Annotated in this window: 61 protein-coding genes (2 of these 61 only partly in view); 33 read left to right on the forward strand and 28 right to left on the reverse strand. The window is 64.5% G+C overall.

Annotated elements, in window-relative coordinates; all coding sequences use genetic code 11:
• The 8 genes from ACSF9G_RS01395 to ACSF9G_RS01430 all read right to left on the reverse strand — a co-directional run.
• Positions 1–100, reverse strand: partial view of an AMP-binding protein gene (locus tag ACSF9G_RS01395; RefSeq protein WP_436637483.1) — the 5' end (the start) only. It extends 1418 nt beyond the left edge of the window; 100 of the gene's 1518 nt are visible here — the first part of the coding sequence; the start codon lies at positions 98–100; the stop codon falls past the left edge of the window.
• A gap of 42 nt (positions 101–142) precedes the next feature.
• Entirely contained in the window at positions 143–919 is a 777-nt protein-coding gene (locus ACSF9G_RS01400; protein WP_436637485.1) for an enoyl-CoA hydratase/isomerase family protein, read from the reverse strand.
• Between the two features lie 4 nt (positions 920–923).
• Positions 924–1514, reverse strand: a complete 591-nt coding sequence (locus tag ACSF9G_RS01405; protein WP_436637487.1) for a TetR/AcrR family transcriptional regulator — start codon at positions 1512–1514, stop codon at positions 924–926.
• 102 nt (positions 1515–1616) lie between these two features.
• Complete coding sequence (gene paaZ, locus ACSF9G_RS01410; RefSeq protein WP_436639626.1) at positions 1617–3638, reverse strand: phenylacetic acid degradation bifunctional protein PaaZ; 2022 nt, start codon at positions 3636–3638, stop codon at positions 1617–1619.
• Between the two features lie 50 nt (positions 3639–3688).
• A complete protein-coding gene (locus ACSF9G_RS01415; RefSeq protein WP_436637488.1) occupies positions 3689–4909 on the reverse strand; it encodes a cytochrome P450 in 1221 nt (406 codons plus the stop codon).
• A 9-nt stretch (positions 4910–4918) separates the two neighbouring features.
• A complete protein-coding gene (locus ACSF9G_RS01420) occupies positions 4919–6232 on the reverse strand; it encodes a TRAP transporter large permease (protein ID WP_436637490.1) in 1314 nt (437 codons plus the stop codon).
• A gap of 3 nt (positions 6233–6235) precedes the next feature.
• Positions 6236–6760 carry a TRAP transporter small permease gene (locus ACSF9G_RS01425; protein WP_436637491.1) on the reverse strand — a complete coding sequence of 175 codons (525 nt, stop codon included), beginning with the start codon at positions 6758–6760 and terminating at the stop codon, positions 6236–6238.
• 67 nt (positions 6761–6827) lie between these two features.
• Positions 6828–7859 carry a TRAP transporter substrate-binding protein gene (locus ACSF9G_RS01430; RefSeq protein WP_436637493.1) on the reverse strand — a complete coding sequence of 344 codons (1032 nt, stop codon included), beginning with the start codon at positions 7857–7859 and terminating at the stop codon, positions 6828–6830.
• Positions 7860–8140: 281 nt separating this feature from the next.
• Between ACSF9G_RS01430 and paaG the strand changes: the two genes are divergently transcribed.
• The 5 genes from paaG (at position 8141) to ACSF9G_RS01455 (ending at position 12295) form a co-directional block, all read left to right on the forward strand.
• Positions 8141–8935: a 2-(1,2-epoxy-1,2-dihydrophenyl)acetyl-CoA isomerase PaaG gene (paaG, locus tag ACSF9G_RS01435; protein WP_436637495.1), complete on the forward strand. Its 795-nt coding sequence runs from the start codon at positions 8141–8143 to the stop codon at positions 8933–8935.
• Positions 8932–9378, forward strand: a complete 447-nt coding sequence (paaI, locus tag ACSF9G_RS01440) for a hydroxyphenylacetyl-CoA thioesterase PaaI (RefSeq protein WP_436637497.1) — start codon at positions 8932–8934, stop codon at positions 9376–9378. Before paaG ends, paaI begins: the two co-directional genes overlap by 4 nt.
• Positions 9379–9443: 65 nt before the next feature.
• A complete protein-coding gene (gene paaK / locus ACSF9G_RS01445) occupies positions 9444–10754 on the forward strand; it encodes a phenylacetate--CoA ligase PaaK (RefSeq protein ID WP_436637499.1) in 1311 nt (436 codons plus the stop codon).
• 7 nt (positions 10755–10761) lie between these two features.
• Positions 10762–11358 (forward strand): TetR/AcrR family transcriptional regulator, encoded by a 597-nt coding sequence (locus tag ACSF9G_RS01450; RefSeq protein WP_436637501.1) that lies wholly within the window; start codon positions 10762–10764, stop codon positions 11356–11358.
• A 40-nt stretch (positions 11359–11398) separates the two neighbouring features.
• Positions 11399–12295 (forward strand): PaaX family transcriptional regulator C-terminal domain-containing protein, encoded by an 897-nt coding sequence (locus ACSF9G_RS01455; protein WP_436637503.1) that lies wholly within the window; start codon positions 11399–11401, stop codon positions 12293–12295.
• A 51-nt stretch (positions 12296–12346) separates the two neighbouring features.
• Here ACSF9G_RS01455 and ACSF9G_RS01460 read toward each other — a convergent pair whose 3' ends face one another.
• Positions 12347–12787, reverse strand: a complete 441-nt coding sequence (locus ACSF9G_RS01460) for a PaaI family thioesterase (protein ID WP_436637505.1) — start codon at positions 12785–12787, stop codon at positions 12347–12349.
• A gap of 94 nt (positions 12788–12881) precedes the next feature.
• On the opposite strand from ACSF9G_RS01460, the gene paaA reads away from it, so the two are divergent.
• The 13 genes from paaA (at position 12882) to ACSF9G_RS01525 (ending at position 23079) form a co-directional block, all read left to right on the forward strand.
• Positions 12882–13877 carry a 1,2-phenylacetyl-CoA epoxidase subunit PaaA gene (gene paaA / locus ACSF9G_RS01465; protein ID WP_436637507.1) on the forward strand — a complete coding sequence of 332 codons (996 nt, stop codon included), beginning with the start codon at positions 12882–12884 and terminating at the stop codon, positions 13875–13877.
• A 245-nt stretch (positions 13878–14122) separates the two neighbouring features.
• Positions 14123–14407, forward strand: a complete 285-nt coding sequence (gene paaB / locus ACSF9G_RS01470; RefSeq protein WP_261616303.1) for a 1,2-phenylacetyl-CoA epoxidase subunit PaaB — start codon at positions 14123–14125, stop codon at positions 14405–14407.
• The gene (paaC, locus tag ACSF9G_RS01475) at positions 14407–15180 is read left to right on the forward strand and encodes a 1,2-phenylacetyl-CoA epoxidase subunit PaaC (RefSeq protein ID WP_436637509.1); all 774 of its coding nucleotides are present in this window, start codon (positions 14407–14409) and stop codon (positions 15178–15180) included. Before paaB ends, paaC begins: the two co-directional genes overlap by 1 nt.
• 5 nt (positions 15181–15185) lie before the next feature.
• Positions 15186–15689: a 1,2-phenylacetyl-CoA epoxidase subunit PaaD gene (paaD, locus tag ACSF9G_RS01480; RefSeq protein WP_436637511.1), complete on the forward strand. Its 504-nt coding sequence runs from the start codon at positions 15186–15188 to the stop codon at positions 15687–15689.
• A 7-nt stretch (positions 15690–15696) separates the two neighbouring features.
• Entirely contained in the window at positions 15697–16776 is a 1080-nt protein-coding gene (locus tag ACSF9G_RS01485) for a 2Fe-2S iron-sulfur cluster-binding protein (RefSeq protein WP_436637513.1), read from the forward strand.
• A 145-nt stretch (positions 16777–16921) separates the two neighbouring features.
• Complete coding sequence (locus ACSF9G_RS01490) at positions 16922–17362, forward strand: acyl carrier protein (protein WP_436637515.1); 441 nt, start codon at positions 16922–16924, stop codon at positions 17360–17362.
• Positions 17359–17973: a hypothetical protein gene (locus ACSF9G_RS01495; RefSeq protein ID WP_436637517.1), complete on the forward strand. Its 615-nt coding sequence runs from the start codon at positions 17359–17361 to the stop codon at positions 17971–17973. The genes ACSF9G_RS01490 and ACSF9G_RS01495 overlap by 4 nt, the downstream gene beginning before the upstream one ends.
• A 100-nt stretch (positions 17974–18073) precedes the next feature.
• A complete protein-coding gene (locus ACSF9G_RS01500) occupies positions 18074–19183 on the forward strand; it encodes an MBOAT family O-acyltransferase (RefSeq protein WP_436637519.1) in 1110 nt (369 codons plus the stop codon).
• Complete coding sequence (locus tag ACSF9G_RS01505; RefSeq protein WP_436637521.1) at positions 19180–19320, forward strand: hypothetical protein; 141 nt, start codon at positions 19180–19182, stop codon at positions 19318–19320. Before ACSF9G_RS01500 ends, ACSF9G_RS01505 begins: the two co-directional genes overlap by 4 nt.
• A gap of 3 nt (positions 19321–19323) precedes the next feature.
• Positions 19324–20073, forward strand: a complete 750-nt coding sequence (locus ACSF9G_RS01510) for a hypothetical protein (RefSeq protein WP_436637523.1) — start codon at positions 19324–19326, stop codon at positions 20071–20073.
• Between the two features lie 18 nt (positions 20074–20091).
• Positions 20092–21060 carry a ketoacyl-ACP synthase III gene (locus ACSF9G_RS01515; protein ID WP_436637525.1) on the forward strand — a complete coding sequence of 323 codons (969 nt, stop codon included), beginning with the start codon at positions 20092–20094 and terminating at the stop codon, positions 21058–21060.
• A gap of 4 nt (positions 21061–21064) precedes the next feature.
• On the forward strand, positions 21065–22102 hold the full coding sequence (locus tag ACSF9G_RS01520) for a hypothetical protein (RefSeq protein WP_436637527.1): 1038 nt from the start codon (positions 21065–21067) through the stop codon (positions 22100–22102).
• Between the two features lie 185 nt (positions 22103–22287).
• On the forward strand, positions 22288–23079 hold the full coding sequence (locus tag ACSF9G_RS01525; protein WP_436637528.1) for a carbon-nitrogen hydrolase family protein: 792 nt from the start codon (positions 22288–22290) through the stop codon (positions 23077–23079).
• On the opposite strand, the gene ACSF9G_RS01530 is transcribed toward ACSF9G_RS01525, so the two are convergent.
• Entirely contained in the window at positions 23076–23903 is an 828-nt protein-coding gene (locus ACSF9G_RS01530) for a flavodoxin family protein (protein WP_436637530.1), read from the reverse strand. The two genes, ACSF9G_RS01525 and ACSF9G_RS01530, sit on opposite strands and share 4 nt — an antisense overlap.
• A gap of 92 nt (positions 23904–23995) precedes the next feature.
• Between ACSF9G_RS01530 and ACSF9G_RS01535 the strand changes: the two genes are divergently transcribed.
• The 8 genes from ACSF9G_RS01535 to ACSF9G_RS01570 all read left to right on the forward strand — a co-directional run bounded on the left by ACSF9G_RS01535 (position 23996) and on the right by ACSF9G_RS01570 (position 32089).
• The gene (locus ACSF9G_RS01535; protein ID WP_436637532.1) at positions 23996–25075 is read left to right on the forward strand and encodes a helix-turn-helix transcriptional regulator; all 1080 of its coding nucleotides are present in this window, start codon (positions 23996–23998) and stop codon (positions 25073–25075) included.
• Between the two features lie 176 nt (positions 25076–25251).
• Entirely contained in the window at positions 25252–26478 is a 1227-nt protein-coding gene (locus ACSF9G_RS01540; protein ID WP_436637535.1) for an ABC transporter substrate-binding protein, read from the forward strand.
• 103 nt (positions 26479–26581) lie between these two features.
• Positions 26582–27352 carry an ABC transporter ATP-binding protein gene (locus tag ACSF9G_RS01545; protein WP_436637537.1) on the forward strand — a complete coding sequence of 257 codons (771 nt, stop codon included), beginning with the start codon at positions 26582–26584 and terminating at the stop codon, positions 27350–27352.
• The gene (locus ACSF9G_RS01550; RefSeq protein ID WP_436637539.1) at positions 27345–28016 is read left to right on the forward strand and encodes an ABC transporter ATP-binding protein; all 672 of its coding nucleotides are present in this window, start codon (positions 27345–27347) and stop codon (positions 28014–28016) included. The genes ACSF9G_RS01545 and ACSF9G_RS01550 overlap by 8 nt, the downstream gene beginning before the upstream one ends.
• A 3-nt stretch (positions 28017–28019) precedes the next feature.
• Complete coding sequence (locus ACSF9G_RS01555) at positions 28020–28892, forward strand: branched-chain amino acid ABC transporter permease (protein ID WP_436637541.1); 873 nt, start codon at positions 28020–28022, stop codon at positions 28890–28892.
• 25 nt (positions 28893–28917) lie between these two features.
• Positions 28918–29925, forward strand: a complete 1008-nt coding sequence (locus tag ACSF9G_RS01560; RefSeq protein ID WP_436637557.1) for a branched-chain amino acid ABC transporter permease — start codon at positions 28918–28920, stop codon at positions 29923–29925.
• A gap of 98 nt (positions 29926–30023) precedes the next feature.
• Positions 30024–30989: an agmatinase gene (gene speB, locus ACSF9G_RS01565; protein ID WP_436637584.1), complete on the forward strand. Its 966-nt coding sequence runs from the start codon at positions 30024–30026 to the stop codon at positions 30987–30989.
• A 29-nt stretch (positions 30990–31018) separates the two neighbouring features.
• Complete coding sequence (locus ACSF9G_RS01570) at positions 31019–32089, forward strand: arginase family protein (RefSeq protein ID WP_436637586.1); 1071 nt, start codon at positions 31019–31021, stop codon at positions 32087–32089.
• Positions 32090–32134: 45 nt separating this feature from the next.
• Here ACSF9G_RS01570 and ACSF9G_RS01575 read toward each other — a convergent pair whose 3' ends face one another.
• The 3 genes from ACSF9G_RS01575 to ACSF9G_RS01585 are packed head-to-tail and all read right to left on the reverse strand — an operon-like array spanning position 32135 to position 34662.
• Entirely contained in the window at positions 32135–33103 is a 969-nt protein-coding gene (locus ACSF9G_RS01575; protein ID WP_436637588.1) for an agmatinase, read from the reverse strand.
• Positions 33104–33124: 21 nt separating this feature from the next.
• Entirely contained in the window at positions 33125–33886 is a 762-nt protein-coding gene (locus tag ACSF9G_RS01580) for an SDR family NAD(P)-dependent oxidoreductase (protein WP_436637590.1), read from the reverse strand.
• Positions 33883–34662: an SDR family NAD(P)-dependent oxidoreductase gene (locus ACSF9G_RS01585; RefSeq protein WP_436637592.1), complete on the reverse strand. Its 780-nt coding sequence runs from the start codon at positions 34660–34662 to the stop codon at positions 33883–33885. Before ACSF9G_RS01585 ends, ACSF9G_RS01580 begins: the two co-directional genes overlap by 4 nt.
• Before the next feature lie 377 nt (positions 34663–35039).
• On the opposite strand from ACSF9G_RS01585, the gene ACSF9G_RS01590 reads away from it, so the two are divergent.
• Positions 35040–37094 (forward strand): transglycosylase domain-containing protein, encoded by a 2055-nt coding sequence (locus ACSF9G_RS01590; protein ID WP_436637594.1) that lies wholly within the window; start codon positions 35040–35042, stop codon positions 37092–37094.
• A gap of 91 nt (positions 37095–37185) precedes the next feature.
• Here ACSF9G_RS01590 and ACSF9G_RS01595 read toward each other — a convergent pair whose 3' ends face one another.
• Positions 37186–37593 carry a hypothetical protein gene (locus ACSF9G_RS01595; protein ID WP_436637596.1) on the reverse strand — a complete coding sequence of 136 codons (408 nt, stop codon included), beginning with the start codon at positions 37591–37593 and terminating at the stop codon, positions 37186–37188.
• Between the two features lie 224 nt (positions 37594–37817).
• Here ACSF9G_RS01595 and ACSF9G_RS01600 point away from each other — a divergent pair, with 224 nt between their 5' ends.
• Entirely contained in the window at positions 37818–38519 is a 702-nt protein-coding gene (locus tag ACSF9G_RS01600) for an outer membrane protein (protein ID WP_436637598.1), read from the forward strand.
• Between the two features lie 22 nt (positions 38520–38541).
• On the opposite strand, the gene ACSF9G_RS01605 is transcribed toward ACSF9G_RS01600, so the two are convergent.
• From ACSF9G_RS01605 to ACSF9G_RS01645, 9 genes are all read right to left on the reverse strand, one after another.
• Entirely contained in the window at positions 38542–39111 is a 570-nt protein-coding gene (locus ACSF9G_RS01605) for a L,D-transpeptidase (protein ID WP_261616282.1), read from the reverse strand.
• The gene (locus tag ACSF9G_RS01610; protein ID WP_436637600.1) at positions 39093–40274 is read right to left on the reverse strand and encodes a CpaE/TadZ family protein; all 1182 of its coding nucleotides are present in this window, start codon (positions 40272–40274) and stop codon (positions 39093–39095) included. Before ACSF9G_RS01610 ends, ACSF9G_RS01605 begins: the two co-directional genes overlap by 19 nt.
• A gap of 14 nt (positions 40275–40288) precedes the next feature.
• Positions 40289–40924, reverse strand: coding sequence for a TadE/TadG family type IV pilus assembly protein (locus tag ACSF9G_RS01615; protein ID WP_436637601.1), 636 nt, complete (start codon positions 40922–40924; stop codon positions 40289–40291).
• Entirely contained in the window at positions 40918–41421 is a 504-nt protein-coding gene (locus ACSF9G_RS01620) for a TadE/TadG family type IV pilus assembly protein (protein ID WP_436637603.1), read from the reverse strand. Before ACSF9G_RS01620 ends, ACSF9G_RS01615 begins: the two co-directional genes overlap by 7 nt.
• A gap of 6 nt (positions 41422–41427) precedes the next feature.
• Positions 41428–42924 (reverse strand): pilus assembly protein TadG-related protein, encoded by a 1497-nt coding sequence (locus tag ACSF9G_RS01625; RefSeq protein WP_436637605.1) that lies wholly within the window; start codon positions 42922–42924, stop codon positions 41428–41430.
• Between the two features lie 25 nt (positions 42925–42949).
• Positions 42950–43246: a hypothetical protein gene (locus ACSF9G_RS01630; RefSeq protein ID WP_436637607.1), complete on the reverse strand. Its 297-nt coding sequence runs from the start codon at positions 43244–43246 to the stop codon at positions 42950–42952.
• Positions 43227–44702, reverse strand: a complete 1476-nt coding sequence (locus tag ACSF9G_RS01635) for a type II and III secretion system protein family protein (protein WP_436637609.1) — start codon at positions 44700–44702, stop codon at positions 43227–43229. Before ACSF9G_RS01635 ends, ACSF9G_RS01630 begins: the two co-directional genes overlap by 20 nt.
• A 258-nt stretch (positions 44703–44960) precedes the next feature.
• Positions 44961–45821 carry a Flp pilus assembly protein CpaB gene (gene cpaB, locus ACSF9G_RS01640; RefSeq protein WP_436637611.1) on the reverse strand — a complete coding sequence of 287 codons (861 nt, stop codon included), beginning with the start codon at positions 45819–45821 and terminating at the stop codon, positions 44961–44963.
• 146 nt (positions 45822–45967) lie between these two features.
• Positions 45968–46168, reverse strand: a complete 201-nt coding sequence (locus ACSF9G_RS01645) for a Flp family type IVb pilin (protein WP_436637613.1) — start codon at positions 46166–46168, stop codon at positions 45968–45970.
• Between the two features lie 361 nt (positions 46169–46529).
• Between ACSF9G_RS01645 and ACSF9G_RS01650 the strand changes: the two genes are divergently transcribed.
• The 5 genes from ACSF9G_RS01650 to ACSF9G_RS01670 are packed head-to-tail and all read left to right on the forward strand — an operon-like array spanning position 46530 to position 50981.
• A complete protein-coding gene (locus ACSF9G_RS01650) occupies positions 46530–47990 on the forward strand; it encodes a TadA family conjugal transfer-associated ATPase (RefSeq protein WP_436637615.1) in 1461 nt (486 codons plus the stop codon).
• On the forward strand, positions 47990–48958 hold the full coding sequence (locus ACSF9G_RS01655) for a type II secretion system F family protein (protein WP_436637617.1): 969 nt from the start codon (positions 47990–47992) through the stop codon (positions 48956–48958). Before ACSF9G_RS01650 ends, ACSF9G_RS01655 begins: the two co-directional genes overlap by 1 nt.
• Before the next feature lie 12 nt (positions 48959–48970).
• Positions 48971–49942, forward strand: a complete 972-nt coding sequence (locus ACSF9G_RS01660) for a type II secretion system F family protein (RefSeq protein WP_436637619.1) — start codon at positions 48971–48973, stop codon at positions 49940–49942.
• A gap of 28 nt (positions 49943–49970) precedes the next feature.
• Positions 49971–50489 (forward strand): tetratricopeptide repeat protein, encoded by a 519-nt coding sequence (locus tag ACSF9G_RS01665; RefSeq protein ID WP_436637621.1) that lies wholly within the window; start codon positions 49971–49973, stop codon positions 50487–50489.
• A 12-nt stretch (positions 50490–50501) separates the two neighbouring features.
• Positions 50502–50981 (forward strand): prepilin peptidase, encoded by a 480-nt coding sequence (locus tag ACSF9G_RS01670; protein WP_436639628.1) that lies wholly within the window; start codon positions 50502–50504, stop codon positions 50979–50981.
• Here the strand turns inward: ACSF9G_RS01670 and ACSF9G_RS01675 are convergent.
• The 5 genes from ACSF9G_RS01675 to ACSF9G_RS01695 all read right to left on the reverse strand — a co-directional run.
• Positions 50961–51188 (reverse strand): hypothetical protein, encoded by a 228-nt coding sequence (locus ACSF9G_RS01675; RefSeq protein WP_436637623.1) that lies wholly within the window; start codon positions 51186–51188, stop codon positions 50961–50963. The genes ACSF9G_RS01670 and ACSF9G_RS01675 overlap by 21 nt on opposite strands.
• A 252-nt stretch (positions 51189–51440) precedes the next feature.
• Positions 51441–52838 carry a sugar porter family MFS transporter gene (locus ACSF9G_RS01680; RefSeq protein WP_436637625.1) on the reverse strand — a complete coding sequence of 466 codons (1398 nt, stop codon included), beginning with the start codon at positions 52836–52838 and terminating at the stop codon, positions 51441–51443.
• A complete protein-coding gene (locus ACSF9G_RS01685; RefSeq protein WP_436637627.1) occupies positions 52835–54175 on the reverse strand; it encodes a sugar porter family MFS transporter in 1341 nt (446 codons plus the stop codon). The genes ACSF9G_RS01680 and ACSF9G_RS01685 overlap by 4 nt, the downstream gene beginning before the upstream one ends.
• Before the next feature lie 17 nt (positions 54176–54192).
• Complete coding sequence (locus ACSF9G_RS01690) at positions 54193–55683, reverse strand: FAD-dependent oxidoreductase (protein WP_436637629.1); 1491 nt, start codon at positions 55681–55683, stop codon at positions 54193–54195.
• A 16-nt stretch (positions 55684–55699) separates the two neighbouring features.
• Positions 55700–55753: the 3' end of a DegT/DnrJ/EryC1/StrS family aminotransferase gene (locus ACSF9G_RS01695; RefSeq protein ID WP_436637631.1), read on the reverse strand. 1269 nt of this gene lie beyond the right edge of the window; only the last 54 of its 1323 coding nucleotides appear in the window; its start codon lies off the right edge, out of view — the gene reads right to left on this strand; its stop codon occupies positions 55700–55702.

Raw genomic sequence — 55753 nt, forward strand, 5'->3', positions numbered from 1 at the left:
CGGCAAAAGTCAGCTCCCGACCGGTCTCGTCGTCGACAAAGGCGACGTGATCGGGCGTCAGTTCGGCGCGCTTGGCGGCCATGTCGGTGACGTGAAGCAATGGTCCCTCCCTTAGGCGCGTCTTTCGTTTCCGGCGGCGTCTTCAACGCCGTTCCACGAAAGCGCGCATGCGGATCGCGACCTCGGGTCTGCCGACGAGTTCGCAGAACGTGTCCTTCTCGGCCTCGAGCCTCGCCGCGATCGCCGTCCTGCGGGTCTCGTCCCAAACGAGCCGCCGCGCCGCCGACAGGCTGTGCCTCTCCTTTGTCCGCAGCATCTCGATGGTCCGCGACACGGCCCCGTCCAGCGCGTTCGCCGCGACGACCTCGCTCGCCAGGCCGAGCGCCAGCGCCTCCGGCGCCTCGATCCGACGGTTGAGCGCCTGGATCGCCACCGCCCGGGCCGGCCCGATCCGTTCGGACAGCATCGCCGTCCAGCCGCCATCCGGCGCGAAGCCGACCTCGACATAATAGGACTGCAGGAACGCCACCTCGCTCATCAGAACGATATCTGCGGCGAGCACGAGACCGATCGCGCCTCCGGTCACCGGCCCGTTGAGGCGGGCAATCACCGGAAAGGGAAAATCGAGCAGATCGAGGATCGCGGCGTTGAGCAGCCCGACGATCCGCTCCGCATAGGCGCCGATGCCGCCGGACGTCTCGCACGATGCCAGAAAGCCGCCGATATCGCCGCCGGTGGAGAAGCTTTGCCCCGCCCCGGTCAGGACGAGCGCGAAGACATCGTGCTTGCGCGCTTCGGCGACCGCCCAGCGCAGATCCTCCAGCAGCTCGGGAATCAGGGCATTGTGCCGCTCCGGGCGGTCGAGCGTGGCGGTCGCCACCCCGTCCGCGATGTCGATGGTGACGAGCGCGGCGCGCATCGGGTCAGCGCCTCAGGCCGTTGACGATCATGTCGTGGGCGGCGTCGACGACGGCGTCGATCGGCGTCGTGTCGCCCCACACCACGGCGCGCTCGCCGAGCGTCTTGGCGATACCCATCAGCATCCAGGCGCGCACGTCCGGATCGCCAGGCCGGATCTCGCCGGCCGCGTCCGCCGCCGCGAGCGCCTCGCGGTAGCCATCGGCGAAGCTCTCGAAATAGGCACGGTACGCATCCGGATTGACGAACAGCGCCTCCTGGATGATCCGGTAGAGGTTCGGATGCGCGGAAACGAAGGTGAGGAAACCGCGCAGGCCCTCCTTCTCCGCCGACAGCCGGTCGGCCGCCTCGGCCGTCGCCGCGTTCAGGGCCTCGCGCAGAAGCCGGCCCATGTCGACGACCAGCTCGGCGAAGACCTCGTCCTTGCTCTTGAAATAGATATAAAACGTGCCCTGCGCGACACCGGCCTCGCGGGTGATGTCGGTGATCGAGGCGTCGTTGAAGCCGCGTTCGCCGATCACCTGTTCGGCCGCGCTCAGGATCGCGCGTCGGGTCGCTTCGCCTCGGGCGGTTTTCGGGGTGGCATTGGCTTCCATCGGCGGAAAACATCCAACATGACACATGGTTCATGTTTCATGATGCGCGCGGCGCGCGACCCGGTCAAGAGGCACGCATCGATTCGAGGCCGAATTCGGACCTCACATCGCGTTCATCGTCAGCAGGTCGTAGCTCGCGACCTGCTCGTCGTTCTGGTTGAACACCGCGACGTCCCAGCGCACCTCGCCGTATTCGGGATTGCGGCGCGTCTTCTGCTTCACCGTCAGCCGCACCCGGATCGCGTCGCCGGGGCTGACCGGCTTCTGGAAGCGCAGGCTGTCCAGGCCGTAGTTTGCGAGCACCGGCCCCGGATCGGGATCGACGAACAGGCCCGCGGCAAAGCTCAGCAGCAGATAGCCGTGCGCCACCCGTCCGGGGAAGAACGGGTTCGCGGCCGCCGCCGCCTCGTCCATGTGCGCATAGAAGGTGTCGCCGGTGAAATGGGCGAAGTGCTCGATGTCCTCAAGCGTGATTTCGCGCGAGGCGGTGTGCAGCGTCTCGCCGATCTGCAGGTCGCCGAACGTGCGGCGGAACGGATGGACATTGCCCTGTATTTCCCGGGAGCCGGGCACCCAGGCCTCGCCGATCGCCGTCAGCAGGTCGGGCGAGCCCTGGATCGCCGTGCGCTGCATGTAGTGCAGGACTCCGCGCACGCCGCCCATCTCCTCCCCACCACCGGCGCGGCCGGGACCGCCATGCACCATGTGCGGCAGCGGCGAGCCGTGCCCGGTCGCCTCCTTGCCGGTGTCGCGGTTGGCGAAATAGAGCCGCCCGTGCCAGGCGCCGGCACCCAGAACCACCGCGCGGGCAACCGCGGGATCATGCGTGAATACCGAGGCGACCAGGCTGCCCTGCCCGCGGTTGGCGATGGCGACCGCGTGGGCGAGATCGCGGTAGCCCATGACGGTCGACACCGGTCCGAAGGCTTCCGTCTCGTGCGTCTTGGTCGCCGCGTCCGGATCGGCGCAGCGGAACAGCATCGGCGGCACGAAGGCGCCCTTCGCCGCATCCGCCCCCTCCACAGTGAACGCGTCGGGATCCCCGAACACCCGCTCGCATTCCGAAGCGATGATCGCCGCCTTCGCCAGGACGTCGGCCTTCTGCTCGGCGCTCGCCAGCGCCCCCATCCGCGTACCTTCCGCCGCCGGATCGCCGATCACGGTCTTCGCCAGCTTGCCGGAGATCGCGTCGATCACCGCGTCGACGGTGGCATCGGGCACGACGATGCGGCGGATCGCCGTGCATTTCTGCCCGGCCTTCACCGTCATCTCGCGCACCACTTCACGCACGAAGGCATCGAATTCCGGCGACCCCGGTTCCGCGTCGGGACCGAGGATCGAGGCGTTGAGGGAATCCTGCTCGGCGACGAAGCGCACAGAGTTCTCGATCAGGTGCCTTTCGGAACGCAGCATCAGAGCGGTATGGGCCGAGCCGGTGAAGCTGACGACATCCTGGCAGCCGAGCCGCGACAACAGATCGCCGGTGCCACCGACGATGAGCTGAAACGAGCCCTCCGGGAAAATGCCGCTTTCGATCATCATCCGGAAGCAGGCCTCCGTCAGGTAGGAGGTCGCAGTAGCCGGCTTGACGATCGCCGGCACGCCGGCGAGCAGCGTCGGCGCGAGCTTTTCCAGCATCCCCCAGACGGGGAAGTTGAAGGCGTTGATGTGGACCGCGACACCCTGCAGCGGCACACAGACATGCTGGCCGAGAAACGCGCCCGAGCGCGAAAGCGGCTCGATATCGCCGTCGATATAGACGTGGGCGTCCGGCATTTCGCGCCGGCCCTTCGAGGAGAACACGAACAGCGTGCCGATGCCGCCGTCGATATCGATCAGCGCGTCGGACTTGGTCGCGCCCGTCAGGAAGGACAACGCATAGAGGCTGTCGCGCCGTTCGTTGAGATACTGGGCGAGCGCCTTCAGCTTCTCGGCGCGCTGATGGAACGTCATGGCGCGCAGCGCCGGCCCGCCGACATCGCGGGCGTAGGCGACCATGCGCGCGAAATCGAGACCGTCCGAGCCGGCCTCGGCGATCGTCTCACCGGTGACGGCGCTCGCGATCGGCCGTGTCGCGCCGGACGGCGCGACCCAACGGCCCGCGGCGAAACTCTCAAGTCGCATGATGCTCACGGGACGAAACTCCTTGTCGTTCAGGCGGCGCGCCGGGTCGTTCAGGCGACGCGCGCGGGCAGACTGGCGAAGCCGCGGAAGCGGACGCGTCCGCCGCGTACCGGTGCGCCATCCAGTTCGTAGTTCGGGAAACGCGCCAGGAACCGCCCTATGGCGGTCTTGCCTTCCAGCCGGGCAAACGCATGACCGGCGCACAAATGCGGCCCCCAGGCGAACGCGAGATGCTTGTTCGGGGTGCGCGAAATATCCATCCGGTCGGGATCGGGAAACTGCGCGGGATCGCGATTGGCGGCACCGATGCACAGCGTGATCCGCGTACCCTTCGGTAGCGCTTCGCCGCCAAGCTCCACGTCCTCGGTTGTGATGCGGTTGCCAAGCTGGTTGGAACTCTCGTAGCGCAGGAATTCCTCGACCGCGGTGCCAATCAACAACGGGTCCTCGATCAACCGTCGTTTCTCATCCGGCCATTCGGAGAGGATATGCAGGCCGTTGCCGATTAGGTTCGTCGTCGTCTCGTGACCGGCGTTCAGCAGGAATATGCAGTTCTGGACGAGTTCGACATGGGTCAGCCGTTCGTCGCCGTCGCCCTGCATCAGCCGCGTCAGCACGTCGACGCTCGGATCGCCGGGATTCTTGCGCCGGTCGGCGATGAGCCCCTCCAGATAGTCCTGGAATTCGAGCACGGCCGCGTTGCCGCGCGCCTCCTGCTGCGGCGTCAGCACCGGTTCCAGCGCGCCGAGGATCGACAGCGACCACTCGCGCAGCGGCCCGCGATCCTCGTGCGGAACGCGCAGCAGGTTGCCGATCACCTCGATCGGGATCGCCGCGGCGAAATCCTCGATCAGGTCGGCCGTGCCCTTTTCGGCCATCCGTTCGAGCAGTCCGTCGACGAGCCGGATCAGGTCCGGCTCCAGGCGCGCAATCGCCTTGGGGGTCAGGGCCCCGACGATGATCGAGCGCACGCGGGTGTGCAGAGGCGGATCGTTGAAAACCAGGCTCGTGGTGTGGTGCAGATACAGCGGGCTGTCGCCGAATTTCGGCTTGAACTCGACTTTCTTGTCTGACGAGAACCGTTTGGTATCGCGATACACCGTGACGAGATCGGCATAGCGGCTGATGAAGCAGGTGCCATCGTCGAACCGCTTGATCGGCGCGTATCTCAGCAGCGCTCGGTAGGTCGGATACGGATCCTCGGCAAACGACTTCGGCAGGTTCCACTGATCGAAACGCTCTGCCAGCGACCGTGCTTCCGCGTCATCCATCACCGCCCCCTACATGCTGTTCGGCAGCACAAGAACCAGCCAGGGCACGAACACCATCAGGGCCAGCCGCAGGATGTCGAAGGCCCAGAATGGCGTCACGCCCTTGAATATCGTCCCGGTCGAAACGTCCTCGACGACGCCGCGCAGGACGAAGACGTTGAGGCCGACCGGCGGGGTGATCAGGCTGATCTCGGTGACCACCACCACGATGATGCCGAACCAGACCGGATCGAAACCGAGGCTGATCACCAGCGGGAAGAAGATCGGCACGGTGAGCAGCAGCATCGACAGGCTTTCGAACACGCAGCCGAGCAGCAGATAGACGACCAGGATCAACAGGATCACGACCATCGGCGGAAAGCCCGCCTGGTTGACGAGTGCGAGCAGCGCCTCCGGCATGCCGGCGATGTTGACGAAGTTCGAGAAGATCCAGGCGCCGATCAGCACCGCGAACAGGCTAGCCGTCGTGTAGGAGGTTTCGAACAGAACTTCCTTCACGGCCTCGAAATTCAAGCCGCCACGCGCGAGCGCGATGAGAAATGCTCCCATCGCTCCCATGCCGGCCGCTTCGGTGGGCGAGAAGGTCAGGTGTATCGGCCAGAAGTTGAACAGCCCGTAGAGACCGCCGATCACCAGGAAGAACAGGAGCAGCACCGCCCAGACGCCGCGGACCGCCTCCAGCCGCCCCTTCCAGTCCGTTCGCTCCCCGGCCGGGCCGGCGTCGGGATTGCGCGCGACCGTGAACTTCACCGCGAAGAGGTAGAAGAGAATGCCGACCGCGCCCGGCACGATGCCGGCGATGAACAGCTTGCCGATGCTGGTCTCGGTCAGCAGGCCGTAGATGACGAGGATGACGCTTGGCGGGATCAGGATGCCGAGCGTGCCGCCCGCGGCGATCGAGGCCGTCGACAGCGAGTCGGCATATCCGAACCTTCGCATCTGCGGCATGGCGACCTTTGACATCGTCGCGGCAGTGGCCAGCGACGAGCCGCAGATCGCCGAGAAGCCGCCGCAGGCGACAATCGTCGCCATCGCCAGGCCGCCGCGTAAATGGCCCAGGAAGGCGTAGGAGACCTGATAGAGCTCGCGGCTCAACCCGCCCTTGTTGACGAGCAGGCCCATCAGGATGAACAGGGGAACGACGGAGAGACCGTAGTCCTGCGCCGTATCGATTAGCAGCCGACCCGACATCGAGATCGCACCGGCGGTACTGGTCTCGTAGGCATAGCCGACCATGCCCACCACGCCCATGGCGAAGGCGATCGGCAGGCGCAGCAGCACCAGCACGAGAACCGCGGCGAAGCCGATGAGGGATTCAACCATGGCCTAGTCCGCGCTCTTGTAGATCGTTTCGGAGTGCCGCATCGCGAGCGGCGTCACCAGCTCGATCAGACCGCGCAGAATGAGAACGACCACGGTAATGGAGGTCGCGATGGCGATGAAATATTCGATGTAAAACTGGGGTATGCCGAGATACTCGGTCAGATCGCCATAGTCGCGGGCGCGCCCGGCCAGCTTGAAGCATTGCTGTGCCGGCCAGATCAGCAGCGCGCCGCTGACGATGTCGATGACGACATTGCGCAGACGCTCCGCCGATCCGCGAAACAGACCGTCGAGCAGGTCGACGGCGATATGGCCGCCCCGTGCCGAAATGACCGGCAGCGCCGCGAAGACGATGATCGCCATGAAAATGCGCGTGAGTTCCGTCGCCGCTGCGATCGGACTGTTGAAGGCACTGCGCAGAATGACGTCGCAGAACGTCATGACCATCAGCAGGAACAGCGCCACCGCCGCAAGCCATGAAGGTAACGGGGCGAGACGGCGCCCGGCCGCGACGACGGTTTTCGCCAACAGATTCATCGGTGGGCCCTGAGCATGACGGCCCGGCGACGTGTCCCGCCGGGCCGTATGTTGGCTCTTACTTGCCGTAGCTTTTCATCGTCTCGGCAATGAAGTCGCGCGCCGCCTGTGCATCGACACCGGTCTTGGAGACCTCCTCGATCACACTGGCGGTGACCTCGTCCGCAACCGGCTGATACGCGGCGCGATCGGCGTCCGACGCCTCGTTGATCGAGTTGTTCCCGGCGTCCATGGTCGCCTGGCGGCCTTCCTGGTCAATCTCGTCCCAGACCTGGCCGATGGCGCGGCTCAGCGGCTCGCCGAATACCTTCTCCTCAAGGGCCTGCTGGATATCTTCCGGAAGGTTCTTGAACGCGTCTTCGTTCATGATGAAGGCGAACGAGCCGCGATAGAATCCGCCGGGCATCTCGTAGACGTTCTCGGCGACCTCGGTCAGCTTGAAGCCCTTGCGCGATTCCATCGGCATCACCACGCCGTCGGCGGCCTTCGAGGCGAGAGTCTCGTAGACCTTCGGCGCCGGCACCTGGATGCCGGTCGCGCCGAGCGCCGCGCCGACATCGCTGCCTACGCCGCCGGGAACGCGCAGCTTCAGGCCGTTGATCTGGTCGAGCTGGGTGACCTTCTCGTGGGTGTGCAGCTGGGCGGGGCCGTGCGTATGCAGCGCGATCAGCTTGACGCCGCGATGCTCGTCGGCCTGCTTCAGGTATTTCTCGTAGGCCTGCCAATAGGCGACCGACGCCGCCTCGGCACTGCCCTCGTATCCGGGCAGCTCGATCATCTTCGCCGTGACGAAACGGCCCGGCTGATAGCCGTGGAAAATGATGGAGAGATCGGCGGCGCCGTCCTGAACGAGGTCGAACTGCGCCGGCGGCGGCGCGATGCCCAGCTTCAGATCCGTGGTCACGCGGCCGTCGGTGGCTTCCTCGACCATCTTGGTGAAGGTCGGCCACATCTTCGCGTTGATGCCGTGCGTCGGCGGCGCCCAACTCGAAATTGTCAGGGTGTATTCAGCCGCAAAGGCACCGGCGCCCGTGAGCGCAGTGGATACGGCGAAAACGCCGGCGGCTGCCAGCTTGGAAATGACCTTCATGCGTTTCCTCCCAAGTTAACGCGATGTGCGCCGGCGTTTTTCCGCCGGTACCGCGGCACGAAACGCTTTGGCCGTATCTCGAACCCGCCATTCTTGGTGAACGGTACTGAGATCGCGTCGGCGCCGTACCTTGTCTGTTATTATTGACCGGCCGGTCGGTCTATGCAAGTTTATTTTCCCGGCAACGAACTTTGGTTTCGTATGCAACAATTGTCAACACGGCGAATTCGGCGGACAAACCGGTCGAATCGAAGACCGTGATCGCAGGAAAGGAAATGCAGGTGGGCGAGACAATTGGCGTCGAGAAACACGCCGGCTATGCGGTTGTGACCCTCAACCGGCCCGACAAGCTCAACGCGTTCAATGCCGAGATGCACCGCGAACTGCGCGCCGCGCTCGACGAACTGGGGGCCGACGACGACTGCCGGGCGATTCTGCTGACCGGGGCCGGACGTGGTTTCTGCGCCGGACAGGATCTTGGCGATCGCGACCCCTCCAAGATGGATGGCCCGCCCGATCTCGGCGCGACCCTGGAGAATTTCTACAATCCTCTCGTGCGCCGCATCCGCGCCTTGAAGAAGCCGGTCGTCTGCGCTGTCAACGGCGTCGCCGCCGGCGCAGGCGCGAATATCGCGCTCGCCTGCGACATCGTGCTGGCCGCGGAAAGCGCAAGGTTCATCCAGGCCTTCGCCCGCCTCGGCCTCGTGCCCGACGCCGGCGGCACCTGGCAGCTGCCCCGCTTGCTCGGCGAAGCCCGCGCCAAGGCGCTGGCGCTGACCGCCGAGCCCCTCCCCGCGGCCAAAGCCGCCGAGTGGGGGCTGATCTGGAAGTCGGTGGCTGACGACGCCCTGATGGACGAGGCGACGAGCCTCGTCGAAAGCCTCGCCAAGGGCCCGACCGTCGGCTACGCCCTGACCAAGCAGGCGATCCATGCCGCCGCGTCGAACGACCTCGACGCGCATCTCGATCTCGAGCGCGACCTGCAGCGCGAAGCCGGCCGCACGCCGGACTACGCCGAAGGCGTCGCCGCCTTCCTTGAGAAGCGCCCGGCGAAGTTCACGGGGCGCGGCGCATGACCATGACGCCCGAGGAGCGCGCGCGGCGCGCCGCCGACGCGATGTGGGCCGCCGACGACGCTTCGAAGTGGCTCGGTATGTCGCTCGACGACGTCGGGCCGGGATGGGCGCGGCTTTCGTTCGCGGTCGAGAAGCACCACACAAACGGCCACGACATCTGCCACGGCGGCTATATCTTCACGCTCGCGGACTCCGCCTTCGCGTTTGCCTGCAACAGCTACAACCAGCGCGCCGTCGCCCAGCACAACACCATCAGCTTCCTGGCGCCGGGCAGGCTTGGCGACAGGCTGACGGCTGTCGCCCGTGAGGTGACACTGGCGGGACGGACCGGCGTCTACGACGCCACCGTCGAGACCCAGGACGGCACCTTGATCGCGGTTTTCCGCGGCAATTCGCGGACGGTCAAGGGCACCCATTTCGACGAGCCCGACGCCGGCGGCTGAGACAGCCGCCGGCGCCGCAACAAATCATAACTGTGCCGGCGAGGCAGGCCGGCGGGAGGAAAGACATGAGGGACCTGACGCCTCGCAAGGAAGACCTGGATCCGATCGAAATTGCCTCGCGCGACGAAATCGCCGCGCTTCAGCTTGACCGCATGCGATGGTCGCTCAGGCATGCCTACGACAATGTGCCCTTCTACAAGGCCTCCTTCGACAGGGCCGGTGTGCACCCCGACGACCTGAAGACGCTCGCCGACCTCGCCAGGTTTCCCTTCACCACCAAGTCCGACCTGCGCGACAATTATCCCTTCGGCATGTTCGCCGTGCCGCGCGACCGGGTCGTCCGCATCCACGCCTCCTCTGGAACGACCGGCAAGCCGACCGTCGTCGGCTATACCGCCAGGGACATCGACACCTGGGCCGACGTCGTCGCCCGGTCGATGCGCGCCTCCGGCACCCGGCCGGGCGACATTGTCCACGTCGCGTATGGATATGGCCTGTTTACCGGGGGACTGGGCGCCCACTACGGCGCCGAGAAGCTCGGCTGCACGGTTGTGCCGGTCTCCGGCGGCATGACCGAGCGCCAGATCACCCTGATCGAGGATTTCCGCCCGACGACCATCATGGTCACGCCGTCCTACATGCTGGCGATCCTGGACGAGTACCGAAAGGCCGGCTTCGATCCGGCCGCAACCCCGCTGGAGGTCGGCATCTTCGGCGCCGAGCCCTGGACAAACGCCATGCGGTCCGAGGTCGAGGCGGCGTTCGACATGCACGCCGTCGACATCTACGGCCTGTCGGAAGTGATGGGCCCCGGCGTCGCCAACGAATGCGTCGAGGCCAAGGACGGCCTGCACGTCTGGGAAGACCACTTCTATCCGGAGGTCATCGATCCCGTGACCGGCGCGCCGGTCGCCGACGGCGAGCAGGGCGAACTGGTGTTCACGACGCTCACCAAGGAAGCCCTACCGATCATCCGCTACCGCACCCGTGACCTGACCCGGCTTCTGCCCGGCACGGCGCGAACGATGCGGCGCATGGAGAAGATCACCGGCCGCTCCGACGACATGATCATCCTGCGCGGCGTCAACGTGTTCCCGACCCAGATCGAGGAGCAGATCCTCAAGGTTCAGGGCCTGACCCCGCATTTCCAGATCGAGCTCACCAAGGACGGCCGCATGGATCGGATGACCGTTCATGTCGAAGCTGCCCCGGATGCGGCGTCGAACGAGGCCAAGGCGGCCAGCGCCCGCGAATTCGTCCATCACGTCAAGTCGGCGATCGGCGTTTCGGTCGGTGTCGACGTCACCGATCCCGGTGGCGTGGCGCGCAGCCAGGGCAAGGCCGTCCGCGTCGTGGACAACCGGCCGAAGGAGTGAACGAGCGGTGGCCCGCACCCGTGCCAAGGATCATGACGCCAAGCGCGCCGAGATCATGAGAGTTGCCGCGCGCACATTCGCCGAGGCGGGCTATCACGGCGCCTCTATGAGTGCATTGGCGCGCGAATGCGGCGTCTCCAAAGCTCTGATCTACCACTACTATTCCAGCAAGGAAGCGCTGCTCTTCAACATCATCGAGAGTCATCTGAGCGACCTTATCGCCGCCGTCGAGGCGGTCGACGACCCCAGCGCCGATCCGAAGACGCGCCTGCGGCGGCTGGTCTCTGCCCTGCTCGACGCCTACCGCGACGCGGACGCCGAACACAAGGTCCAGATCAACGCGATGTCCGCCCTGCCCGCCGACGACCAGGCCAAGCTGCGCGAACTGGAACGGCGGCTGGTGGCGATCTTTTCCGCCCCCATCCACGCGCTCAATCCGCATCTGTTCGACGGCAAGCCGCTCCTGAAGCCCGTCACCATGTCGCTGTTCGGCATGCTCAACTGGGCGTTCATGTGGTTCCGTGACAAGGGCCCGGTGAGCCGGGAGGACTATGCCCGGCTTGCAACCGACCTTCTGGTGAGCGGGGTGCGCTCACTCACCTGAGCGGCTTGCCAAGCAGGCGGCCCTCGCGGCAAATGGCGCGATGATCCAGGGCAGCGATTCCGCGACACGGTCGCTCGACGCGCTGATAGAGCGGTTCCATTCGGGCGAGCGCCTGCGCGTCTGGTCGTTCGTTATCACGGTCTTCGGCGATGCGATCGTGCCGCGCGGCGGCATGGTCGGCATGGCCGCGCTGCAGGAGCTGACCGACCGGATGCGCATTGCGCCCGGCGCTCTGCGCGCCGCGCTGTCGCGGCTCGCCAAGGACGGCTGGGTCGAGCGCCATCGCCACGGCCGCAAGAGCTATTATCGCCTGACGCCGGAAAGCGCCGCGACCTTCGCCCGTGCCGCCAGGCGCATCTATGCCGCCGGCCCGCCCGCATGGAACGGCCGGTGGACGATTGCGATCGCGCCGGAGGAAACGGCTTCCGAACGCGACGCACGCACGGCGAACCTCACCGAACGCGGGTTCGTGCGGCTGTCGAACGGGCTGTTCATCCACCCCCGCACCGGGACCGGCGAGACGACACCCGACGATCCCGGAGACCTGTTTGTCCTCGATGCCGACGCCGCGACGGTGCCCGACTGGGTACTGAGCGCCTGCTCCGACGTCGAGACCGATATCGCCTATTCCGTGCTGGGCGCGACCATCGCCCCCCTCGAGGACACGCTGGCCGAAGGCGGAACCCTGTCGCCGCTCGACGCGATGGTCGCGCGCGCCCTTTTGATCCACGAATGGCGCCGGGTCCTGCTGCGCGACGCCGATCTGCCCGCAGCACTTCGCCCCGCCGACTGGAGCGGCGAGGAAACCCGCACGCTGGTCGCCGGCCTCTATGGCCGCATCCTGGCGCCGAGCGAACGTTGGCTGGATGGTTGCGACGGCCGACCGGACGGCCCCCTCCCGCCGCCCGAGCGGGATCTGCGCGGTCGGTTCACCTAGAGCCCGAAGCTTTTATTCAACGAGTCCGCCAGTACCCACGGATCCGCTGCGTCAATCCTCCAGATAGGCGAAGGCACAGGTGGTGCTGGCGCCGATCTTGCCGTTCGGACCGCGAAACTCGACGCGGGTCACCGCCATGCGGCGACCATTGGAAAGGACGTCCACGCGGATATCGACATGGTCGCCGACCATCGGCCGCATGAAATGAACCGTCATGTCGACCGTCGTGCAGTCCCGAAAGCGGCCGTTGAGCCCCGACAGGGCCACCACCGAACAGGTATCGGCCGCGGCGGCCACCGCCTGGCCGCAGACAACGCCGCCGCCCGTTCCGCCGCCGCGGACGATCTGATCACCAGCCGGCAGCCGGAACGTCCCGCCCTGCGCATCCAGCGTCGCCACCTCGATGGCCAGCGCCCGAACCCACGGCGCGAAGACGTCCCCCAGCAGCGCCTGCCCTTCCGCGACGCCGAACCCCTGCCCCGTCTCGGTCATGAATCTGGTCCCTCTCACTCACTTGTTACGAAAACAAAGTTGATTCATGGTTTTTCGTAACATATTATAATTCTAATTCGCATGGGAGACCATCATGTACGCCCAGGGACTGATCGGCGCGGACGGCGAAACCAAGGAATCCGGAGAATTCCTCGCCGCCTTCCAGAAACGCATCGACGCCGAGGAAAAGATCGAGCCGAACGATCCGATGCCCGAGGGGTATCGCAAGACGCTCGTGCGCCAGATCGGCCAGCACGCTCATTCCGAGATAGTCGGCATGCTGCCCGAGGGCAATTGGATCACCCGCGCCCCGACGCTGCGCCGGAAGGCCGCGCTGCTCGCCAAGGTCCAGGACGAAGGCGGCCACGGTCTCTATCTCTACGCCGCCGCCGAGACGCTGGGCGTCACCCGCGAGCAGATGACCGAGGAGCTTCTGAACGGCAAGGCCAAGTATTCCTCGATCTTCAATTACCCGACCCCGACCTGGGCCGATATCGGCACCATCGGCTGGCTGGTCGACGGAGCGGCGATCATGAATCAGATCGCCTTGTGCCGCTGCTCCTATGGCCCCTATGCCCGGGCGATGATCCGCATCTGCAAGGAAGAGAGCTTCCACCAGCGCCAGGGCTACGAGATCGTCATGACCCTCGCCAAGGGCGCGCCCGAGCAGAAGGAGCTGGCGCAGGATTCGCTGAACCGCTGGTGGTGGCCGTCGCTGATGATGTTCGGCCCCTCCGACCGCGACAGCGTCCATTCCGAGCAGTCTATGGCCTGGAAGATCAAGCGCTTCTCTAACGACGAGCTGCGCGACAAGTTCATCAACGCCACCGTGCCGCAGGCCGAGTATCTCGGCCTCAAGGTTCCCGATCCGGATCTCAAGTGGAACGAGGAAAAGGGCGGCTACGACCACGGCGAGATCGACTGGGACGAATTCTGGCGCGTGGTGAAGGGGCACGGGAAGATGAACCGCGACCGCATCGCCGCCCGCCGGAAGGCCTGGGATGATGGCGCCTGGGTGCGCGAGGCAGCCCTCGCCCACGCCGAGAAGCGCCGTAACCGGCAGGATGCCGCAAGGCACGCGGCCGAGTAGGCCAAGAGCATTCCGCTCGTTTCCGCAAAAGGGGAAAGCGGGGGCAGCGAGCCGAGACCTTGCCGTATTCCGCTCACTCCCGCGCAGGCGGGAGCCCTGGGCGACACGGTGAAGCCCGAACAAGCCGCTCTGGATTCCCCGCCTTCGCGGGAATGAGCGGAGAGAGAGATGAGAGATCGGGCCGAACAACGGCCACCTCGAACGGACCAAAGGAGAACCGCCATACGGCGGTTGGAGGAAAGCCGATGAGCAACGAAATGCCGCTTTGGGAGGTCTTCATCCGCCCCCGCAACGGCTTGGCCCACCGCCACTGCGGCTCGGTCCACGCCGCCGACGAGGTCATGGCGCTGCAGGCCGCCCGCGACGTCTACACCCGCCGCGGCGAGGGCCTGTCGATCTGGGTCGTGAAATCCGACCAGATCGTCGCCTCCGATCCGCAGGCGAAGGACGAATTTTTCGAGCCGACCGCCTCGAAGGTCTACCGCCACCCGACGTTCTACGAGATCCCCGAGGAAGTGGGGAACATGTGATGTCGCACCCTGCGACGGACACCCGGGACGCCCTTCTCGAGCAGGTGCTCAGGCTCGGCGACGATTGCCTGGTCCTCGGCCACCGCGTCAGCGAATGGTGCGGCCACGCGCCGATCCTCGAAGAGGACATGGCGATGCCGAACATGGCGCTCGACCTGATCGGCCAGGCCCGCTCGCTCTACACCTATGCCGGCGAGATCGAGGGCAAGGGCCGCGGCGAGGACGAGCTCGCCTACCTGCGCGGCGACCGCGAATACAGGAACCTGCTTCTGGTCGAGCGCCCCAACGGCGACTTCGCCCACACCATGCTGCGCCAGCTCTACTACGCGGCGTTCATGGAGCCTTATTGGCGCGAGACGGCGAAGTCGACCGACGTGACGCTGGCCGGCATCGCCGGCAAGGCGGTCAAGGAGCTGGCCTATCACGTCCGCCATTCCGGCGAATGGGTGATCCGGCTGGGCGACGGCACCGAGGAGAGCGCCCGCCGCATGACCGGCGCGGTCGAAGAGCTGACCACGTACACCGACGAGATATTCCAGACCGACGCGGTCACCGACGCGCTCGCCGAGGCCGGTATCTGCCCCGATCCCGCGTCGCTGCGAGCCGAGTGGGCGCGGACGATCGACACGATCTTCGTCGACGCCAACCTGACCCGGCCGACGATCGCGTATCCGCAGTTCGGCGGCCGCACCGGCTTCCACGGCGAGGAACTCGGCCATCTCCTGTCCGATCTGCAGTACATGCAGCGCACCTATCCGGGCATGTCCTGGTAGCGGCGATGAGCGTCGTTCCCCTCGATCAGGCCGAAACGAAGCAACGGGCGTGGGACGCCGCGGCCGCCGTGCCGGATCCGGAAGTGCCCTGCGTCACGGTTGCCGATCTCGGCATCCTGCGCTCGGTCGATATCGTCGACGGCGTCGCGATCGCCAAGGTCTCGCCGACCTATTCCGGCTGCCCGGCGACGCAGTTCATAGAGTTCGCGATCGAGACGGCACTACGCGAGGCGGGCTTCGAGCCGCGCATCGAACGCGTCCTGTCGCCGGCCTGGACCACCGACTGGATTACCGAGGAAGGCAGGGAGAAGCTGCGAGAATACGGCATCGCCCCGCCGCAGAAATCCTCCAATTCGGTACGCTCCCTGTTCGGCGAGACGACCGTCACCTGCCCCCATTGCGGCTCGAGCGATACCGAGCGCATCTCGGAATTCGGCTCGACGCCGTGCAAGGCGCTGTACCGCTGCAAGAGCTGCACCGAACCCTTCGACTATTTCAAATGCATATGAGGCGACCATGCGCTTCGACTTCCACACGCTGAACGTACGCTCCGTCGACCGCCAGACGCCCGACGCCGTGGCGATCACCTTCGACCTGCCCGATTCCGTCAACGGGGCCTTCGATTTCCGACCCGGCCAGTACCTGACGCTGCGCGCCACCGTCGACGGCGAGGAGTTGCGCCGCACCTATTCGATCTGCTCGCGACCCGGCGATAATTGTCTCCGGGTCGGGGTCAAGGTCCTCGACGGGGGCAAGTTCTCGAACTGGGCCAACCGCACGCTGCAGGCCGGCGATCGCATCGAGGTAATGGAACCGGAAGGCCGATTCGGCGTCGATGTCGGCGGATCGCATGACTACCTGCTGATCGCCGCCGGCTCTGGCATAACGCCGATGCTATCGATCGCCGGCTCGGTGTTGTCGCGCGAGCCGGAAAGCCGCGTCACCCTCGTCTACGGTAACCGAACGACCAACGCGATCATGTTCCTCGAGGATCTGGAAGATCTGAAGGACACCTATCTCGATCGCTTCAACATCATTCATCTGATGAGCCGCGAGGAACAGGACGTCGACATCCTCAACGGTCGCATCGACGCCGCCAAGCTGAAGAACCTCGCCGAGCGAGGCATAATCGAGCCGACGTCCGCCGACGCCGTGCTGATCTGCGGTCCCGGCGACCTCATCGAGAAAACCTCGCAGGCCCTCAAGGATCTCGGCGTGGCCGAAGACAGGATCCTGTTCGAGCGCTTCACCCCGGCCGACGGCCAGTCTCCCCGCAAAGCGCCCTCCGCCGCCGCCAAGGCAGCCGCCACCGAGGGTGTGCATATCGAGGCGATTCTCGACGGCCGCCGTCGCGAGTTCGACATCGCCCAGCCCGGCCAGACGGTGCTCGAAGCGGGGCTCGCCGCCGGCATCGACATCCCACATTCCTGCACCGGCGGCATGTGCTGCACCTGTCGTTGCAAGATCGTCGAGGGCTCGGGAGAGATGATCGTCAACTACTCGCTGAAGCCCTGGGAGATAGAACAGGGCTTCACGCTCGCCTGCCAGACCCGGCCGACCTCGAAGAAGCTGGTTCTCGACTTCGACGCGGTGTGAGTGAAGACAAACCCGCCGGCCCGGCAATCGTCCGGGCCGAGCAGCGATTCGATGTAATTGATCGCTGGCGACCACCGGCGCGATCGATGCATCGAACCCCGACTGCTCCGCCGATTTTTCCACGGTCCCGCTGAGAACGCAGACGGTGCCGCAGCGCCCGGCCGGCGCCCCCGGCCCTTGCCGAACCATCGCCAGCGACCGGGGCATGCGGTTGAACTGCCCAGCCCCTTGGGTTAGTGAAATTATCGATCCTGCCCTTGGTGGCAGTGCCGAAATCGGCAGAAACACAAGCGCACATACTGAGAAAGCGGACGGCATGAGCACCGAAACGGCACCCTCTTCCGATGACGCATCTTTCGTCGCGACGATCGAAGGGATCGTCTCGAAAGTCACCGGCCGGTCGGATGTAAAACTCGACGGCGATACGGCCCTGATCGACGACGAAATTCTGGATTCGCTGGATTGGTCGGTGTTTCTGCTCGATCTCGAGAAGCACTACGACATCAAGATTCCCGACGAGACCGTCGACGAACAGGGCCTGCAGACGGTCGGCAAGCTCGTCAGCTTCATTCGCAGTTCGCTGTGAGCGCCAAGCCGTTCAGACCCCGGGTTTACGGCACCCGGAATTACATTCGGGGCGTGGATTTCACGGTTCATGTCCTGAACGATATCGTTGCCGCGGAGGTGTCGCCTCTCGGTGCGATGGACCTTCGCTTTCCGCGGTTTTCGACCAAAGAAGGTCAGTTCGCCCCCCTCGATAATCCGAGTGAGGGGCGTGGATCGGCGGCAATCCTCCAGCTCGATCGCGGCGGCAGGAATACCATCCGCGCCTATACCGAAAGCGACCGAGACGCGCAGCGATCCGACGTTGATCCCGAGGCCGGTTTCAAGGGGCGTGAGCAGACCGAAGGCCAGACGGCCAAGATCGGCGGGATTTCCGGCCCGGATCTGTTCAGCGCCGCTGTTTTCCTGACGAAGAAGCTGCACGAGCGCGTCGTCGAGACGCCCGGGAAATGGATCTACACGCGCTTCCGCGCTCCATCCGCCCAGCTTATCCTCGACCTCGTGGCCGACGACGGCGAGAAGGAGCTGGAGGTCCGGATCACCGCCCTGCGCGAAAACCACTCCAGCGTCAGTGACCTCGCGGTCGACGGAACGGTCGTCGGCGAAATTTTTTTCGCGCGGATCCCCACATGACGGGCCGCACGGAACTTGCGCGGACGCCTGCCGGGAAGCCGGCCCGGCGCGAACGCGATTCCAATTCTCGCACCCCATACCGGTTTCGTGAGCCGAAACGGTGACCCTCGTATTCGACAACCTGATGTCGGCGGTCGCGTTCGTCCTGGCCTTCATGCTCGGCCATCTCGGCGCGCATCTTCTGAGGTCGGAACGGCTCGTCCTTGCAAACGCCCTTCTGTTCTCGATTGCCTTTGCGTTCATCGCGTCGATTGAAACGGCGATAACCGCGATTCTGATGGCGGCCTACGCCGCCATATTCGTGCGGCTGGACAGCCAGCGGTGGATTTCAGCCGGCGTCGTGCCGGTGACCGCCATCTTCATCGCCGGACGGATCGCGAGCGACCACAGCGATCTTTCACTTCTGTTCCTGCCGTTCATCTACATCAGAACGCTAGGCACCATCGTGTGGACGTGGCGCTATCCCAAGGAACGCTTCGCACCGCGCGACGTGTTCCTCTCGCTCCTGTTCTTTCCGACCCTGCCGATCGGTCCGATCCAGTTCGCCGATCGGATCAACGTCGCGGCCCTCTGCACACTGCCGACGACGGATGACGTGGCCCACGGCGCCAAGCGCGTGCTGATCGGTATCGCCAAGGTGGCGTGGTTCGGTCCGGAAATAACCTCGCAGCTCGGTTCACGATTCGCGGCGCTGGACGACGGCCCGTTCGGCATTCTCTTCAAGATACTCGCCCTGTGGGCGGGCCTCTTCAACATTTACATCATGTTCTCGGGCTACGTCGACGTGGCCGTCGGCCTGTGCCGCTTCGTTGGCATCCAAAGCCGTGAGAACTTCAATCGCCCCTGGATGGCGCGCACCATCCAGGAATTCTGGCAGCGCTGGCACATGAGCCTGGTCTGGGTGACCAACAATCTCGGTTACCACCCCTATGTGCGCAGGACCGGACACCGTTACCTCGGGATCGTCCTCGCCTTCACCTTCATTGGCGTCTGGCATGCCTTTACCTGGAACTACCTGCTGTGGGGCTTCGGCCACGGTGTCGCGCTGGCCATCTTCGCCTGGGCACAGCGGCATCCGCGCGTGCGTGCTATATGGGCGCGTACGCAAGGGTATCCGGCGCTGAACCTGCTCCTGCAGGGCCTGGGATGGTTCGCTACGATGACCTACGTTTCGGCGCTTTCCGATTTCGCCGCGGGAGAACTGGGATGACCTTGGACACCGCCAAACATTGGCTTTGGACAGAGGCCAAAGCCGTTCTTCTGCTCCTCCCCGTCGCCATCGCCATCCTCGTTATCCTGACGCAATGGCCGCTGTCGGACGTGGAATTCCTCTACGTGGATCTTTGACCGATGCGGTCGTTCCTCCGGCTACTGGTGGCTATTTGCCTCGTCATCGCGACGGCGCACCTGCTACGCCAGTCCGGAGCGCTGATCGATCTGAAATCGGCGCTGGAGCCGAACAGCCCCGCCTATCAGGCGAGCATTGCGCTCACCCGCAACCGGGGGACAACAAAGCCGATCGTCTTCGGAGACGACTGGTTCCGGCAACGGCTCAGGAAAACATGCGACGCCCGAACTTGGATCTATGCCAAGACCCCGCAAACCTATTTCGAGGGCCTGGCGGGCCTGGTCACCTATGCGGCGGAGCGCACGACGGGACCGATCATCGTCCAGATCGGCAACTATACCTGGTTCCCCAACCGGAAGATCCAGAACCTCAGGTTCGATTACCTGCCGGCGGTGCACGGCCTTTCCCCCGCCGAGATGTGGCAATCGACGAGACTGCTTTTCGATTTCCTCGCGGACCTGGCGCGACGCGACAACTACGGCCGGGCTATGGCCAAGGACGGCGGCTACTTTTTCGCCTCCGCCGACCTGAACGGCTTCGCTTCCCTGGTCGAGGCCGTCAAGGCGGCGGATGGCCGGATCTTCCTGGTCTCGGCGGACAAACGAGACCTCAAGGACGTTACGCCCCTGCAGGTCTCCCGACGCGACGATGCGATCTCGCTTAACCCGGACATTGGCCTGTATACGGGTATAGAGGCCTTCGTGGAGGCGACCGGCTGCGCGCCGCAGCGGGTGCCGAACGCGAAGAACTGATCGAGAGAAAACGACGACATGATCGAGACCATCACCGTCGCCCTGCCCAACTGGGTCGTCAGTGCCGAGGAAGTCGCCGAATGGACCGCTTCCGATCCACAGTTCATCCGAGAGAAGGTCGGCATCGAATCGCGGCGGTTCCTGCGCGAGGACGAGACCGGCCGCGACCTGGCGTCGACAGCCGTCCGCGACCTGCTCGACAAGACCGGTCAGGACCCCGCCGCGCTCGACTTCCTGATCACCGTGACACAGACCCCCGATTATCGCCTGCCGCACATGGGCGCACAGATTCAGGACGCTTGCGGGCTACCCACCACGATCATGGCGTTCGACATCGCGCTCGGCTGCTCGGGCTACGTGCATGCGCTGTCGATCGCCAAGGGGTTGCTGTCCACCGGGATGCGCGCCGGCCTTATCGTAACCTGCGACCCGTATTCGAAGATCATGCGGCGGCAAGACAAGGCGACCGTCACCGTGTTCGGTGACGGGGCAACCTGCAGCCTGGTATCCCGGGAAGGGATCGGCCGGCTGGGTGCCTTCGATTTCGGCACGGATGGCAGCGGCGCGGAGCACTTGTGCTACCGGGGTCCGGGGCTCGACGGCGCCCTTGCGAATTCCGGCCCGGATGGCACCGAGGCGACCCCGAGCCTCCACATGAACGGCCGCGAGATCCTCAATTTCATGATCGAACGCGTTCCCGATTCCGTGGACAGTTGCCTGCAGGGTGAAGGCCTCACCCGCGACGATGTCGACCTTTTCGTTTTCCACCAGGCGAGCCGCTACATGCTGACGCTGCTGGCCCGGCGCATGGGCCTGGATATCGCCAAGGTGCCGATATTCATCTCCGATACAGGCAACACCGTCTCCTCCACAATCCCGATCGTGTTGAACAGGCTCCAGCAGGCCGGGGAGCTTGAGGGGCGCACGGTCCTGATGTCCGGCTTCGGCGTCGGCCTGTCCTGGGGAACGACGGTGATCCGGTTCTGACCGCATGGCGCGCGACGCCCCCATCCCGGACGTTCCGAAAACGTCCTCTCCCGAGCAGGCGGACAGAGAGGCCGCGATCGAAAGGCGCGGCTATTTGATCCTCGCCTTTGTGCTCGTCGCCGCCGCGTTGACGGCATCGTTCCTGCTGCCGGACCTGCGCACCTTCCGTTACGCCTCGGAGTATCGGGACTTCGCGACACCTGCCTTTTGCGATGACCGCGACGTCGACGTGGTCTTCCTTGGAACATCGCGCATGGCGCGGGCAATCGACGGCCGGAAAATCAGCGAAGCCTTCGCGGCGCGAACCGGCCGACCGCTTTCGATTGTCGACCTGTCACAGCCCGGCCAGTCCCCGTTCGTCTGGAGACGCCTGCTTGCCGACCAGCTCGAGAACCGACGAGTGAAACTGGTCGTCGCCGAACTAGGCCGGCCGATCAAACCGCCGCGATCGACCACACTCAAGAAGATCGGGAACGTCCTGCCCACAGTTGAATTCGTGGATTATGTCGGACGAAACAAGAATGAACCCCGCGTGCAGGGCCTGCTGCCGGCGGTCCAGGCCCGGCTGGGATCCTTGGAAGCAGGCCTCGGGAACCCCTGGAGAGGATGCCCGGACGCGCTGCCCGACGACGGCGTCTACGATTCCACGCAATCGCGGTACAAGCTTCCCAAGGCTTTCAAGGATGCCGAAGGCCTGAAGAAACGCTCGAGAAATCCGGTCGACAAGATCTTCTCGGACAACGGGTACGCATTCATCAGGGAAGTCGCGGAGGCACTTACGGAGACGGCCCGCGAAAACGGCGCGCAGATTGTGTTCATGAACCTGAACGACATCACGCAGAGGACCGTCAGCCCGCAGATCAAGACGGCATTCCAGCAGAATATCGGTGCGGAGCTGGTGTCCTGGCCGAATGCCCTGAACCAGGAGTTGCGCACCGGGATGTTCTACGCGGATCCGGAACATCTCGACGAAAGCGGCTCCCGGCTCGTGGCGCCCTGGCTTGCCAAGGTGATCGACCGGCATCTGTCGGCGCGGCCCTGAAGGCCCGCGCTCGCCGACTTGCAGCAACGAGCAGCCTCCGCAATGCGCACGGGCTCGCGGAGGAGACGGGAGCTCGATCTTTTTGCGTATTCGGTTATAGACACGATCCGGGACGCACGGATTGCGGCAGCTTGCGGGATGCGTGTCCCTGACAATGGCTGCCCATTTCATGGGAGGAACGATTGATGCCGGCACTTTTCCAGACATCGGCAAGACCGGGCGACAAGCCCGCCAACGTCGCTGCGATCGAGCGCGCGGCGGCGGCCGCCGCGGCTACCGGAGCGCAGATCATCACGTTTCCCGAGCTGTACCTGACCGGCTATAACCTCGGCACGCGGCTTCGCGACCTGGCGGAACCGATCGATGGCCCGTCTGTGGCTGCCATCTCGGAAATCGCCCGCACGCATGGGATAGCGATCGTGTTGGGCATGCCGGAGCGCGATGGGGACCGCGTCTTCAACACCGCTCTTGCCGTCGATGCCACCGGTGCGGTGGCCGGGCGATACCGGAAGATCCACCTTTTCGGCGAAGACGAACCAGGCATATTCACGCCGGGCGAAGGACTGACCGTCATCAAGGTCGGACCGTTCAAGGTCGGCCTGGCGATCTGCTACGACATCGAGTTCCCGGAACTCGCGCGCGCGCTCGTGCGCGGCGGTGCGGATCTGATCGCGGTACCGACCGCGAACATGCTGCCCTATACCGAGGTGCCGACGACGGCCGTGCGCGCCCGCGCCCTGGAAAACGGGGTTGCCGTCATCTACGCGAATCTCATCGGCACCGACGGGCCGCTGACCTATACCGGGGGAAGCGCGATCGTCGGCTTTGATGGCCACGACCGCTGTCGCGCCGGGTTCGAAACCCAGGCCCTGCTCAGTTGCACGACGGAATCCGTGTTGCCATCGGCAGATCCCCATCCCCTCGCCAGCACGCAGCTTCGCGATGTCCGCCCCGAAGCGCTTTTTGTAGTCGACTAGTCGCCTCCGACCTCGGCAACGGTCCACATCCGCGCGGGTCGAACCGTGTCGATATGGTAGTCGGTGGCGGCACGGGTGAAGAATTCGCGCCCGAACCGCCGTGCGGCGCCGACGGGATCGCCCGGGTCGCGGCGGACGTCGCCGCGGGAATTGCCAAATCCGTGAATCACGCCAACGAACGTGGAGCGGGAATAACGCGCGTATTCCTGGAACTGGGTCAGCACGGCGGCGGAAACCATGGGAAAAGTTTCTTCGGAACTGATCGCCAATCCCAGACGCTTGTTCTTCATCCGCTCGATCACGTCGGCGGAGCCGGGATAGGATGCCGCGTAGTAGCAGAACATGCGGTCGAAAAACGCCTTCAACTGCGCTGACGGCCCATACCAGTAGACGGGCGTAGCAGCGATAAAACCGTCCGCGGGCAGGAACTTGTCGAGGAACACGGAGCGAAAGCCGTCGTCGATCGAGCAGTTGCCGTCGCTGGCCCGGCACTTCCGGCAATCGCGAAGAAAATCCTTCAGGAAATCGTCCGCGAACACGATGTCGGCCTCGTGACCGGCGTCACGCAGTCCTGCCGCAATCTCGCCGGCCAGAATGGCGGAATTGCCGTCACGTCGGGGGCTCGACGACAAGACGAGCGCTTTCATGTTTTTCTCCTCCAATGGACCGCGCAGCCAGTTCGCAGGGAGACCTTTGGCGCCCAAAAATGTCAAGCGCAGGCGTGAACGATTTGCGTTGCTCGGCCTAATGGGGGCATGATCGTCCAGACGATCCAACGGATCGAAACGTGTCGTGGCGGCGACGCTTCCTGCGAACGCAGTCACCGCACGCCCCGTGGATCGTACGACCCCGGGGTATCGTGTGGACCGGGGATCGCACGGCTCAAGACTGCGAACACCAACGGACAACCGGCCAGATGAGTTTGGCGGAAACGACGATCGACATGGACGCGCTGACCGCGGACGGGCGCCAGTCCGGGCCTGCCGATATCAGGCCCGTCGTCGACGCGCTCTCCGTCATTGCCGAAGCCGTCGGCCATTCGGATTTCTATTCCACCGCCCTGAAGGCCCTGGCCGGACTGTTCGGGTGTTCGCACTATGTTGCGATGCGCTATACCCAGTTTGGGAGTCCACGCTTCCTCCACCACAACTGGCTGACTGAGGAAGAAATAAGGCTCTACAACGCGGAACTTTACCGCCTCGACCCCGCCTTCGGCCTGGTGAGAAGCGGCAAGACGAGGCCCGTGTTCTCCTTCATCCAGATCGCCAACGAAAATCCGGTCAGCCTGTTCTTCAAGAACCTGGAACACATGATCCGCGTCAAGGACGAGCTCGTGTTCCTGCTGCCGGCGGCGGGCGGAATCTGGGCTGCGCTGTGCGTCGATCGCGTCAACGCCGCCTTCGGCGAAAGCGATATCGCCTTTGCCGAGATGATCCACCCCCTCGTCGACCGATTACACAGACTGCATATCGACCGCTCGCTTCTGGGGCCCCGCAGCGGCTACGGAAGCGATGCCGACCTGGCCGTTCTGGTTGCCGATCAGGACGGTCGTGTCGTGTTGAGCAATCCGGCGTGGTCCAAGTTTTTCGAAGATACAGCCCCCCTCGATCTAGCCGAGATCACGGGCGGCCATGACAGCGGCGTCCATTTCCTGCCAGCCGACGAGGTGCTCTACTGGGAGCCGCTCGACGCGACGCATGCGGTCGCGCCTCACGGGCGCATCTACATCATCGAGCACCATTCCCCCGGCGCGGTCGGCCTGAATCTCGAAAGCCTCATCGCGAACGTCCAGATGAAACACCGCCTGACGCCGCGCGAATGCGAGGTGGTGCGCCTCGTCCTCCAGGGTCGTTCCGTCGTCGACATTTCGGATCGGCTGGCCGTAAGTATCGGAACGGTCCGCAACCACAAGCAGCGCCTCTATCGAAAGCTAGGCGTCAGTTCGGAACGCGAGCTGTTCCCGCTGCTTCTGGGCCCGTTGTTCGGAGAGCCGTAGCCCCCTCTCGCGCGCACGGCCTTGAACGATCCCGCCTCAGAAAGCCATCCCCAATGGTGGAATCTTGCACCATTGCCGGTGCTCCCTGTTTGGTGCTGAACTTGTAGGTGGCAAAGCGGTCAACAAGAGCCGCGGCCCGGCCTGGTCAAAACGATTCCCAAAGGGAGAAGAAATCGATGAGCCTGAATTCCTGGTTCGGCACCCACGTAAAACCTATCGGCATTGTCGCGTCCGCATTTGCGATGTGGGCGACCACGGCAACTGCCGCCGAGACGATCAAGATCGGCGCACCGATTCCGCAGACCGGCCCCTTCGCCAGCGACGGCACGGTCATGGAAAAGGCAATCAAGCTTGCCGTCGATGATATCAACGCGAATGGCGGATTGCTCGGCCGCCAGCTGGAAATCGTCCATTTCGACATCGGGGAACTGACTCCCGACAAGCTGCAAGCCGCGGCAGTCAACCTGATCGATCGCAATGAAACGGACCTGATCATCACCGGGTACGGCGGCTTCGGTCCGGACATTCCGGCCTTCTGTCCCTACGATGTCCCGTTCATCCACGTCGATGCGTTTTCGAGCGTCGTCGATCTGATGAACAACATGAACTGCTCGAATATCTTCAACATCTCCGACATTGAAGCGGCGTATGGCCGCGTCCTGTTCGATCAAATCATGTCGCTCGGCTATGACTTCCCGAACAAGAAGCTCGCCATCGTTCATGGCCCCTACGAATGGGAATACGGATTGACCGGGGCGATGGCCGAAGCCGCCGAACCGGCCGGCTGGGAAGTGGTGTTCAACGAGGAAGTGCCCTACGAAAGCGTGCAGTGGCCACCGATCCTGAGCAAGATCCGGAACCTTGAACCCTCGCTCATCCATATCGAGCTGATCGACCCTTCGCTGACCAGCACGTTCATCCAGCAGTATCGGGAGAACCCGATCCCGGGCGCGCTCGTGAGCGTCGGCTACGCGGCCTCGATCCCCGCTTTCGGTCAAGTCGTGACCAGCGGCGACGCGGACGGCGTGCTCGGCATAACCCTGTCGGCGCACCGTCCGGGCGATCCGGCTGCGGAAGCCTTCGTCGCTGATTGGCAGAAGGCCTATGGCGAAGAGCCGCCCTACAGCATCGCCGCGGCACTCTACGACGGCGTCAACATGTGGGCCGAGGCCGTCAAGAAAGTGGGCGACCCGACGAAGCACGCCGAGATCAACGCGGCGCTGCTGGAAATGCCCTACAGCGGACTGACGGGCGTGCTGGACCTCAACGAACGGCACATGATCCCGACGAGCGACGAGACGCAGCCCTCGTTTCTGCTGCAGGCGCAGGACGGCAAGCTGAAGACCATCATGCTCGGAACAAAACACACCGGCGACTTCGTGGTTCCCGAGTTCGCCAAATAGTCGACGCGAAACCGGTGACGGCACGGCCTATCGCCTTCCACGTGCCGTCACCGTCCCACGCGACCGCCCCAGTGTACCTCCCCTCCATTCCGGGAGAGCGAGAGTGAACAGGCCTGCTCCCAACACCGCTACGCGACACGACGATCGTCTGATGTCGCTGGATCGCGTCCGTCGCTCGTTCGGCGCGCTCCGGGCGCTCGATGACGTCAGTTTCGACATCCGGCGCGGCGAAATTCTCGGCGTTGCCGGTCCGAACGGCGCGGGCAAGACGACGCTGATGAACATTTGCACGGGTGCGTTGCCCATCACCAGCGGACAGATCGTGTTCGACGGTCATCGCGTCGACCGAATGCCACCCTATCGCCGCTGCCAGATGGGAATCGCCCGCACGTTCCAGATCCCTCATATCTTTTCGTCGATGAGTGTCCGTGAAAACGTCGCCCTCGGCGCGGATTTCGGGCAGGGTCCGCGCGCGCATGGCGATCACGACGCCCACATCTCCGACGTTCTCGAGATGACCGGCCTGTCGAGCCAGGCCGATGCCTCGGTGACCGCCGCCAATCTGATCACCCGCAAGCGCATCATGCTGGCCGCCGCTCTGGCGACCCGGCCGCGCCTGGTTTTCCTGGACGAGCCGATGGCCGGGCTCAACCATGACGAGGTCGAGAGCTTCGTTGAGCTGTTTGGCGACCTTCACAACGCGCTCGACCTGACCCTGGTCATCGTGGAGCACAAGATTCGCGCGTTGGCCGCGCTGTCTCAGCGGATCCTGATCCTCAATTTCGGATCGGTTCTCACGATCGACACACCGGAAAAGGTTCTCGCCGACCAGGCCGTGATCGACATCTATCTGGGAACGCAAAACCTTGCTTAGCGTCCGCGACATCGATGTTTTCTATGGCGATTTCCACGTCTTGCACGGCGTTTCGCTGGAAGTCGAAAAAGGCGAGCTCGTCGCGGTCATCGGCGCAAATGGCCACGGAAAGAGCACGCTTCTGAAGGCAATGTGCGGCCTCGTGCCGGTCGCAAGCGGCGACATCGTCTACCAGGGCGAGAGCATTCGCGGGCTCGATGCCCCGCGGCTCGTGGCCCGCGGACTTGTCTATGTCGCCGAGGACAGACGGCTGTTCCCGGACATGACCGTCAGGGAAAACCTTCTGCTGGGCGCCTATCTCGACCGGGGCCGGAAGCGGCGCGAACAAACGCTGGCCCACGTGTTCGAGCTCTATCCCCGGCTTGCCGAGCGCCAGCGCCAGCTTGCGCGCACGCTGAGCGGCGGTGAGGCGCAGATGCTGGCACTTGGCCGCGGACTCATGTCCGCGCCGGACCTCATCGCCATTGACGAACCCTCGCTCGGGCTCGCGCCCAACCTCGTCGACTCCATGCTGCAAACCGTGCACCGGCTGAAAGAAGACGGGATGACCGTCCTGCTGGTCGAGCAGAGCCTCGCGCTGATCGAAGACGTGGTCGACCGGATTTACACGCTGGAAGAAGGCGTCCTCTCGGAAAGCCGCAAGACGGCGATGGAGAGGAGCTGAGTTATGGATCAGTACGTCGAGGTTTTCATAGGCGGGATCGCGCAGTCGGCCGTCTACTGCATCATGGCGTTCGGTCTGGCGATGGTCTACGGGACCGCGCGCATCCTCAACTTCGCACATGGCTCGCTCTACACGACCGGCGCGTATCTCGCCTGGGTGCTCACTGTCGGCGTCTTCGGTCTCCCGTTACTGGTCGCCGCACCGATCCTCATCATCCTCCTGTTCATCGCCGGCGTCGGGCTGGAGCGCGTGCTCATCCGCCCGTTCAGGGGCGGCGCGGACTGGAAGATCAACACGATGATGGTGACGCTCGGTCTCGCGTTCCTGCTGGACAACGCCAATCTGCTGATCTTCGGACCGGTGCCCCGTCCCCTGCCGACGTTCGTCGAGGGAACCGTCACGATCTTCGGAGCGGTTATTTCCTCCTACCGGGTCGCTGTATTTGGCATTGCGATCGCCATCCTCGTCGGCTTGGAGGTGTTCTTGCACACCCACCGCTTCGGTCAGGCGGTGCGCGCGGTCGCGCAGGACATGCAGGGCGCCAAGCAGGTCGGGATCGACGTCAACCAGGTCTTCGGCTTCACCTTCGGCCTGTCTGTCGTGCTGACCGGCGTCGCCGGCATGCTGCTGGGCCCGATCTTTCTCGTGTCGCCGCAGGGCGGCTGGGAGTTGTTCCTGAAGGCTTTCGTGATCGTCGTCCTCGGTGGCCTCGGCAGCACGCGCGGTGCGGTTGTCGCCGCCTTCATCCTTGGACTGATCGAGGCCTTCGTCGTCTATGAGATCGGGGCGTCGTGGACGATGCCGGTCTGGCTTCTGACGCTGCTGATCGTGCTGATGATCCGGCCGCAGGGTCTCATGGGCGTCTGGGCCAAGTGAGTTTCTGGCGATGAGCGATATAACGATGTCAACCAAGCAGCCGACCGACAATCAGACGCGCCGACGCCGACTGGCCGGGACACAAACGCTCGCCTATCTGGGCTGTGTCGCCGCGCTGGGTGTTGCCGGCTACCTGATCGACGATCCCTACATCCGCCACGTGCTGATCCTGTGCTTCTTGTGGTCGTTGGTCGTCGCCGGCTGGGACATGGTGCTGGGCTATGCCGGTATCTTCAACTACGCCCAGCTCGTCTTCTTCGCCGCCGGCGCCTATGCGGTCGGGATGCTGACCACGCAGGCTGGCGTTCCGCCTGTGGCCGCGCTCGTCATGGCCCCCGTCGTCGTCGCCGGCTTCGGCCTGCTGGTGGCGTTACCGTGCCTGCGGCTGAAGGGGGAATACGTCGCGCTCTTCACCTTCGCCATCCACCTCGCGATGCCGCCACTGATCCTCAAGGCCAAGGCATGGGGCACCGGCGGCGCGCTCGGCCTTTACGGTATCCCGCCGATCGAGATCGCCGGTATCACATTCGGTCCGCGCGATACGCTGGCCTGGTATTTCCTGACGCTGATCGTCGCGAGCGCCGCGATATACGCCGTCTATTTCATCGTCCTGCGCCAGCGCATGGGCCGCGCGTTCATGGCCCTGCGCGATTCCGAGGATTTCGCCCGCTCGCTCGGTGTCAGCGACTTCCGCTACAAGCTGCTCGCGTTCATGGTCTCGGCAGCCGTTACCGGCCTCGCCGGCGCGCTCTATGCCAACTACACCTCGGTCGTCACGCCGAAGATCCTCGGCAACGAGTTCTTCCTGCTCGCCATGGTGATGCTCGCGGTCGGCGGCATCGGCAAGTTCCCCGGTGCGGTCGCGGGCGCGTTCATCGTCACCATCGCCAACGAGCTCCTGCGCAGCGCGGGCAATACGCGCCTGCTTCTGCTCGGCCTCGTGGTCGTGCTCACGCTTCTGCTGCTGCCAAACGGCATCGTCTCGCTTCGCGACCGCGTCCTTCGTCTTCTGCCCGTCAGGAGACCCGGTTGAGACCGGCCGACCTGTCGTCGCGTTGCCCGTCCCCCTAACCGAGTCCGGCGCATGGCCGGAATCGCCCCCTGCCCCAATGCCGCGAGGAGATAACGACCATGACGGCCACTTTTGACGAAAACGCCTTTTCCGGCCTGCTCCATGCCGGCACGCACGGAACCTTCATGCGGCTCCCGTCGATGCCCGCGAAAGCGGCGGATCTCAAGGAAGCAGGGATAACCGCGGCCGTCCTGGGCTTTCCGTGGGATGCGATGTGCATCAGCCGCACGGGCGCGAACTACGGCCCGCGGACGATCCGCGACGTCAGCGACCAGTTCTCCTTCTTCAACGCCAATACCGGCGTCGACCTGAACGATCATTACAAGATGGCCGACTGCGGCGATGTTCCCGTGAATCCGGGAGCGGCCGTGCAGACGATCGACCGCGCCGAGGCGATGGTCACGGAGATCCTCGAAGGCGGCGCGATGCCCGTCACCATTGGCGGCGACCACTCGATCACCATTTCCTGCGTCCGCGCCTTCGCCAAGAAGTACAAGAAGCCCGGCCTGGTCCTGGTCGACATGCACTTCGACACGGCCGAGGCGCTGAACGGCGAAACGCTCAGCCATTGCTGCCCGATCACGCGCGCGGTCGACGCCGGCTTCGATCCCAGCCGCATCGCCATCGTTGGAACCGGCGGCTGGATGAACCCGAAGTCTGAACTCAACTACATCAAGGACAAGGGCATCACGGTCTTCCCCGCAGAGCAGATCTGGGAAGAAGGCGCCCGCGCCGTGGCACGCAAGGCGGCGGCCGTGGCGAACAACGGCGCGGACGGCGTCTACATCACCTACGACATCGATGCGGTCGACGCGGCCTACGCACCGGGAACGGGCGTGCCCGCCCCGGGCGGCATGACCTCGCGGGAGGCGATCGCCATGGCCAACGAGCTCGGCCGGATCGGCATCCACGGCTGCGACCTGGTCGAGGTGTCGCCGTCCTGGGACCACGACGGCATCACCAGCCGTCTGGCGGTCCGGCTCATCCTCGAGATGCTGGCCGGCAACGCAGAAGCCAACCGCTGACGCGCATAAGACTGCGAAGGGAGAACGCCATGGCGGCATTTTCGGAAGAGAAGCGGGCGCGCCTTCGCGCGCTCGCCGAAGGGGAATTCCTGCAGAGCAGCGATCCGGCGATCGACGCGTTTCTGCGGCGGATGGAGGCGGAGAACGCGCCCGTCTTCTCGGACGTCTATGCCGGAGACATGACGTTCTTCAATGCGCCCCGCAAGACCGATCTCGACCAGGTCGATCTGGCTCTGGTCGGGATACCGTTCGAGGCGAGCGCGCCGGTCCGGGCCGGAACGCGGCTGGGGCCACGCTCTTTCCGCGAATGGTCGAAAGTCCGCGGACCGGTTCACGACGTCTGGAAGACGATCCCGTTCGAACTGCTCAGCGTCGCCGATATCGGCGACATTTCGTTCGAGAGCCCCCACGACGTTTCCTCCTGCGTACAGACGATCCAGGAAACCTTCTCCGGTTTCCGCCGTAAGGGCATCACCCCGTTCTCGGTAGGCGGCGTCCACACGATGTCGCATCCGATCCTGACCGGTCTCGCGTCCGGCGAGGGCGTCGGCCTCGTTCAGATCGACGCCCATGCGGACACCGCGCGCGGCAGTTTCCAGGGCGATCGTCTGAACGATTGCCGGGTCTTCCTCAACGCCATGCTCGACGAGGCAATCGATCCAGAGCGGACCATCCAGATCGGCATGCGCGGGTCGCTCAGCCCGTACTGGGACTTCTCTAAGGAAGCGGGAGCGCGCATCATTCCGATGCATGAATGCTACGATCTGGGGGTCTCCGGCCTGCTGGACGAGATCCGCAGCGTCATCGGCGACGGGCCGTTCTACTTCTCCCTCGACACCGATGGCATCGACGCGACCTATCTGCCCGGGACGCAACTGCCCGAGCCGTTCGGCTTCACCACGCGGGAGGTCGTCCAGATCATTCGCGGCATGCGCGGCATGGACATCGTCGGGGCCGACATCGTCGAACTTTGCCCGCCCTACGATCCCAACGGCATTTCGGCAAACATCGCCGCGGCGCTGGGTTTCGAAATGGTATGTCTACTGGCCGAGGCGCACGTGGCGCGGAACGGCCAGACCAGAAAGACCCACTGGCGCTAGCACATCCCACATAGGCCGCGGGAGGGCATCACGCCCTCCCCGGCTTCACTTCGCCGCGGCCATCTGCTCGGCCATCACGCAGAGCAGTTCGAACATCAAAGACACCCCGAGCCAGGCAGTGGCGCCGGAAGGATCGAACGGCGGCGACACCTCGACGAGATCCGCACCGACGATGTTCACGCCCCTAAGTTCCCGCACGACCTGGATCGCCTGGAAGGAATTCGGCCCGCCGACCTCCGGCGTGCCCGTGCCCGGCGCGAAGGCCGGATCGACGAAATCGATGTCGTAGGAGACATAGGTCGGCTCCGTGCCGGCAATCGACCGGGCCTCGGCCATGACATCCTCAATGCCGCGCTTGAAGAACTCCTCGATCGCGATCACCCGGATGCCGACGGACTCCGCGAAATCGCGGTCCTCGGTGTCGTAGGCCGTTCCGCGGATGCCGATCTGGACCACGCGCCTGGGGTCGAGGAGCCCTTCCTCCACTGCGCGGCGGAACGGCGTCCCGTGCGTGTACATCGAGCCACCGAAATAGCTGTAGAACAGATCGGTGTGGCTGTCGAAATGGATCATGCCGAGCGGTCCGTCGGCGGCGAGGCCGCGCAGGATCGGCAAGGTGCACAGATGATCGCCGCCGGCGGTCAGCGGCACGATGCCGGCCTCCCGGATACGGCTATAGTACCGGGTGAAACGGTCCAGGCTGTCCTGCAGATCGGCCGGGTTCGGCGGCACGTCGCCGAGATCGGCGCAATTCACCAGCTCGAACGGCCGGACGCCGGTCGCCCCGTTGCCGGCCCGGATCATGGTCGACAGGTCGCGCAGCTGGCGCGGCCCGTGGCGGGGCCCCGCCCTGTTGGTCGTGCCGCTGTCCCACGGCGCGCCGACGAGCCCGATCCCGACCTCGGCGATACGCGGATCATCCAGGGAAACGTGCGGCAACCGCATGAAGGTCGGCACGCCGGCGAAGCGCGGCAGATCGAAGCCGGAGACCGGCTGAAAGAATGGATCGCTCAAGACAGTGTCCTCAACAGGTGGTCACGGCATAGCACTGCCGCCATTGATGCCATAGCACTGGCCGGTCACGAAGCGCGCCCCGTCCCCGGCGAGATAGAGGGCCAGCGCGGCAATTTCCTCGGGCGCGGCGAAACGGGCAAGCGGAATGTCGAGATCCCGCGCCAGTGCCTCGGGGCTCATGGTCGCCGGGCTCGTCATGTCGGTATCCACTGGCCCGGGCGCGATGGCGTTGACGAGAATATGCGGGGCAAATTCCGTCGCGAAGGTGCGGGTCAGAGCGACGATGCCGCCCTTCGACGCACTGTAGGCCGCCATTCCTTCGCGACCGAGGAAGGCAAGGTCGGATGCCAGATTGATGATGCGGGCGGGCGACGCACCCGCCGGCCGATCGAGCATGAGCCGCGCCGCCTCGCGGCCGACAAGAAACGTACCGCGCAGGTTGACCGCCACGACACGATCGAAATCGGCGGCACTTGTCTCCAGGATCGGGGCTTCGCGCAGAATGCCGGCGTTGTTGACGGCGATATCGAGGGTACGGAACCGCGCGGCGACCTCAGCTAGCATGGCGACGACGTCGTCCTCGCGCGAAACATCGGCCTCGAACGCGAAACTTTTGGAGCTCAAAGTCTGGAGGTCCGCGAGTGTTTCGGCGGCCCGTTCATCACCGTGATGGCAGATCGCAACACTGGCGCCCTCTCGGGCAAGGGCCAGCGCAATGGCGCGGCCGATGCCGCGACTGCCACCGGTGACGAGCGCCGTCCGGCCGGCCAGGGTCCCGGTCATGCCATCACCTCGCCCCGGTCCACATTGATCGCCTGGCCGGTGATGTTGGCCGCGTCATCGGAGGCGAGAAAGAGGTACAACGAAGCCACGTCGGCCGGTTCCATCAACCCGCCGATTGCCTGCCCGGCGACGATCTCCCCGAGCAGCGCGTCCTCATCCGCTCCGGTTTGTGCCGCCATCGCCGCGAGCGAGCGCATCGATGCCTCGGTACGGACCCAGCCCGGGCATACGGCGTTCACCGTGATCCGACGCGCGCCAAGCTCGCGCGCCCAGACCCGGGTCATACCGATAAGCGCGTGTTTCGAGCCCACGTAAGCCGAGAAGTCCGGCACCGCGGTCTTGCCCCAGATCGAGGCGGTGACGATGATCCGGCCGCCCTCGGCGATCCGCGAAGCGAGTATCCGGGTCACGTTGTTGGTACCGGCTACGTTGATCGCCATCACCCGGGCAAAGGCATCATCGATGGACGAATCCGGTTCGGCGAGCGGCGTGGGCCGCTCGAGGCCGGCATTGTTGATCAGGATATCCAGTTCGCCCATGTCGGCCAGCGCTGCGACAACCGACGCCCGGTCGGAGATATCGCAGACGATGGCGGAAACGGGGCGCGCCGCTATCGCCGACAGGCGCTCGGCGGCGGAGCGAACCGCGTCGTCCTCCGCGAGCACGACCAGATCGGCGCCGGTCGTCGCAAAGGCCTCGGCCACCGCGAATCCGATGCCGCGACTTGCGCCGGTTACGAGCACGCGCTTGCCGGCAAAATCGAAACGCACGCCCATCAGTCGCGCTCGGACAAGTCTTCGCGCACCGCAGCGGGTGCTGACCAGACGCCGGGATCAACGTCCGGAACGCCCTTCGCGGGGATCTTTTCTGTCAGGGAATCCCGATGTCCCGGGCACATGGCCCGAAGACCGGCCTTGGCCAATTCATGCATTGCGAGATCGTTGCCTTCGTTGAGAAACAAGCGCTTCTTGGATTCTGCCTTGAACCATACGGATTCGCCAGACGCTGCGGCGGGTCGCGCACTCTATCGCAAGAGCCCGCCGCAGGCGTCCCCTATCGCGTAGAAGTCGCAGGAATAGCGGCTGGTTCAACGCCTCAAGCACACACGCTTCATCTGGAACGAGACGCTTGGGACCGTTTCGTTGCTGTCGCCGTGGACGATGCGACGGCAACCGGCAAAGCCCTCCCAATTGGTTATCGCCTTTCAGGAACTTCATCGCGGATCGTTTTCCGGCTACTCTTCGCGATCGAAAGCGATCCCTTCCGTGAGAGGGTGGATGCAGGTCCGGTCATGGACGGCTTTGCCGTGAAGCAACGCCACGCAACGGCCACGCGCGGGAAACGAGCGAAGGCGCGACGCTCCGCCTTCACGCGGGCTGTCTCCACGGTTCCCGCGGCGTTGGGTCTGACCGCCGGACTGATACTGGTGGCCTGGCTTTGGCCAATTCTGGACGCGGTGCCGACGCGGATCGATGAACCCGTTCGCCGAGACCCGACGATCGTATTGCTGGCCGCGGACGGCGAACCGTTCGCCGAGTTCGGCCCACATCGCCAGTCGCCGGTCACGAGGGAAGATCTCCCGGACCATTTCATCGATGCTCTGCTGAGCATCGAGGACCGTAGCTTCTACCAGCATTTCGGGATCGACCCCTTCGGGATGCTGCGCGCCGGGCTTCGCAACGCGCGCGCCGGACAGGTCGTCGAGGGCGGCAGCACGATCACGCAGCAACTGGCCAAGATCGATTTCCTCGGCGGCGAGCAGAGCTTCGAAAGGAAGATGCGGGAGGTCATCCTGGCCCTGCGGCTGGAAGCGGCCTACAGCAAGGACGAGATCCTGCTGCGCTATCTCAATCATGCCTATTTCGGCGGCGGGACCATCGGTCTGGCCGCAGCGTCCGACCGCTATTTCGGTAAGAAACCGCGTGACCTCGGCGTCCGCGAGTCCGCCGTTCTGGCGGGATTGATCCGCGCCCCCTCCCTCTTGAACCCGCAGTCGTCCGTTGAGCGGGCAACCGAACGGGCAGACGTGGTGCTGACCGCCATGGTCGATGCCGGAAAGCTCACGCGGCAGGCAGCCGATGCAGCCCGACGGGAGCCGCTTTCGATCCGCTCGGCCGGTTCGGACCCGGACCCCGGCGTCTGGTTTGCCCAGTGGGCCATCTCCACCCTTCGATACGAGGGAAAGGAGGACATGTCCGTCCGAACGACATTCGATCCGCAACTGCAATCCGTCGCCGACACGGCCGTGCGGGACGCCTTCGCCAGCGCGCGCGCGAAAGGGGCCGGAGTCTCTCAGATCGCGTTGGTCGCGATGCGTCGCGACGGTGCGGTTCTGTCGATGGTGGGCGGACTGGATCCGGGCAAGACGCAGTTCAATCGCGCCTACCAGGCCCGGCGGCAGCCGGGGTCCGCGTTCAAGCTCTTCGTCTATCTGGCCGGCCTGCGCCTCGGCTATCGTCCCGACGACATCGTGATGGACATGCCGGTCGACATAGATGGCTGGTTGCCGAAGAACTACAATGGGCGGTACTACGGATATATCTCGTTGTCGGAGGCCTTCGCGCGGTCCGTCAACACGATCGCGGCCCGTTTGGGCAACGCGGTGGGCACCAGCGCGATCATTCTCGCGGCCCGCGACCTCGGCATCGACGCGGACCTGAACGCGGTCGGAAGTCTTGCGCTTGGAACCTCCGGTGTGACGCTTCTGGATCTGACCGGCGCCTACGCGTCCGTTGCCGCGGGTGTGATGGCGGTCGAGCCTTACGGCCTCGAGACAAACGCCATGAAGAAACAGCGCCCCCGGCTAGACCACCGCGGCGAACTTCTGGAAATGCTTCGAATGGTCGTCGACCAGGGGACCGGCCGTCGCGCCGCCCTGCATCAGCCCGTCGCGGGAAAGACGGGCACGAGCCAGTCGTACCGGGACGCCTGGTTCGTCGGATTTGCTGGCGATCTGGTGGTCGGCGTCTGGGTTGGCAATGACGACGAAACCCCGATGCACGGTATCACCGGGGGCTCGCTACCGGCCCAGATCTCCCATGACTTCATGGAAAAGGCCTTGCCGTTGATGCCCGCTGCCCCGACCGTCGCGCAATCCGACCCCGCCGCGCCAGAGACGTCGGGCGGCTTCTTCGTCAAGGAAACCGGAAAGGCCGGCGACGGATTTTTCGAAGTCGCGGATCAGCCGCTGTTCTTCAGGGAACAATGAGGGGCTGATCGGTCCATCGCGGATTAAGGGCGCGCGAATATTTCTGCAGACAGCGCCAGAAGCCCAGCCGCGCCCAAATTGGCGAACCGGGCTACCCCTGCCTCCACAGCATCTCGGACTGTAAGTAGCGCCGAATGTCGGTAACGAACGAAATATGGACAACAGCGCAGGCCGCGATGGCGGGCACCAGAAACAGGACATTCGGCCCGGGCAGCAATATGCCATCCATCGTCGTGCCAAACGGCTCCCACGAGCGAACGAGCGGGATCGCCAGCAATAGAACGGAGAGATGGGATATCAGGAACAGGGCGATCCGGTTCCGGCTTCGGAACGCCCAGAGACCGGCGAGATATCCACACAGGCAGAAGACGACGATGCCGTAGCCGTTCGGCCCGAAAATCAACTCAAGCAGATAGAAAAGCTCGCGGTTCGGCTGGACCAGTTCGAGATTCACGAACCACAACAGATAGCTCGACGGAAAAAATCCGAGCAGCACCATCGATGCCGCGATCGCCGTCAACCATGCAAAGGCAGCGACGGGAGCCAATAGGAGTATGGGGTGCGTACTTCTGATCACTCCGAATTGATGCCGAAAATGCGTTAACGTTATCTTGCTGATTGCTGCCTTTGCCGGCGCGAGGCGCGATAGAATTCCTTTCGGAAGGCACCCCAAAAAACCGACGGTAGGCGGCCAATGGTCAGGGAGCGGGGGAAGTAGGTTTGTTGCGCGCGCGCGTCGTCGTAGCTGTTTTGTTGGGTCTCGGTCTGACATGCGTATCTGCGCGCGCGGATAACCCGTTTATCACCAGAAACCCCGTCTACAACTGGAATGGACTTTGGTGGGGCGCCCACTTGGGTGCCCAATGGGGAGAGCTCATTGCTGAGCCGGCCTCCGGTTCCGGATACGAAGACGCCCGTTTTTCGGGCGGGATCGGGATCGGCTACGACAGGGAATTCAGCCGCGTCGTCTTCGGCGTCTCCGCAGATACGGACTTCGCGTCGTGGAGCGCCGGCGGGCGCATGTACCTTCCCGCCGTCAGCCCGTCATTGCTGTCACCACAGTTGACCGTGCGCAGCGAGATGGAATGGTTCACGACGGTGCGCGCGCGCATCGGCGTGCGGTTCGATCGCGCCTTGCCCTATATCACCGGCGGTCTGGCGCTCGCCAAGATAACCACCTCCGCCCAATCCGTCGCGACCACGGGCCCGTTCGCCTTCGCTCCCGTCACGTCCGATTCCTGGGAGGCCGGCTACACCATCGGCGCGGGCCTGGAATATCGGTTGACCGAGCACGACACGCTTGGCGTCGAGTATCTCTACTATCAGATACAGGGGCCTGATCTCGTTGTCGTCCCGCAGAACTGGCGCCTCGACAACAAGATTCGCGGGCATATCGTGCGCGCGACGTTCAGATACACGTTCTAGACGCTCACCGCACACTAGACGCTCACCGAACGACGACGGACGCTCCGATCGGAACGCGGTTGTACAGGTCGATCGCGTCCGTGTTGCTCAACCGAAAACACCCCGAGGTGACGGCCGCGCCGACGGCCTCGTTGTCGTTCGTGCCGTGAATGCGGTAAAGCGTGTCGCGCCCGTTCTGGTATAGATACAGCGCACGCGCACCGAGCGGATTGTGCGGACCAGGCGGAACGAACTCCGGCAGACCCGGCTTGCGCGCCCGCATCTCGGCCGGCGGTCGCCACGCCGGCCATTCCTGTTTCGCCCCGACCCGTGCGACACCTGTCCAGCCGAAGCCCTCGCGCCCGACCCCGATGGCATACCGGTAGGCCCGGCCGCCGGGCAGCACCAGGTACAGGGCGCGCTCGCCGGTTTCGACGACGACAGACCCCGCGGCGATATCCTGTGTGTAGGCAACGTCCTGCCGGCTGGTCGGGCCCAGCGTGCGGGGCACGCTCCATTGCTGCCCCTGCGCGGCGACGTCGTATGACCAGTTCAGCACCATCCCGAGAGCCAGAACGACTGGCGCAAGGGCGCTCACGATCGTTTGAACCATGATGATCTGCTCTTCTTTGCTGCAACATGGGGTTCGAGCCATGCTTCGAACTCCTTGACCACCCCGGACCGGGCGCCGAGGTCGCGCCAGAGAAGCCCGCGATTCAGCGCTTCAGACGCGAGCGCCCAGTCCTCCGGCAGGAAAGTCAGCTGCGAGGTCGTGAACACCGACTTCATCTCGGTTTTCGACAGGTCCTTGGAAAACAGGCCGCTCCGCACCTTGTTGACGACGACGTTCAGACGTTCGGCGGATACTCCGCCCCCCTCTGCGGCAGCGTAGAGGTCGCGGGCGAAACGCAACGCCGGGATCGTCGCTTCCGTCACCACCGTCACCAGATCCGAGGCGTTGAGCACGCCCTGTCGCCACGGCGCGTCGTGCGAGGGTAGATCGATCACCGTCGTCGGATAGCGATAAGCCGCGATATCGAGCAGGCGGAAAATGAACTCGTCCGCCCCAGGCCACCATTCCAGATGCGGGCAGCGAAGGGAGAGCACGGCGAAGCCGGCAGCGTGCTCGCGCTTGATGATATCGAGCAGCTCCAGGTCGATCCGTTCGGGATGCTGAACGAGTTCGCCTACATCGAACTCCGAACCGGCAAGATCGAGATAGGTTCCGGCTGCGGCCCGCGTGAAGTCGAGGTCGACGAGGCACGTTTCGATGCTTCCGGCGCGTTTTCGGGATTTCGCCGCCGACGCCGCCGCGGCGATCGACAGCGACGTGGCACCGGCGCCTCCGACCGCCGGCACGAACGCCAACACGCGGTTCTGGCCATGGCGCACGGTCTGGACCTGCGCGGCGACGGCTTCGAGAAGCTGTCGGTTGTCGATCGGGTGTTTGAGCCAATCGGACGCACTGAGCTGAACGACCCGGCGCAGGCCTTCGGCGGACATGTCTCCCGAAAGGACGATCCGCGGCGCGTCCCCTGTTCCGCGAAGCACGTCTGCCAGCTGCGGATTGTCGAGAACCTCGCCGTCGCCGACATCGATGAGGACAAGATCCGCATATGTGGATCCCGCGCTGCCGGGACCCGTATCGCCGATATCGAGGTCGATGACCTCGTAGGCGGGAACGGCCGACAGGCGCGACCTCAGAGCTTGCCGCACATCGGCGCTTTGCGAAATCACCACTATGATGCGCCGATCCGGCGCGGGTCCCGGTCCCATGTGCGAATTCACCGTTAGTATGTCGTCGAGAGATCTTCACCGGTAATGGTACCGGTCATTGGCGGAATCTCCATCTGCCCGAGGCCAAGGAGTCCGGCGAGGAAGAAGAAATTGAAAGTCAGGTCCTGCAATTGCACACGGATCGTCGGAACGGGACCACCTGGACGGGCGGCGTAGCCGAGGCCGCTGTAAGTGTACTCGACCACGACGTTTGCAGGCCCCAGCGATGGGTTCCTCTGGAAGACGTCGCACATGCCCCGCGCGCCCGCGCCGAAAGGGGGACCACAAACACCATCGGCACCGAAGACGATGCGGTTCATGTTTGCGGCACTGAACGTTCCACCGCCTGTACACGACGATGTCGCGCCGTTGCAGCGCACGGAATACCCGGCACTTGGGTCACCCGGAGTGACTCCTGTGTTCAAGCCGTCGACGACCGCGGTCAGATTGCTTGCCACGGGATTGGACACGGCGGCGAGCCGCGCGCCGACCTGCACCGCCTTGGACGCCTGGTTCCACTGATAGAGCGCGTATCCGAAGTCCACGAATCCGAGCGTCACCAGGAAAAGCAGCACGATGACCAAAGTCATTTCGACCATCGTGGCGCCCTCGTTTTCTGCAAGGAAGGCGCGCGCACGGCGGTTCACCATCCGATCACCCGCTGCTCGTGGGCGACGCGAATGTCGATGGGACTGGTGACGATTCCAAGGTTCTGCAGAAAAGCCAGCAGCCCGCCGCCGGTATAGGAATAAGTGGTCTCCACGCGGACGACCTGGATCGTCGCCCCGCCGCGATAGAGCTTGTTTCCGGCGCCGTCGTCGTTGGAAAAAGGCACATAGGTGACAGAGATGTCGCCGACGTCCAAACCCGCCACTCTGGCAGTACCGCCGGCCGGGTCGCCGTAGACTGCGATGTTGATCGCTTTCGCCTCGCTGCATTCAGCAAGCGTGCACCGCGACAGATATCGCGCGGCATCGCGGACGCCGGTTTCCACGAGCATCTTCTGATAGAAAAGACTGCCGAACTCGAAGACGCCCGCGCAAAGGACGAGCAGGAACGGCAGGAGGACCGTCATTTCGACGAGTGCGGCGCCGCGCCGGTCCGCCGCGAAATCGAAAACCCGTTGTGGAACGCCTGCTCTCCGCATGGCGATTCACCGGAAAAGCTGCACGTCGTCGCGCGCGAAATTCAACAGCGAGCCCTGCCCCTGCGCACTGTTGATATCGACCAGCTCCACGAAGATATCGTCGTCCGGGCCAGTGGGCAGCGGCTCGGTCAGAAAGAAGCTGGCGAATGTTTCCACCGGAAGAGGCGGCGCGGAACTCCCGTTGATCGGTCCGTAGAGGGTCTCGAGTTCCTTGCAGTTGAGAACCGCACCATAGATAAGTCGCCGATCCGGCGTGTCGTTGAGCGTGCCTCCGCCGTAACACTGAGGTCCACCGACCTCTCCGCCGACCGACGCCTCACTGTTCAGCGACAAATCAGCCTTTTCGGCGAGATAGACCTCGTAACGCGTCGGCCTGCTTGCAGCCGTATCCGCCCATGTCGATCCTGCCGGGAAACTGCTCGACGGATGATTTGTGGTCCAATATGTCGTGAGATCCCAATCGCCGTCGCCAAGCCTTCCGCCAGCATCGCCACCGAGCGTCGTGCACGATCCCGAATAGAAGCAGCCGTCCCGCGGCAGCCCCATGAAGCCGTTCTCGACCGTCTCCGGTTCCGGATTGCAGGCCCCGTTCGCGCCGTTTCCGTCCTTGTATCCTTTCCGCACCGTTTTGGCGGGTCGATAGGTCGGGTTGTTCTTGGCCGAATTGAAAGACCCCTCATAGATGTCGAATCGAACGTTGATCGCCTGTCTAACGGACGCGATGTACCCTGTATGCAATTCCACGCCGCGCGCAGAGAAACAGGCGTTGGGATGCACGCGCGCGATCGATTCCCGCAGAGCGTCTGCGCCTCTCCCGTCAGGCGGCTGAAGGAACCCGTAGTTGCCGGGGAAGTTCTGCGCTTCGCCTCCCCCCTGTTTTCTAAGCTGGATCAGCCGACGCCGCAGGCTGCGCGTGTTCACGACCGTTTCCAGCGAAGGTTCGGAAACACCGGGCGTGGTTTCGTAAGGGTTGCAGATGTAGATCGGCGTGAAATCGCACACGACAGAGCCGTAACCGGCGACGGCGCTTGCCGAATAGTTCTGGGTATTCGCACCGCCCAGGAACGAGGCGGGAAAGATCGAGGTGATCTGCGTCGGATTGATCCTGACTTCGGCGAAACGGGCGTCTGTCGCCTCGGTCGCGCAATCCACGACAAAACCGGCCGGGATTGGCGTGTCATCGTTGGCCGGAAGATTATTCAGGTACCGTACGGCGACATCGCCGCGGGCCAGCGTGTGCAAGCCCAGGTCGGACAAGTTGTGGGTGTTGGAAAGCAGATTGTCGATCGCGCGGTCGGCACGTATGCACGCATCGCCCGTGCCATCCAACTCCGCCGCCGCGGCGAGCGCGAACGCATCCGCGCCCTTCTGCAGGTCGTAGTGAAGGTTGTAGACCCGCGACGCATCGACGGCGAGCAGGGCGAAACCGATCAGGGCCGGCAGGGTCACCGTCACGAAGATGAGGGCGGAACCGTCCTGGGAACGGGCGAAGCGTTTGAACATCGCACCTCTCGCTCGGCGTGGCCCTCTAGTTGTTGATATTCACGTTGACGACGGACTGCTGCTGTTTCGGATCCGGCGGGTTGGTGTACCGCTCGGTCACCGTCTCGATCCGCTTTCCGCTACCGCCTGTCAGCGCGCGGCGGGACGCCGGCGGCCAGGGATCGATCGTCTGGACCGCTATGTTCGTGTTCTGGGCGTCGGGCGCCGCGAACGTCACATAGTCGCTGTGGTTGAGATAGTCGGCGCAGCCGCCGAGCGTGGCACCGACCACGAGCAGCGCCGCGACGGAAGGCCAACGAAGTCTAGTATTTTGTGTAGGCATTATACTGTCCCGGCGGTAGCTCGATGATGTGGCCGAAGGGACCGACGACGCCGGCGCCCTCTTCGAAGCTGCGCAGCATCTTGTCGTTCACCTCCAACATGCCGAGCGCGAAGAACTCGGGATCGTTCGAGGGGCGCGCCGAGTCCAGCGGCGTCTTGAGCGGTTCGCCCGGCTTGGCCGGCCTCACAAGGTGCGGCGTGACGATGATCACGAGATCGGTTTCTTGCTTAAGGAAAGACGAGGACCGGAACAAGGCGCCGAGCACCGGCAATTGTCCCAGCCAGGGCACCTGTTCCTGCGTCCTTACGCTGTCGCTCTGCAGGAGGCCCGCGATGGCGAAGCTCTGCCCGTCGTTCAACTCGACCGTCGTTTGCGCATTCCGGACGATAAAGGCAGGCACCTCGATGTCCTGGGTACGGATCGCGTTGGTGAAGTCCACCTGGCTGACCTCTGGCGCCAGTCGCAGGTTGATCGTGCCGTCATCGAGCACGACCGGGGTAAACTGCAGCAACACACCATACTTCTTGAACTCGATACTGATGGTGTTGTCGTCCTGAGCGACCGGTATGGGAACTTCACCGCCGGCAAGGAACTGTGCCGTCTCGCCGGACAGCGCGGTCAGGTTCGGTTCGGCCAGCCGCCGCGCCAGGCCCTTGTCCTCGAGCGCCTGGATCAGAACATCGGCAATGACCCCCTCATCCAGCACGCGCGCCACAAAGGTGCCGAACGGAACCGCACTGCCGATGAAAGGACTGATGACCTGGGCCAAAGGCACGCCGTCGTTGTCGATCCTGGTCGGGGGAAAGAACCGGCCGGTGCGCAGGCCGAGACCGGTGTCGCGATCGCGCACGCTCCAGCTCACGCCGAGGTCGCGGCCGGCGTCGCGCCTGGCCTCGATAAACCTTACTTCAAGCAGTACCTGCTGGGCGTTGAGCACGCGGATCGAGTTGATGACCGGGTCCGCGGTGTATTGCTGCGCGATATCCAGCACCTTCTGCAGGGTCAGCCCGTCCGGAACGCTGCCGCTCAGCCGCAAACGGCCGTTCACCGACTGCACCAGAACCTGTGAATTGGGCGCCGCCTGCCGTAGCGCCGAGCTGAGGTCGCGCGTGTCCACGCCGACCTCGATGTCGATCACGCCGATCAGGCCGCTCTGGCGGTCGTAGACGGCCACGTTGGTGCGGCCGGGCTTCTTGCCCAGGATGTAGAGCGAGCGGTCGGTGAGCGGCAGCACGTCGGCGATTTCCTTGTCGCCCACGAGGATGTCGCCGACCTCCTCGGTCGTGCGGATGGTGCTCGACTGGCCGTAGGGCACCATGATCTCGCTGGCCCCGCCCTCGGAGAAGTCGACGAGGCGGTCGGCCAGCGCCCGGCTGCCCCACATCCCGCCGCCCCACATGCCGCCGCCCGACAGGAAGACGACCAGCGCGGCGACGAACAGGACCGCCCTTGGCATCCGAGCGATGCCGGCCGTCCTGCTCACTTTTTCTGCTAGCCCCCCCATATCCATGAGACCCTGCTTTGCTGCCTTAGTTGTCCATAGGGTTGCGCAGAACATCCGCGCACAGAACCCAGCGATCCCCATCCACAAGCGATTTCGGAAAGGTGGTGTAGTCCAGCGACACCCTCGTCAGGCGTATACGTCTTTCCACGAAGCGCGCGCCTGGCTAACGCTTTTGGACTACGCCGAACTGCTCCACCGGCTTCCGATCGACTAGCGTTCCTTCTGCACCTGGTATTCCGACCGTTCCATTCCGCGAATGACGCCGACGGTGGCGAAGCTCGGCCGCAGCACCGACTTTTCGGCCTCGTCTTCCTCTGCTTCGACGAACGGTCCGCCGGTGCCGAGATCGCCGATGGTCACCCTGCGCGTCGTTTCGCCCGTATCCGAAAGCACGTTGCGCAGCGCCAGCGACAGTTGCCCGACATTGGCGGCCAGCGTCAGCTTCTGCGCCTGCTCCGTACCGACTTCGACCGTCACCGCCTTCGCCACCTGCGGATCGTCGGTGCGGTCGTCGGCGACCTGGTCGATCGCCAGCACCTTGATGTTCTGCAACAGCACGTCGATGTAGGCCTTGCGCGATTCGTCCGACGGGTTGCGATCCTGACGCGTCAGCATGATGTCGACGCGGTCGCCCGGAAGCACGAAGCCGGCGACGCCGAGAACGTCGTTGACGCGGATCGTCACCGCCTTCTTGCCCTCGGCCAGAACCGCCGAGAGCGTGGCGCGCTGGCCGGGGCCCGTCACCTTCCATTCGAGCACGGGCTCGTTGGCCTCGAGCGCGGTGATGACGTAGCGATCGCCGCTTTCCAGCAGCTCTTCCTTGCGCATGAAGGCGCCGTTCGGACGCGCGCCGGACGGCCAGGGAATCTGCTTGAGGTTATCGGGCTGCAGCCGGTCGCCGAAGCGCAGCGCCGTGGCCGCGACGACGACGGTATCGGTCGGAGAGAGGGTCGCCTCGGCCGAGGTCGTGAACTGGCTACGCTGGGTGTCCAGCCAGACCTTGGTCACAACCACCGCGCCGATGCCGAAGACGACGGCGAGGCCCAGCATCAGGAGCGAGTTGCCACGCATTACCTGTCTCCATACTCCGTCCGCGCCCTACCTGTACTGAGGCGAGCAATGCCATTTCGAAGGAATTGTGCCGCAAACCGAGAGTTTGCCGATTTGTGGCCGCCGCATAAGCAACACGGCGGCCACAAAGATTGTCGGCTAGACCATCAAGACCAACCTGCCGATTGCAGAGCGGTCTGGAGAGCCGTCCACTGGTTCCCGAGATAGCCACCGATAATCACTACCGTGGCAATCACACCAACTGTGATGATGCCCAGCAGGACCGTGTATTCGATCATCGCGGCGCCGTCTTCCTCATCGCGGAAACGCCTGACGATTTCCAAAGCCTTACGCATGTCTTCCTCCATTCGAAAGCTCGGACACGCCCCCGTCTCAACCACGATCAACCGTTGGCTGCGCCGGGCCTGTCCCCAAGTAAAAGCCTAATGGAATGTTAATCGGCGTGTCAAAGCGGGTTTTTAAAAGATATTTCCTATAGTTAACAAGGACAGCATCTTAATAAATAGCGCGATCACCTCCCGTTTTACCGTGGATAACACTTTCGAAGTAGACCAAATACGCCTTTTGACGTAATCAATACATTTCCACATGCAGTCTGAATTAAGCATCTTCGCAATCTCACACCCAAATCGACTTGCCAGGCAATTGCTGCCAACCCGATCGGCCGCTATCGTCGCCTCGTAATTTAGGCGAAACAGTTCTCACCCTATGGTTGCAGACATGCTGGGACGTTTCAGTCGCACGAGACAGGGCCCGGAGGCGGATGGTTCCGCCGATGGTTCTCTGGCGGTCCTTCCCGCCATCGACGGCGAGGCAAGACGCGAACCGACGCTCGCGCCAACGCCGGCGCGGGAGGCAAACCAGACCAAATCAGCCCAAGCCAGCGCAACGCAGGCCAGCGATCGCTATCTGGCGACCAAGGTGGCGCTGCATCGTCACCTGATCGACCAGATCAACCTCGGCGTGCTGGACCGCATCGGGCGCGAGGAACTGGCCGGCGAAATCCGCCCGTTCGTGCGCGAATATGTCCGCGAGCAGTCGGTGGTCGTCAACGCGCGCGAACTGGAGCAGCTCGTCTCGGATGTCGCCGACGAGATGCTTGGCCTCGGCCCCATCGAACCGCTGCTGAAGGACGACAACGTCACGGACGTGCTGATCAACACGCACCGCCAGGTCTATATCGAGCGGTTCGGCCAGCTCGAACTGACGCCGATCCGGTTCAAGGACGAAGCGCACCTCATTCGCATCATCAACAAGATTGTCTCCGCCGTCGGGCGGCGCGTGGACGAATCCGCCCCGATGGTGGATGCCCGCCTACCCGACGGCTCGCGCTTCAACGCGGCGATCAAGCCGGTCGCCGTCGACGGGCCGCTCGTATCGATCCGCAAGTTCTCCCGGCATCCGTATTCCCTCGAGAAGCTTCTGGAATTCGGAAGCATTCGCCCCGCGATGATCGAGCTCGTGACCGCCGCGGTCCAGGGGCGGATCTCGGTTCTGGTCTCCGGCGGCACCGGCTCTGGCAAGACGACGATGCTCAACGCCCTGTCTGCCCATATCTCGCACAAGGAACGCCTCGTCACGATCGAGGATGCGGCCGAGCTTCAGCTTCAGCAGCCCCATGTCGGCCGCCTGGAGACGCGCCCGCCGAATGTCGAGGGGCGCGGCGAGATCCGCCAGCGCGAACTCGTCAAGAACGCGCTGCGGATGCGCCCGGACCGGATCATCGTCGGCGAGGTGCGCGGCGAAGAGGCCTTCGACATGCTGCAGGCCATGAATACCGGCCACGAAGGCTCGATGACGACCATTCACGCCAACGCGCCGCGAGACGCCCTGTCGCGGCTGGAGCAGATGGTCGGCATGGCCGGAATGCCGATGGACCAGCGTTCGATACGCGGTCAGATCGCGTCCGCCATCCGCCTCGTCATCCAGGTCCAAAGGCTGTCCGACGGCGGGCGCCGCATCATCAGCGTCAGCGAGATCACCGGCATGGAAGGCGACGTCGTCCAGATGCAGGAGATATTCAAGTTCGTGAAGAAGGCGGTGGACGAAGACGGGCGGATCGTCGGCGAGTTCCGCGCCACCGGTATCCGTCCGCGCTTCCTCGACGAGATCGCCGCCCTCGGCTTCCACGTCTCGCGTGACAGCTTCGATCCGTCGCGGGCCCTGTGATGTTCGGCGCGCAGTCCCTCACCTATCTCGTCTACTTCATGGTGCTCGCCAGCGCCATTCTGGCGGTCGAGGGGCTGTATCTGGCTTATAGCCGCCGCCGCGCGCGGCGCGGGACCGTCAATCGCCGCCTCGGACTGATGCGGAATAGCGGCGACAGCCGCAATGTTCTTGAGGAGTTGCGCAAGGAGCGCGGGCTGACCGCCGAAGGCGACTACACCCTGCCCTGGCTGGCGCTGAACCGCCTGTTCCTGCAATCGGGGATCCGCGGCAGCTTCGCCAGCTTCATCGGTATGTTCCTGATCGCCGGCATATCGCTCGCCATCATCGTGTTCATGATCGACCGCTCGGTGCTGCTGTCGCTGATGACCGGCGCCGCCGTCGGGTTCGCCCTTCCGGCCATGGTGCTGGTCCGGATGCGCAGCCGCCGGCGGGCGCGTTTCGCCGAACAGCTTCCCGACGCACTGGACATCATCGTGCGCAGCCTTCGGGCCGGGCACCCGACCCCCGTTTCCCTGGCGCTTGCCGGGCGCGAACTGCCCGATCCGATCGGCAGCGAGTTCGGGATCGTCGCCGACGAACTGACCTATGGCCTCGACCTCGAGACCACGATGCGTAACCTGCTGGAACGCGTCGGCCTGGACGAGCTTCGGCTCGTCGTGGTTTCGCTCGCGATCCACGGTCGAACCGGCGGAAATCTGGCCGAAATATTATCTAACCTGGCAAAAGTCATCCGCGAACGCTTCAAGCTTCGCCGGAAGATCCGGGCTATCTCCTCCGAAGGCCGCTGGTCCGCGATCAGTCTCTCGTTGTTTCCGTTCGGCCTGTTCGTCGTCATCAATCTGATCGCCCCGACCTATTTCGGCGACATCTGGGATCACTGGATCGTGTCGCCGCTGATCTTCGGCATGCTCACGCTGATGGCCGTGGGCGACTTCATCATGTACCGCATGGTCAATTTCGATTTCTAGGATGGCGCACCGATGATCGACCAGATCGGCACTCGGTTATCCGCCGTCCTGACCGGCGCCGGCGGGGAATGGGTCCTTCTGGCGCTGGCATTCGCGGCGGCGGTGGCAACCTTCCTGTTCGCCGCCTTCCTGGTCCTGCCGCGGTTCGAGACGCGGCGGCGCGTTCGCGAGCAACTGCTGCGGCGGAACATTCCAACGCATGCCCTTCTGGCCGGCCAGGAGGAAGAGCGCGCACGGGCCCTGCTGCCGCTGACCGACTATTACGCCGCAATCGAGGAAAACGCCGAGCCGGATTCCATCCGCGCCCGCCTGCATAGGGCCGGCTTCTACGGCCCCAATGGCCCGACGGTTTTCCATCTGATCCGCGTCGGCCTCTGGGCCGGCGCCTTCGCCGTCGGATTCGCGGCCGGGCGTATCTTCTTTCCCGGCTTCCCGGTCGCTTTCCTGTTCATTCTGACGTTTACCTACTCGCTGCTGTTCCTGATCCTGCCGAATTTCGTGCTCGACCACATGGGACGCAGCCGGGAACTCGCCTATCGGCGCGCCTTTCCCGATTTCATGGACATGATGGTGGTGTGCACCGAGGCGGGTCTCGGCCTCGAGGCTGCGACGGAAGAGGTATCCGAGGAACTGGCCTCGACCAACAGTGCGCTGGGGCTACACCTAAAGGTCATGACGCTCGAAATGCGGGCCGGACGCACGATGCGCGAAGCCTTGCACAATCTTTCCCGGCGCATAAACATCGAAGAGGCGCGGGCGCTGGCTGTCCTGTTCCAACAGTCGGAAGAGCTCGGCACCAGCCTGAACGAGGCGCTGCGGGTCTACAGCGCCGAGATGCGCGACAAGCGGATGATGTCGGCGGAGGAGAAGGCGAACGCCCTGCCGGTGAAGATGGTGTTTCCCTTGGGGTTCTGCGTCTTCCCGGTCATTCTCGTGATGGTGCTCGCCCCCGTCTTCATCCGCATGAGCGGCGTCTTTTTCTAGGGTTTCGAAAACAAGGGGGACTCCGACAATGAAAAGCCGCGCAGCCCAGATCGGCCTTCTGATCGGCCTGATGACGCTCGCCGGGTGCCAGAGCGACGGAGGGGGCATCGGCGACTTCTCCTCCTTCGCCAATCCCGAAAGCGGGCTGCAACCGGCCCCGCCGCCCAAGTTCTACCCCGACGACCAGGTGCTCCAGGTCGCGAAGGTGGAATTCGCGCAGGGCAACTACGGCAACGCGCAGCACTATTTCCAGCGCTCCGTCGAGGTGATGCCGAACGACGCCGAAGCCTGGCTCGGCCTCGCCGCCTCCTATGATCGCCTGCGCCGGTTCGATCTCGCCGACCGCGCCTACCGGGAGGCCGGCCGGTATATCGGCAACACGGTGGTCTACCTGAACAACCGCGGCTACTCCTACCTGCTGCGCGGCGACCTCGTGCGCGCGCGCCAGGATTTCCTCAAGGCCTACGAGCTCGAACCGGCGAACCCGACCGTCGCCAACAACCTCGCCATGCTGCGCGACAGCGTTTCGTATCCGCGCAGGACGTGACGCGTGGACTGGATGGCGGCCGGGGAGTTGGCAGTTGTCGCCGCGGCGGCCGTGTTGCTCGCCAGGATCGCCCGGTCTGATTTCACGACGCTGAAGATCCGCAATCGCGACCTCGTTCTGCTGCTCGCGCTCCTTCCGCTCTGGCTGCTGGCGGGGGCCCGCCCGGCGCTGCCGCACCTCGCGGTAGGCGCGGCGCTGTTCGCGATGACGTTGCTGTTCTGGCTCGCCGGAAAACTCGGCGCCGGCGACGTCAAGCTCTTCGGCATCGCCGGCGCGTTCGCGGGCCCCGGCGGGGCCCTGCTGTTCTCAGTCACCCTGCTGGCCGGAGCGATCCTGATGCTTGCGATCTACCGCAATTCCTGGCTCGTCCTCGGCACCGGAGCGCCCTGGTCGGCGCGGCTGGTGGAACTGGTGGAGAGCCGGAAGGTGCCCTACGGCGTCGCCATCTCCGCCGCGCTGGCGGTCACGATGCTAGCGGCCGTCATCCGATAGTCCGCCGCCAGGTCCGGCGGTCACTCCAGCGGCCCGGGAGCCGGCCATCCTGGCCTTCAGCGCGCGGCTGGCCCTGCGGTCCTCGGCGATCTGCCCGGCGGCGGCGGCGAGATACCACACGGCCAGCGCCCACAGCACGAAGACGAGCCCGAGTTCCGGGCTCGTGATCACCTGGGTGAAGATGAATACCGCCGCGAAGGACTTCACTGCTTACCCCCGGTTGCAGGAGCAAAACCATACAGTCTGCTTCGCCTGCGCTCAACCCGTCCGGCCCATCCCTCTCGCCGGCGGCCGGCGTGCGGCGTTAACCATACGCACATACTTTGCCGGCATTGTATTGCGCGAGGTGCGGCGTACCGAGATCGCGATCCGGGGGACGGTCGCGAGAGCACCTTGGCCCGCCCCGGCGGCCCATCCTCCCAGACGCCGGGGCGGGGTCTTCCGACCCCGCGGACCGTATTACGCGACCGGCGCGGTGTCCCCGAGCCGGCGCAGCGGCATGCCGGCCGTGACGTTGTCCTCGATTGCGTCGAGGTTCCGGCCCTTGGTCTCCGGCAGCCAGATCATCGAGATCGCCAGCGCGACGCCGCAGACAGCGGCGAAGAAGAAGAACACGCCCGACAGGCCGATGACGGAAACGCCGGTGAGGAAGAACAGCGCGACGAGCGCGTTGAACAGCCAGCTCGTCGCCGACGCCGCCGCGATTCCCGTTTCCCGGATCTGCGAGGGAACGAGTTCCGACATCAGGACATAGGGCAGCGGACCGAGGCTGATCGCGAACGCGGCGATATAGACGCACAAGCCGACGAGGCCGAGCATCGGATAATCCTGCGTCTGCGCCGCCACGACGCCGAGCAGCCCGACGATCATCGCCAGCGATCCGACGATCGCCAGAGGACGACGGCCGAGCCTGTCGACGGTCGCGATCGCGACCACGGTGGCGGCGACGTTGATGACCCCGAGGCCGAACGTGGCCCCGAGCGCCGCAAGGCCCGGGGTGAAGCCGAGCTCGATGAAGATCGTCGGCGCGTAGTAGAGAATGCCGTCGATTCCGCTGAGGTTCTGCAGGATGAACATCCCGCAGCACAGCAGCAGAACCGCGACGACGGTCCGGTTCCGCAGGAGCGCGCCAAGCGTATCGAGGCCCGCCGCACCATTTGCGCCGGGCTCCCCGGCGAGCGCGGACTCCATTTGCGGCTGATGCAGGAAGCCGAGTTTCGCCGCCGCGGACGCCGCGTCCCTCCCCCGCCCGGCCGCATCGAGCCAGATCGGGCTTTCCGGAACGCTCGTCAGAGCCAGAATGCCGACAACCGCGATGATGCCGCCGCCACCGATCGCCGATGCCCAGCGCGTGGGATCCTCCAGCGCCAGGGGAACCGCATAGGCGGCGAGAATGCCCAGCGTCACCGCCAGCTGAAACAGCGATACGACGCTGCCGCGGTGGCGCGCGGGCGTCGCTTCCGCCGCGTACATCGGCCCGACCATGGACGACAGGCCGACCGCAAGGCCGATAAGGACGCGCGCGCCGACGAGCCACGATAGGCCCGGATGAAACAATGTGAGACCATAGCCGGCGATGGCCAGCGCGAACGCGATCAAGAGCGCCACGCGCCGCCCCAGGAAGCGCGCGGCCGGCCCCGCAACGACCGCGCCGACGAAGCAGAAGAACACCAGCGAAACGGTGAAGTACTCTTTGCCGGACGTGTCGAGATCGAATTCCCGGGCGATCTCGTCCAGCCAACCGGCGATACTCGCGGTGCTGTAGCCGAACAGCAGGCCGCAACAGGCCGTCAGCAGGGCGACGCGGGCAAGGGCGAAAGCGAGCAAACCGTCGTCGGGCTCGGACCGCCGCGTCATGTCACCGCCATGGCGTGCTGCTTTTCGATGTCTTCCAGGGTGACGCCTTTGGTCTCCGGCGCATAGCGCCAAGCATAGACGGCGCCGATCGTGCAGAACGCGCAGAAGATGGCGAATGTCGCGGCTGCCCCGAAATTAAGGACGACGACGGGAAACAGGAACACCACGAGGAAGTTGCAGGACCAGTTGGCGACCGACGCCATGGCCATGCCCTTGCTGCGCAGGGCAAGTGGAAACAGCTCCGACATATAGAGCCAGGGCAGCGGTCCAAGGCTGATCGCGAAGAAGGCGATATAGGCAAACAGGCCCACAAGAGCCACCGGCGCCAGCGGCGGCGTGGATTCCATCATGGTCACGGCGATGACGGCGAGGCTGATCGCGGTGCCGATGAAACCGATGATGAACAACGGCCTGCGACCGAACTTGTCAACGGCGTACATGGCGACGATCGTCATCAGGACGTTGACGACGCCGACACCGACGGTCGCGGCGAGTTGCGTCGTGATGCCATCGAAGCCAGCATGCCCCATGATCGTCGGGGCATAGTAGATGATCGCGTTGATGCCGCTGACCTGCTGCAGCAAAAAGGCGGCGATCGTGAAGAACACGATGGGCCTCACCTCGGCGGACAAAAACGCACGCCATCCGGTCGAATGCGTTTCGACGGAGTGGGAGTGGACGATGGCGTCGACGATGCGGCGCGTTTCTTTGTCCGAGAGATGGGGCTGGATCGCCGCGATCACGTCATGCGCTTCCCCGACCCGGCCGCGCATGGCCAGCCAGCGCGGGCTTTCCGGCGCCCGCAGGATTCCGAACAGGCAGATCAACGCCGGGACGGCACCCAGGCCGAGCATCCAACGCCACGCCCCGAGCGGATCGAGCGCATAGCTCAGGAGGTACGACACCAGAATTCCGACCGTGATCATGAGCTGGAAGGCGGAGACGATCGCGCCGCGATGGCGCGCCGGCGCGAGTTCGGCCAGGAACATCGGCGCGGCCATCGCGGACGAACCGATCGCGATGCCGAGTATCAGGCGCGCGAAGATCAGCATCCATTCATCGTGGGAAAGACCGCTGGCGATGGCACCGATGGCGAACAGGACCGAGCACAGGAACAGCACCATTCGCCGGCCGAGCCTGTCGGCGAAGGCAGCCGCCACGATCGCACCGGCGACGGCACCCAGGGGCACCGACGCCGTCAGGAAGCCTTCCTCGCCGGCCGAGATGTCGAACACCTGGGTGATATGCGGCAAGGCACCCGCGATCACGCCCTCGTCGAACCCGAAAAGCAGACCGAACAACGCCGCGAGCGCGACAAGATAGATAAGCATCCCCAACCTCCGTCCTGGCTGTTCTAATCAGCGAGACGGGCGAGAACGCCCTCGGCATGCCGCAGCGACCAGGCGGTGATCGTCAGGTAGCTGTTCGCCGATCCCTGCGAGGGCCACACGGCGGAGTCTGCGACGGAAAGGTTGGGCAGCGTCCAGAACCGGCCGAAGGTGTCGGTGACACCGACGCCAGGCTCCTCGGACATGCGCAACCCGCCGATCTCGTGCAGCGCCGCGCCGGGCGGGTTGATCTGGCTGCGCACGAGGTCGCCTTCGATGGCGTCCGCCACGTCCGGCAGGAAGGCCTGCATCTCGTCGAGGATGCGCAGGTCAGTAGCGGTCCGGTCGTTGAGAACGACGTATTTCCCCAGCGAGTCCGGCCCGTCGCTCTGCACGCCCGTCAGCTTCACTTCGTTGTGCTCGGCGGCATCGCCGACACCGAAACAGTAGGCGAGCAGGTAAAGCCCCTGCGGATCGCAATCGAGCCACACCGTCGCATGGTATGGGCTGTACCAGGTCTCGTTGAACGGCCCCTGGATCTGCATGTGGAAGGGCCGCGTCTCCGTCGGCGGAATGAAGGCATAGATCGGCGCGTTCAGCGGTTCCCTCAGCTTGAAAAGCCCCTGGATGAACAGGTGGTCCGCGATGTGGGTGCCGACATGGGGATGCAGATCCTTCAGTCCGGACGCCAGTGCCAGACGCGTCGACTGAATGGCGCCGCCGGCAAGGACGTACTGGCGCGCGACGATACGGAACCGCCGGTTTTCGTGCGTTTCCTTGGCGATCAGTCCGGTGACTTCGCTGCCGTTGTGGTCCACGCGCTCGGCAATGGTGTCGGGGACGACGACGATCCGTCCGCGCGTCACCTCGCGGGCCAGAAGACCGCTGCGCAGCAGCCGGTCGATGGCACAGTCGAAGCCCCGGGGCACATAGCCGTTACGGGGTTCCTGCGTATCGATCCCGAGATAGGCGTGCTCGGCGTCGATCCCGGCCTTCTCGCACCGCCGCAGGAGCGTGTCCTGCGCTTCGCCTCGGAAGAACGGCGGCCGCTTGGCGCTGCGACCGGACACGTGCATCAGCCGTTCCGCGGTCTGATAGTACGGCTCGAAGTCATCGTAGCTGAACGGCCAGTGCGCGAAGTCCCATTCGGAGAAGCGCGGCGTGCAGCCGCCCCAGAACAGCGTGCGGCCGCCGACGGCCGACCAGGCATCGTTGTTCAGCGGCGAGGCTACGCCTTCCTGGTAGTGTTCGCGATCCGACCATGCCGTCCGGTACCGCACCAGATTGTGGATCTGCGGCGTGATATCGCCGCGGCTGCGGAACGGCGTCGATCCGACGTGGCTGGGAAGGACGAAGGGACCGGCCTCCAGGATCACCACCGAAAGGCCGTTCTGGGCAAGCTCGATGGCGGTGGTGACGCCGGCCGTCCCCGAGCCGACCACCAGCGCGTCGATATTCGTTGTCGCCTTGGCGATGGAAAAGGGGTCTGCAGCAAGAATTGACGTGAGTGTCGACACGATTCCTCCCGGGGTATCAGCGATTGAAAAGGCCGTTGGCGACTTTCTGAAAAGCCAGAATGAGGTCTCC

The sequence above is a fragment of the Microbaculum mangrovi genome, from assembly GCF_051390635.1.
In the GTDB taxonomy this organism is placed as follows: domain Bacteria; phylum Pseudomonadota; class Alphaproteobacteria; order Rhizobiales; family Tepidamorphaceae; genus Microbaculum.

Excerpts from the sequence above, each read along its gene's own strand:
- ACSF9G_RS01455 (WP_436637503.1), top strand. The coding sequence starts at position 11,399 with ATGATCCAGGGCAGCGATTCCGCGACACGGTCGCTCGACGCGCTGATA.
- paaI (WP_436637497.1), top strand. The coding sequence starts at position 8,932 with ATGACCATGACGCCCGAGGAGCGCGCGCGGCGCGCCGCCGACGCGATG.
- ACSF9G_RS01510 (WP_436637523.1), top strand. The coding sequence starts at position 19,324 with ATGCGGTCGTTCCTCCGGCTACTGGTGGCTATTTGCCTCGTCATCGCG.
- ACSF9G_RS01605 (WP_261616282.1), bottom strand. The coding sequence starts at position 39,111 with ATGGTTCAAACGATCGTGAGCGCCCTTGCGCCAGTCGTTCTGGCTCTC.
- ACSF9G_RS01420 (WP_436637490.1), bottom strand. The coding sequence starts at position 6,232 with ATGGTTGAATCCCTCATCGGCTTCGCCGCGGTTCTCGTGCTGGTGCTG.
- ACSF9G_RS01555 (WP_436637541.1), top strand. The coding sequence starts at position 28,020 with ATGGATCAGTACGTCGAGGTTTTCATAGGCGGGATCGCGCAGTCGGCC.
- ACSF9G_RS01650 (WP_436637615.1), top strand. The coding sequence starts at position 46,530 with ATGGTTGCAGACATGCTGGGACGTTTCAGTCGCACGAGACAGGGCCCG.
- ACSF9G_RS01660 (WP_436637619.1), top strand. The coding sequence starts at position 48,971 with ATGATCGACCAGATCGGCACTCGGTTATCCGCCGTCCTGACCGGCGCC.
- ACSF9G_RS01635 (WP_436637609.1), bottom strand. The coding sequence starts at position 44,702 with ATGCCAAGGGCGGTCCTGTTCGTCGCCGCGCTGGTCGTCTTCCTGTCG.
- ACSF9G_RS01585 (WP_436637592.1), bottom strand. The coding sequence starts at position 34,662 with ATGGGCGTGCGTTTCGATTTTGCCGGCAAGCGCGTGCTCGTAACCGGC.
- paaC (WP_436637509.1), top strand. The coding sequence starts at position 14,407 with ATGTCGCACCCTGCGACGGACACCCGGGACGCCCTTCTCGAGCAGGTG.
- paaD (WP_436637511.1), top strand. The coding sequence starts at position 15,186 with ATGAGCGTCGTTCCCCTCGATCAGGCCGAAACGAAGCAACGGGCGTGG.
- paaA (WP_436637507.1), top strand. The coding sequence starts at position 12,882 with ATGTACGCCCAGGGACTGATCGGCGCGGACGGCGAAACCAAGGAATCC.
- paaK (WP_436637499.1), top strand. The coding sequence starts at position 9,444 with ATGAGGGACCTGACGCCTCGCAAGGAAGACCTGGATCCGATCGAAATT.
- paaB (WP_261616303.1), top strand. The coding sequence starts at position 14,123 with ATGAGCAACGAAATGCCGCTTTGGGAGGTCTTCATCCGCCCCCGCAAC.
- ACSF9G_RS01560 (WP_436637557.1), top strand. The coding sequence starts at position 28,918 with ATGTCAACCAAGCAGCCGACCGACAATCAGACGCGCCGACGCCGACTG.
- ACSF9G_RS01430 (WP_436637493.1), bottom strand. The coding sequence starts at position 7,859 with ATGAAGGTCATTTCCAAGCTGGCAGCCGCCGGCGTTTTCGCCGTATCC.
- ACSF9G_RS01655 (WP_436637617.1), top strand. The coding sequence starts at position 47,990 with ATGTTCGGCGCGCAGTCCCTCACCTATCTCGTCTACTTCATGGTGCTC.
- ACSF9G_RS01680 (WP_436637625.1), bottom strand. The coding sequence starts at position 52,838 with ATGACGCGGCGGTCCGAGCCCGACGACGGTTTGCTCGCTTTCGCCCTT.
- ACSF9G_RS01520 (WP_436637527.1), top strand. The coding sequence starts at position 21,065 with ATGGCGCGCGACGCCCCCATCCCGGACGTTCCGAAAACGTCCTCTCCC.
- ACSF9G_RS01535 (WP_436637532.1), top strand. The coding sequence starts at position 23,996 with ATGAGTTTGGCGGAAACGACGATCGACATGGACGCGCTGACCGCGGAC.
- ACSF9G_RS01415 (WP_436637488.1), bottom strand. The coding sequence starts at position 4,909 with ATGGATGACGCGGAAGCACGGTCGCTGGCAGAGCGTTTCGATCAGTGG.
- ACSF9G_RS01570 (WP_436637586.1), top strand. The coding sequence starts at position 31,019 with ATGGCGGCATTTTCGGAAGAGAAGCGGGCGCGCCTTCGCGCGCTCGCC.
- ACSF9G_RS01620 (WP_436637603.1), bottom strand. The coding sequence starts at position 41,421 with ATGCGGAGAGCAGGCGTTCCACAACGGGTTTTCGATTTCGCGGCGGAC.
- ACSF9G_RS01460 (WP_436637505.1), bottom strand. The coding sequence starts at position 12,787 with ATGACCGAGACGGGGCAGGGGTTCGGCGTCGCGGAAGGGCAGGCGCTG.
- speB (WP_436637584.1), top strand. The coding sequence starts at position 30,024 with ATGACGGCCACTTTTGACGAAAACGCCTTTTCCGGCCTGCTCCATGCC.
- ACSF9G_RS01405 (WP_436637487.1), bottom strand. The coding sequence starts at position 1,514 with ATGGAAGCCAATGCCACCCCGAAAACCGCCCGAGGCGAAGCGACCCGA.
- ACSF9G_RS01645 (WP_436637613.1), bottom strand. The coding sequence starts at position 46,168 with ATGGAGGAAGACATGCGTAAGGCTTTGGAAATCGTCAGGCGTTTCCGC.
- ACSF9G_RS01525 (WP_436637528.1), top strand. The coding sequence starts at position 22,288 with ATGCCGGCACTTTTCCAGACATCGGCAAGACCGGGCGACAAGCCCGCC.
- ACSF9G_RS01630 (WP_436637607.1), bottom strand. The coding sequence starts at position 43,246 with ATGCCTACACAAAATACTAGACTTCGTTGGCCTTCCGTCGCGGCGCTG.
- ACSF9G_RS01625 (WP_436637605.1), bottom strand. The coding sequence starts at position 42,924 with ATGTTCAAACGCTTCGCCCGTTCCCAGGACGGTTCCGCCCTCATCTTC.
- ACSF9G_RS01595 (WP_436637596.1), bottom strand. The coding sequence starts at position 37,593 with ATGGTGCTGCTCGGATTTTTTCCGTCGAGCTATCTGTTGTGGTTCGTG.
- cpaB (WP_436637611.1), bottom strand. The coding sequence starts at position 45,821 with ATGCGTGGCAACTCGCTCCTGATGCTGGGCCTCGCCGTCGTCTTCGGC.
- ACSF9G_RS01485 (WP_436637513.1), top strand. The coding sequence starts at position 15,697 with ATGCGCTTCGACTTCCACACGCTGAACGTACGCTCCGTCGACCGCCAG.
- ACSF9G_RS01505 (WP_436637521.1), top strand. The coding sequence starts at position 19,180 with ATGACCTTGGACACCGCCAAACATTGGCTTTGGACAGAGGCCAAAGCC.
- ACSF9G_RS01615 (WP_436637601.1), bottom strand. The coding sequence starts at position 40,924 with ATGGTGAACCGCCGTGCGCGCGCCTTCCTTGCAGAAAACGAGGGCGCC.
- paaZ (WP_436639626.1), bottom strand. The coding sequence starts at position 3,638 with ATGCGACTTGAGAGTTTCGCCGCGGGCCGTTGGGTCGCGCCGTCCGGC.
- ACSF9G_RS01580 (WP_436637590.1), bottom strand. The coding sequence starts at position 33,886 with ATGACCGGGACCCTGGCCGGCCGGACGGCGCTCGTCACCGGTGGCAGT.
- ACSF9G_RS01610 (WP_436637600.1), bottom strand. The coding sequence starts at position 40,274 with ATGGGACCGGGACCCGCGCCGGATCGGCGCATCATAGTGGTGATTTCG.
- ACSF9G_RS01540 (WP_436637535.1), top strand. The coding sequence starts at position 25,252 with ATGAGCCTGAATTCCTGGTTCGGCACCCACGTAAAACCTATCGGCATT.
- ACSF9G_RS01400 (WP_436637485.1), bottom strand. The coding sequence starts at position 919 with ATGCGCGCCGCGCTCGTCACCATCGACATCGCGGACGGGGTGGCGACC.
- ACSF9G_RS01665 (WP_436637621.1), top strand. The coding sequence starts at position 49,971 with ATGAAAAGCCGCGCAGCCCAGATCGGCCTTCTGATCGGCCTGATGACG.
- ACSF9G_RS01670 (WP_436639628.1), top strand. The coding sequence starts at position 50,502 with ATGGCGGCCGGGGAGTTGGCAGTTGTCGCCGCGGCGGCCGTGTTGCTC.
- ACSF9G_RS01515 (WP_436637525.1), top strand. The coding sequence starts at position 20,092 with ATGATCGAGACCATCACCGTCGCCCTGCCCAACTGGGTCGTCAGTGCC.